47 protein-coding genes and 1 pseudogene (1 of these 48 running past the window's edge) are annotated in these 57671 nt (G+C 72.3%); 16 read left to right on the plus strand and 32 right to left on the minus strand.

The features are described 5' to 3' along the window. Nucleotides 1-358: 358 nt before the first annotated feature. Entirely contained in the window at nt 359-1366 is a 1008-nt protein-coding gene (locus ACFYYJ_RS39005) for a stage II sporulation protein M (RefSeq protein ID WP_385134319.1), read from the minus strand. A gap of 112 nt (nt 1367-1478) precedes the next feature. On the opposite strand from ACFYYJ_RS39005, the gene ACFYYJ_RS39010 reads away from it, so the two are divergent. Then, the gene (locus ACFYYJ_RS39010) at nt 1479-2396 is read left to right on the plus strand and encodes an RDD family protein (RefSeq protein ID WP_389139380.1); all 918 of its coding nucleotides are present in this window, start codon (nt 1479-1481) and stop codon (nt 2394-2396) included. A 3-nt stretch (nt 2397-2399) separates the two neighbouring features. On the opposite strand, the gene ACFYYJ_RS39015 is transcribed toward ACFYYJ_RS39010, so the two are convergent. Both ACFYYJ_RS39015 and ahcY read right to left on the minus strand, forming a co-directional pair. Continuing rightward, nucleotides 2400-3029 (minus strand): hypothetical protein, encoded by a 630-nt coding sequence (locus ACFYYJ_RS39015; RefSeq protein ID WP_389139382.1) that lies wholly within the window; start codon nt 3027-3029, stop codon nt 2400-2402. Between the two features lie 106 nt (nt 3030-3135). Next, complete coding sequence (ahcY, locus tag ACFYYJ_RS39020) at nt 3136-4572, minus strand: adenosylhomocysteinase (RefSeq protein WP_389139384.1); 1437 nt, start codon at nt 4570-4572, stop codon at nt 3136-3138. A 397-nt stretch (nt 4573-4969) separates the two neighbouring features. Here ahcY and ACFYYJ_RS39025 point away from each other — a divergent pair. Beyond that, nucleotides 4970-5140 (plus strand): annotated as a pseudogene (locus tag ACFYYJ_RS39025) (PTS sugar transporter subunit IIA); the annotation flags it as partial. A gap of 115 nt (nt 5141-5255) precedes the next feature. Beyond that, a complete protein-coding gene (gene lepB / locus ACFYYJ_RS39030) occupies nt 5256-5948 on the plus strand; it encodes a signal peptidase I (protein WP_389139386.1) in 693 nt (230 codons plus the stop codon). 70 nt (nt 5949-6018) lie between these two features. On the opposite strand, the gene ACFYYJ_RS39035 is transcribed toward lepB, so the two are convergent. The 6 genes from ACFYYJ_RS39035 to ACFYYJ_RS39060 all read right to left on the minus strand — a co-directional run bounded on the left by ACFYYJ_RS39035 (nt 6019) and on the right by ACFYYJ_RS39060 (nt 11645). Continuing rightward, entirely contained in the window at nt 6019-6948 is a 930-nt protein-coding gene (locus ACFYYJ_RS39035) for a cation diffusion facilitator family transporter (RefSeq protein WP_385132877.1), read from the minus strand. A 71-nt stretch (nt 6949-7019) separates the two neighbouring features. Further along, the gene (gene manA, locus ACFYYJ_RS39040; protein ID WP_389139389.1) at nt 7020-8177 is read right to left on the minus strand and encodes a mannose-6-phosphate isomerase, class I; all 1158 of its coding nucleotides are present in this window, start codon (nt 8175-8177) and stop codon (nt 7020-7022) included. A 39-nt stretch (nt 8178-8216) separates the two neighbouring features. Continuing rightward, the gene (locus ACFYYJ_RS39045) at nt 8217-9350 is read right to left on the minus strand and encodes an SIS domain-containing protein (protein WP_385364128.1); all 1134 of its coding nucleotides are present in this window, start codon (nt 9348-9350) and stop codon (nt 8217-8219) included. A gap of 82 nt (nt 9351-9432) precedes the next feature. Further along, a complete protein-coding gene (locus ACFYYJ_RS39050; protein ID WP_376658899.1) occupies nt 9433-9618 on the minus strand; it encodes a Trm112 family protein in 186 nt (61 codons plus the stop codon). A 181-nt stretch (nt 9619-9799) separates the two neighbouring features. After that, on the minus strand, nt 9800-11170 hold the full coding sequence (locus tag ACFYYJ_RS39055; protein ID WP_385364127.1) for a phosphomannomutase/phosphoglucomutase: 1371 nt from the start codon (nt 11168-11170) through the stop codon (nt 9800-9802). 91 nt (nt 11171-11261) lie between these two features. Further along, nucleotides 11262-11645, minus strand: coding sequence for a DUF3499 domain-containing protein (locus ACFYYJ_RS39060; RefSeq protein ID WP_389139392.1), 384 nt, complete (start codon nt 11643-11645; stop codon nt 11262-11264). 90 nt (nt 11646-11735) lie between these two features. Here ACFYYJ_RS39060 and ACFYYJ_RS39065 point away from each other — a divergent pair, with 90 nt between their 5' ends. Further along, the gene (locus tag ACFYYJ_RS39065) at nt 11736-12227 is read left to right on the plus strand and encodes a metallopeptidase family protein (protein ID WP_385132867.1); all 492 of its coding nucleotides are present in this window, start codon (nt 11736-11738) and stop codon (nt 12225-12227) included. A 173-nt stretch (nt 12228-12400) separates the two neighbouring features. Here ACFYYJ_RS39065 and ACFYYJ_RS39070 read toward each other — a convergent pair whose 3' ends face one another. The 3 genes from ACFYYJ_RS39070 to ACFYYJ_RS39080 form a co-directional block, all read right to left on the minus strand. After that, nucleotides 12401-13891: a DUF5719 family protein gene (locus ACFYYJ_RS39070; RefSeq protein ID WP_389139395.1), complete on the minus strand. Its 1491-nt coding sequence runs from the start codon at nt 13889-13891 to the stop codon at nt 12401-12403. Further along, nucleotides 13888-17544, minus strand: coding sequence for a glycosyltransferase (locus tag ACFYYJ_RS39075; protein ID WP_389139397.1), 3657 nt, complete (start codon nt 17542-17544; stop codon nt 13888-13890). The genes ACFYYJ_RS39070 and ACFYYJ_RS39075 overlap by 4 nt, the downstream gene beginning before the upstream one ends. A gap of 383 nt (nt 17545-17927) precedes the next feature. Continuing rightward, complete coding sequence (locus tag ACFYYJ_RS39080; RefSeq protein ID WP_003983763.1) at nt 17928-18191, minus strand: WhiB family transcriptional regulator; 264 nt, start codon at nt 18189-18191, stop codon at nt 17928-17930. A 629-nt stretch (nt 18192-18820) separates the two neighbouring features. On the opposite strand from ACFYYJ_RS39080, the gene ACFYYJ_RS39085 reads away from it, so the two are divergent. From ACFYYJ_RS39085 to ACFYYJ_RS39095, 3 genes are all read left to right on the plus strand, one after another. Further along, nucleotides 18821-19348: a cysteine dioxygenase gene (locus ACFYYJ_RS39085; protein ID WP_385132860.1), complete on the plus strand. Its 528-nt coding sequence runs from the start codon at nt 18821-18823 to the stop codon at nt 19346-19348. 79 nt (nt 19349-19427) lie between these two features. Then, on the plus strand, nt 19428-20387 hold the full coding sequence (gene cofD / locus ACFYYJ_RS39090; protein WP_385364124.1) for a 2-phospho-L-lactate transferase: 960 nt from the start codon (nt 19428-19430) through the stop codon (nt 20385-20387). Beyond that, nucleotides 20384-21679: a coenzyme F420-0:L-glutamate ligase gene (locus ACFYYJ_RS39095; RefSeq protein WP_389139400.1), complete on the plus strand. Its 1296-nt coding sequence runs from the start codon at nt 20384-20386 to the stop codon at nt 21677-21679. The genes cofD and ACFYYJ_RS39095 overlap by 4 nt, the downstream gene beginning before the upstream one ends. A gap of 17 nt (nt 21680-21696) precedes the next feature. On the opposite strand, the gene ACFYYJ_RS39100 is transcribed toward ACFYYJ_RS39095, so the two are convergent. Beyond that, the gene (locus ACFYYJ_RS39100) at nt 21697-22707 is read right to left on the minus strand and encodes a DNA-3-methyladenine glycosylase family protein (protein ID WP_389139402.1); all 1011 of its coding nucleotides are present in this window, start codon (nt 22705-22707) and stop codon (nt 21697-21699) included. 537 nt (nt 22708-23244) lie between these two features. Continuing rightward, nucleotides 23245-24663, minus strand: a complete 1419-nt coding sequence (locus ACFYYJ_RS39105) for a peptidoglycan recognition protein (protein WP_389139404.1) — start codon at nt 24661-24663, stop codon at nt 23245-23247. 140 nt (nt 24664-24803) lie between these two features. Here ACFYYJ_RS39105 and ACFYYJ_RS39110 point away from each other — a divergent pair, with 140 nt between their 5' ends. The 4 genes from ACFYYJ_RS39110 to ACFYYJ_RS39125 all read left to right on the plus strand — a co-directional run bounded on the left by ACFYYJ_RS39110 (nt 24804) and on the right by ACFYYJ_RS39125 (nt 30747). Continuing rightward, nucleotides 24804-25553 (plus strand): TIGR03089 family protein, encoded by a 750-nt coding sequence (locus ACFYYJ_RS39110; RefSeq protein ID WP_389139406.1) that lies wholly within the window; start codon nt 24804-24806, stop codon nt 25551-25553. A 164-nt stretch (nt 25554-25717) separates the two neighbouring features. Continuing rightward, complete coding sequence (locus ACFYYJ_RS39115) at nt 25718-27064, plus strand: LCP family protein (protein ID WP_389139408.1); 1347 nt, start codon at nt 25718-25720, stop codon at nt 27062-27064. Between the two features lie 223 nt (nt 27065-27287). Next, the gene (locus tag ACFYYJ_RS39120; RefSeq protein WP_385132989.1) at nt 27288-29015 is read left to right on the plus strand and encodes an LCP family protein; all 1728 of its coding nucleotides are present in this window, start codon (nt 27288-27290) and stop codon (nt 29013-29015) included. A gap of 61 nt (nt 29016-29076) precedes the next feature. Continuing rightward, nucleotides 29077-30747, plus strand: a complete 1671-nt coding sequence (locus ACFYYJ_RS39125) for an LCP family protein (RefSeq protein WP_389139410.1) — start codon at nt 29077-29079, stop codon at nt 30745-30747. A 67-nt stretch (nt 30748-30814) separates the two neighbouring features. On the opposite strand, the gene ACFYYJ_RS39130 is transcribed toward ACFYYJ_RS39125, so the two are convergent. Further along, nucleotides 30815-31840: a glycosyltransferase family 2 protein gene (locus tag ACFYYJ_RS39130; RefSeq protein ID WP_385132983.1), complete on the minus strand. Its 1026-nt coding sequence runs from the start codon at nt 31838-31840 to the stop codon at nt 30815-30817. 176 nt (nt 31841-32016) lie between these two features. On the opposite strand from ACFYYJ_RS39130, the gene ACFYYJ_RS39135 reads away from it, so the two are divergent. Beyond that, a complete protein-coding gene (locus tag ACFYYJ_RS39135) occupies nt 32017-33510 on the plus strand; it encodes an LCP family protein (protein WP_385132980.1) in 1494 nt (497 codons plus the stop codon). A 29-nt stretch (nt 33511-33539) separates the two neighbouring features. Here the strand turns inward: ACFYYJ_RS39135 and ACFYYJ_RS39140 are convergent, their stop codons facing one another. After that, nucleotides 33540-34076: an acyl-CoA thioesterase gene (locus tag ACFYYJ_RS39140; RefSeq protein ID WP_389139413.1), complete on the minus strand. Its 537-nt coding sequence runs from the start codon at nt 34074-34076 to the stop codon at nt 33540-33542. A gap of 106 nt (nt 34077-34182) precedes the next feature. Here ACFYYJ_RS39140 and ACFYYJ_RS39145 point away from each other — a divergent pair, with 106 nt between their 5' ends. Further along, nucleotides 34183-35505 carry an LCP family protein gene (locus ACFYYJ_RS39145; protein WP_389139415.1) on the plus strand — a complete coding sequence of 441 codons (1323 nt, stop codon included), beginning with the start codon at nt 34183-34185 and terminating at the stop codon, nt 35503-35505. Between the two features lie 142 nt (nt 35506-35647). Here the strand turns inward: ACFYYJ_RS39145 and ACFYYJ_RS39150 are convergent, their stop codons facing one another. The 3 genes from ACFYYJ_RS39150 to ACFYYJ_RS39160 all read right to left on the minus strand — a co-directional run bounded on the left by ACFYYJ_RS39150 (nt 35648) and on the right by ACFYYJ_RS39160 (nt 38837). Then, complete coding sequence (locus tag ACFYYJ_RS39150; RefSeq protein ID WP_389139417.1) at nt 35648-36730, minus strand: sugar phosphate nucleotidyltransferase; 1083 nt, start codon at nt 36728-36730, stop codon at nt 35648-35650. A 164-nt stretch (nt 36731-36894) separates the two neighbouring features. After that, the gene (locus ACFYYJ_RS39155) at nt 36895-37545 is read right to left on the minus strand and encodes a hypothetical protein (protein WP_385364608.1); all 651 of its coding nucleotides are present in this window, start codon (nt 37543-37545) and stop codon (nt 36895-36897) included. A gap of 134 nt (nt 37546-37679) precedes the next feature. Continuing rightward, entirely contained in the window at nt 37680-38837 is a 1158-nt protein-coding gene (locus tag ACFYYJ_RS39160) for an acyl-CoA dehydrogenase family protein (protein WP_385132971.1), read from the minus strand. 214 nt (nt 38838-39051) lie between these two features. Between ACFYYJ_RS39160 and ACFYYJ_RS39165 the strand changes: the two genes are divergently transcribed. Then, nucleotides 39052-40395 (plus strand): UDP-glucose dehydrogenase family protein, encoded by a 1344-nt coding sequence (locus tag ACFYYJ_RS39165; protein ID WP_385132969.1) that lies wholly within the window; start codon nt 39052-39054, stop codon nt 40393-40395. 155 nt (nt 40396-40550) lie between these two features. On the opposite strand, the gene ACFYYJ_RS39170 is transcribed toward ACFYYJ_RS39165, so the two are convergent. The 4 genes from ACFYYJ_RS39170 to ACFYYJ_RS39185 all read right to left on the minus strand — a co-directional run bounded on the left by ACFYYJ_RS39170 (nt 40551) and on the right by ACFYYJ_RS39185 (nt 44906). Next, nucleotides 40551-41606 (minus strand): membrane dipeptidase, encoded by a 1056-nt coding sequence (locus ACFYYJ_RS39170; protein WP_385364614.1) that lies wholly within the window; start codon nt 41604-41606, stop codon nt 40551-40553. Nucleotides 41607-42079: 473 nt separating this feature from the next. Next, nucleotides 42080-43258, minus strand: coding sequence for a dipeptidase (locus ACFYYJ_RS39175; protein ID WP_385132764.1), 1179 nt, complete (start codon nt 43256-43258; stop codon nt 42080-42082). Then, nucleotides 43255-43791, minus strand: a complete 537-nt coding sequence (gene purE, locus ACFYYJ_RS39180) for a 5-(carboxyamino)imidazole ribonucleotide mutase (protein ID WP_385132762.1) — start codon at nt 43789-43791, stop codon at nt 43255-43257. Before purE ends, ACFYYJ_RS39175 begins: the two co-directional genes overlap by 4 nt. Further along, on the minus strand, nt 43788-44906 hold the full coding sequence (locus ACFYYJ_RS39185) for a 5-(carboxyamino)imidazole ribonucleotide synthase (RefSeq protein ID WP_385132770.1): 1119 nt from the start codon (nt 44904-44906) through the stop codon (nt 43788-43790). The genes purE and ACFYYJ_RS39185 overlap by 4 nt, the downstream gene beginning before the upstream one ends. A gap of 242 nt (nt 44907-45148) precedes the next feature. Here ACFYYJ_RS39185 and ACFYYJ_RS39190 point away from each other — a divergent pair, with 242 nt between their 5' ends. Further along, nucleotides 45149-45703, plus strand: coding sequence for a GtrA family protein (locus ACFYYJ_RS39190; protein ID WP_385132759.1), 555 nt, complete (start codon nt 45149-45151; stop codon nt 45701-45703). A 21-nt stretch (nt 45704-45724) separates the two neighbouring features. Here the strand turns inward: ACFYYJ_RS39190 and ACFYYJ_RS39195 are convergent, their stop codons facing one another. Both ACFYYJ_RS39195 and ACFYYJ_RS39200 read right to left on the minus strand, forming a co-directional pair. Continuing rightward, nucleotides 45725-46990, minus strand: a complete 1266-nt coding sequence (locus tag ACFYYJ_RS39195; RefSeq protein ID WP_385132756.1) for an ATP-binding protein — start codon at nt 46988-46990, stop codon at nt 45725-45727. Nucleotides 46991-47003: 13 nt separating this feature from the next. Next, a complete protein-coding gene (locus tag ACFYYJ_RS39200; protein WP_215035026.1) occupies nt 47004-47681 on the minus strand; it encodes a response regulator transcription factor in 678 nt (225 codons plus the stop codon). 486 nt (nt 47682-48167) lie between these two features. Here ACFYYJ_RS39200 and ACFYYJ_RS39205 point away from each other — a divergent pair, with 486 nt between their 5' ends. After that, entirely contained in the window at nt 48168-49664 is a 1497-nt protein-coding gene (locus ACFYYJ_RS39205; RefSeq protein ID WP_385132753.1) for a peptide MFS transporter, read from the plus strand. Nucleotides 49665-49759: 95 nt separating this feature from the next. Here ACFYYJ_RS39205 and ACFYYJ_RS39210 read toward each other — a convergent pair whose 3' ends face one another. From ACFYYJ_RS39210 to ACFYYJ_RS39240, 7 genes are all read right to left on the minus strand, one after another. Beyond that, nucleotides 49760-51079 (minus strand): hypothetical protein, encoded by a 1320-nt coding sequence (locus ACFYYJ_RS39210; RefSeq protein ID WP_389139422.1) that lies wholly within the window; start codon nt 51077-51079, stop codon nt 49760-49762. Between the two features lie 14 nt (nt 51080-51093). Continuing rightward, nucleotides 51094-52281, minus strand: a complete 1188-nt coding sequence (locus ACFYYJ_RS39215) for a hypothetical protein (RefSeq protein WP_389139424.1) — start codon at nt 52279-52281, stop codon at nt 51094-51096. Continuing rightward, a complete protein-coding gene (locus ACFYYJ_RS39220) occupies nt 52278-53273 on the minus strand; it encodes a hypothetical protein (protein WP_389139426.1) in 996 nt (331 codons plus the stop codon). Before ACFYYJ_RS39220 ends, ACFYYJ_RS39215 begins: the two co-directional genes overlap by 4 nt. A gap of 16 nt (nt 53274-53289) precedes the next feature. Continuing rightward, nucleotides 53290-53985, minus strand: a complete 696-nt coding sequence (locus ACFYYJ_RS39225; RefSeq protein WP_385132742.1) for an LPXTG cell wall anchor domain-containing protein — start codon at nt 53983-53985, stop codon at nt 53290-53292. 120 nt (nt 53986-54105) lie between these two features. Then, nucleotides 54106-55281, minus strand: a complete 1176-nt coding sequence (gene hutI / locus ACFYYJ_RS39230) for an imidazolonepropionase (protein WP_389139428.1) — start codon at nt 55279-55281, stop codon at nt 54106-54108. Nucleotides 55282-55523: 242 nt separating this feature from the next. Further along, complete coding sequence (locus tag ACFYYJ_RS39235; RefSeq protein WP_389139430.1) at nt 55524-56861, minus strand: formimidoylglutamate deiminase; 1338 nt, start codon at nt 56859-56861, stop codon at nt 55524-55526. Then, on the minus strand, nt 56858-57671 hold the 3' portion of the coding sequence (locus ACFYYJ_RS39240; protein ID WP_385132767.1) for an allantoate amidohydrolase. Its footprint extends 377 nt past the window's final position; only the last 814 of its 1191 coding nucleotides appear in the window; its start codon lies off the right edge, out of view; its stop codon occupies nt 56858-56860. Before ACFYYJ_RS39240 ends, ACFYYJ_RS39235 begins: the two co-directional genes overlap by 4 nt.

Genomic DNA, 57671 nt, shown 5'->3' on the forward strand with positions numbered 1-57671 from the left:
TCTCGGGCTTTCCTCCGGGCTTTCGTTCTGCTGTCTTGCGTTTCCGACTCTATCAGACTCTTTCGTGTCCGACTTCCTCGGTGCTTTCCAGGTCTTCGCTTTCGCGCTTTCCTTTCCGGCGAGTCCGACTCTATCAGAAGTTTTCCACCGGATTTACCGGCTTCGGATTCCTGATTAATGAGACGGTTGTGCCCCGATCGAATTCAATTTCGAAGTGGGGGCGAGAAAGATTATGAACCATCGCTGCCGAACTTGTCCAGTTCGAGGCAACCGTTAGAATCTACCTCCCCGTCGCGGATGTGTCAACACCCGTTCCGGGACCTGAGGAGACTAGCAGCTCGGCGGGGTCCGATGCACATCAGGCCGCGGTCGGGAGAGTCGCCGTCTGGTCCGCGGCCTCGACGTCGCCCGTCTCGCCCTCGCGGGAGGCCCGGCCGCCCAGGACGTACACGTAGACGAGGAAGGCCGCTTCGGCGACGACGCCGATGGTGATGCGGGCCCAGGTGGGGAGGCCGGACGGGGTGACGAAGCCTTCGATCAGGCCCGAGACGAACAGGACCAGTGCCAGGCCGATGGCCATGCCGAGTGCGGCGCGACCCTGTTCCGCGAGGGCCGTGCGGCGCGTGCGCGGGCCCGGGTCGATGACCGTCCAGCCCAGGCGCAGGCCCGTGCCCGCGGCGACGAAGACCGCCGTCAGTTCGAGGAGGCCGTGCGGGAGGATCAGGCCGAGGAAGACGTCCAGGCGGCCGGCGGCCGCCATCAGGCCGAGGCCGACGCCGAGGTTCAGCATGTTCACGTAGAGGATCCAGAGGACCGGGAGCCCCAGGAAGGCGCCCAGGACCAGGCATATCGCGGCCGCCTGGGCATTGTTCGTCCAGACCTGGGCGGCGAAGGAGGCCGCGGGGTGGCTGGAGTAGTACGTCTCGTACTCGCCGCCCGGCTGCGTCATCTCCTTCAGGAACTCCGGGGTGCCGATGGCCCCCTGGACCTCCGGGTGCGTGGCTATCCACCAGCCGATGATCACGCCGACCACCGTGGAGACCAGTGCGGTCGGTATCCACCAGCGGCGGCTGCGGTAGACCGCCGCTGGGAAGCCCGCCGTGAAGAAGAGGGCCGCGTCGCGCCAGCCGGCGCGGCGGGTGCCCGTCACCGTGGAACGGGCCCGCGCCACCAGTTGCGTCAGACGGCCCGTGAGCATGGGGTCGGGCGCGCTGGACTGGATGAGGGACAGGTGCGTCGATACGCGCTGGTAGAGCGCGACGAGTTCGTCGGCCTCAGTACCGGTCAGACTGCGACCCCGGCCCAGGAGCTGTTCCAGGCGGTCCCATTCCGCGCGGTGTGCCGCCACGAAGACGTCGAGATCCATACGGTTGCCGCTCCCCTGCCCCTGGTCCCCTGCCACTGCCTGTTCCTCGTGTGGTCAGCTTGGCAGACTGGACGCCGAAGGGGTCGGGGCAGGTCACGTGAAAGGTGCTGTGGTGAGCGATCTGGTGACGGGGGACGCGGTGGTCCTGGGGCTTCGGCCCGCGCGGCTGCCGAGCCGGGCGCTGGCCATCGTCCTCGATCTGCTCGTGTACTTCACCGGGTACACGGTGATCATGATCGGGCTGGCCTACTCGACGGCCTCCCTCGACGAGGCCGCGCAGGCCGCCGTGATGGTGGCGAGCTTCGTGCTGGTGCTGGTGGGCGTGCCGATCGCGATCGAGACGCTGAGCCACGGGCGGTCGCTGGGCAAGCTCGCCTGCGGCCTGCGGGTGGTGCGGGACGACGGCGGGCCGATCCGCTTCCGGCACGCGCTGGTCCGGGGCGCCATGGGTGTGGTGGAGCTGCCGGCCACCCTCGGGTCCGTCGCGTGCATCGCCTCGCTGGTGTCGTCGCGGGGCCGGCGGCTCGGGGACGTCTTCGCGGGGACGCTGGTGATCCGCGAGCGGGTGCCGGCGGCCCGGGTGATGCAGGTGCCTCCGCCGCCGCCGTGGCTTGCGGGGCGGTTCACGACGCTGGACCTCTCGGCGGTGCCGGAGGGACTGTGGATGGCGATACGCCAGTACCTGACCCGGATGAACCAGCTGGACCCGCAGGTGGGGGCCGCGATGGCGGCTCGGCTCGCGGACGATCTCGTGGCGCGTACGGGCGCGCCGGCCCCGGCCGGGGTGCCGGCTGCCGCGTTCCTGATGGCCGTGGTGCACGAGCGGCAGTCCCGAGACGCCGCGAGGGCCTTCCGGCCGGGTGGTACGGCCGCCCCCGTGCCGGTGGCCGGGGGTGGGCCGGTGCCGGTGGGCGGGCCTGTTGTCGCTCCCCCGCCCGTGGCGCCCGTTGCTCCTGTCTCGCCCGCCGCTCCCGTCGCGCCCACCGACGTGCAGGCTCCGCGGAGTGGTGGGTTCGCGCCGCCCGCGTAGGCGCTAGTCGCTCTCGTACCGGTCGAACGTCGAGGGCGGGGTCTCCAGGTGTTCGAGTTCGATGCCGGGGGCCGAAAGGACCACGTCACCCGCGATGTGGATCGTGTGGACCTCGCCGGTGTCCAATGCGCTGACCTGGTACTCGTCCACCAGCAGCGGGCCGCTGTCCGTCGGGTGCTCCTCGCGCCGCAGCAGCGCCCAGGCCTGGTCGACCGTACGGGGTGCCAGGACCGGGTCCGTGAGCGCGACCAGGCGGACGCGGGTGGCGGGGGCGCCGGGGGCCAGGCGCAGCAGGCGGGCCGTGGCGATGAGGAAGGCCGGGGAGGTGCCGGTGAAGCCGGGGGCGCGCACGTTGCCCTCGGTGGCCTCGGTTCCGGTGGGGTCGGTGCGGACCCAGGTGACTCCGTCGATGGCGGCCCCGCGGACCTGCCAGCTCGCGGCGTTCAGTTCGAGGCGGATGGGGCGGCCCAGTTCGTCGATGGCCAGGTCGACGGAACCGCGGTGTTCGCCGTCCGGTGCGGTGAGCTGGGAGACGTAGCGCCAGCCGGAGGGGCCCGGGGCGCAGTGGAAGTGCTCCTCGCCCAGGGGTGCGTGGTCGTGCGGGTCGTGGAGCGAGTAGCGGCCGCGGGGCATGGTGCGCACACTTCTGTCGGGACGGGGACGTCGTGACGTACGGGGCAGGCCCCCGGCACACGTGCCGGGGGCCTGCTTCACATTCTGCTGGGTGCCGCTGCCGGGATCAGTAGCGGTAGTGGTCCGGCTTGTACGGGCCCTCGACCTTGACGCCGATGTAGGAGGCCTGCTCCGGGCGCAGGGTGGTGAGCTTGACGCCGAGGGCGTCGAGGTGGAGGCGGGCGACCTTCTCGTCGAGGTGCTTGGGCAGCACGTAGACGTCGGTCGGGTACTCCTCCGGCTTGGTGAAGAGCTCGATCTGGGCCAGGGTCTGGTCCGCGAAGGAGTTCGACATCACGAAGGACGGGTGACCCGTCGCGTTGCCCAGGTTGAGGAGACGGCCCTCGGACAGCACGATCAGGACCTTGCCGTCGGGGAACGTCCAGGTGTGGACCTGCGGCTTGACCTCGTCCTTGACGATGCCCTCGACCTTGGCCAGACCGGCCATGTCGATCTCGTTGTCGAAGTGGCCGATGTTGCCCACGATCGCCTGGTGCTTCATCTTGGCCATGTCGCCGGCCATGATGATGTCCTTGTTGCCCGTGGTCGTGATGAAGATGTCGGCCGTCTCGACGACGTCGTCCAGCGTGGCGACCTGGTAGCCGTCCATCGCGGCCTGCAGCGCGCAGATCGGGTCGATCTCGGTGACGATGACCCGCGCGCCCTGGCCCCGGAGGGACTCGGCGCAACCCTTGCCGACGTCGCCGTAACCGAAGACGACCGCGACCTTGCCGCCGATGAGGACGTCGGTGGCGCGGTTGATGCCGTCGATCAGGGAGTGGCGGCAGCCGTACTTGTTGTCGAACTTCGACTTCGTCACGGCGTCGTTCACGTTGATCGCCGGGAAGAGCAGGTCACCCGACTGCATCATCTCGTACAGGCGGTGGACACCGGTGGTGGTCTCCTCCGTCACGCCGCGGATCTCGGACGCGAGCTGGGTCCACTTCTGGGGGGCCTCGGCGAGCGTGCGGTTGAGCAGCTGGAGGATGTAGCCGTACTCCTCGGAGTCCGCCGTGGACGGGTCCGGGGCGGAGCCGGCCTTCTCGAACTCGACGCCCTTGTGGACGAGGAGGGTGGCGTCACCACCGTCGTCGAGGATCATGTTCGGGCCGCCGGTGGGGGTGTTCGGCCAGGTCAGCGCCTGCTCCGTGCACCACCAGTACTCCTCCAGCGTCTCGCCCTTCCAGGCGAAGACGGGAACGCCCTGCGGGTTCTCCGGGGTGCCGTTCGGGCCCACCGCGATGGCGGCGGCAGCGTGGTCCTGGGTGGAGAAGATGTTGCAGGAGGCCCAACGGACGTCGGCGCCGAGGGCGACGAGGGTCTCGATGAGCACGGCCGTCTGCACGGTCATGTGCAGGGAGCCGGTGATACGGGCGCCGGCCAGCGGCTGCGACGCCGCGTACTCCCGCCGGATCGACATCAGACCGGGCATCTCGTGCTCGGCCAGGGTGATCTCCTTGCGGCCGAAGGCGGCGAGGGAGAGGTCTGCGACCTTGAAGTCCATGGGTGCTGCTCCTCATGGTTCGAGAGGGTGGGTACGGCTGGGCCGTGCGCCGGCCGGATGGAGACATGGCGGCACACCGAGCACAGTCCGTCGGGGGTCCTCTCTCCCCTCGGCCGGCCTCTCGGACCGCCCGACCGCCATCAGCAGCGACGCCTGACACTGATGACGAATCTACACCGATCGGCGCAGCCGGCCCCAGTCGAACGAGGATCACGTCGGGACGGGATTCAGGCCTTCCGATGGGCTCCTTCAGGGCCTTTCGGACTTTTGATCCACCCCTTGTGCCGGGCAGGATTTTCGGTGGATCGGTCGAGTAAGCGCCATCCCGTGGACCCCTCGGCGTGAAGGAGATTCCGGTGACCAGTCAGGCAGGCCCTCCCCCGGGCGGAAGCGCGATCGGGCGGAAGCGCTGTTCATGATCTCGGTGCCGGAGGCCGCGGCGGGCGACGAGCACCTGCGGATCCTCGCGCTGCTGTCGCGCAAGCTGACGGACGGCGGCTTCCGCGAGCGGCTCCGGTCGGCTCCGGACGGGCCCGTGATCCTGGGGGTGCTGCGCGAGATCCGGTAGCCGCGACTCCGCCCGACGGGGTCGCGCACGTGGTGCGGGACCCCGTCGGCGTTCCCGCACGGGCCCGCCCGTACAGTTCGGCCGCGAGCCGGATCGAGGAGAGCGGGGGCGGGTCGTGGGGAAGCAGGTCAGGGTGCCGGGACGTGGGCTCGGGGTGGCGTCGGTGGTGCTGTTGGTGCTGGGTGCGGTGCTGACGTGCGTCGGGGCTCTCGGCGGCTACTTCTTCATGCCGACGAAGGTCGTGTACTCGGACAACATGAAGCCGACCCACCTGCGGGGCGATTCGAGGGTCTTCAACCTGTTGGTCACCAAGGTGGACCGCGGTGACGTGGTGCTTTTCGACGCCTCGGTCTGGGGTGAGCGGGGCATGTTCGTGGAACGGGTCGTCGCGGTGGGCGGCGACCGCATCGAGTACCGGCCCGGGGTCCGGACATTGATCTTGAACGGGAAGCCGCTGGACGAGCCGTACGTCCTGGGCGCCGATGCGGTGGCGGGGTCGTTCGCCGCGTTCAGCGTGGTGGTGCCCGAGGGCCGGCTGTTCCTGCTGGGCGACAACCGCGGCAACTCCGCCGACTCCCGCTACCGGTTCGCGGAGACGGAGGGCGGGACCGTGCCCCTGTCCGCCGTGAAGGGCGCGGTCATCGAGAAGGGCCATCCGCTGGTCGTCGGCCTGCGGTCCACGATGTTCGTCGGGATCGCCGTGCTTTCCGTCGGCGCGGTGTCCGGCATCGCCTCGCTGCGGCGACGCCGTGCGGCCGCGGCGGCACCGGTCGCGTACGCGTGGCAGGTGCCGCCGCAGGGACACTGAAGGCCGGGACGCGGAAAGGCCCCCGCGAGCCGAGGCGTTCGGCTCGCGGGGGCCTTCGTGCTCTCCTGGACTACTCGGCGGCCTTGGCTGCCGGGCGGAGGATGTCCGGTTCGAGGTAGATGACGCGGGCGATCGGGACGGCCGCGCGGATGCGGGCCTCCGCGGCGTCGATGGCCCTGGCCACCTCGACCGCGGTGTCGTCGTGCTGGACCGCGATCTTGGCGGCGACCAGCAGCTCTTCCGGGCCGAGGTGCAGGGTGCGCATGTGGATCAGGCCGGTGACGGTGTCGCCGTCGACGACGGCGGCCTTGATCTTCTCGACCTCTTCCGTCCCCGCGGACTCACCGAGCAGCAGGGACTTGGTCTCCGCGGCCAGCACGATGGCGATGACGATCAGCAGGATGCCGATGCACAGGGTGCCGATGCCGTCCCAGACGCCGTCGCCGGTGAGGAGGGCGAGGCCGACGCCGCCCAGGGCCAGGACCAGGCCGACGAGCGCCCCGAAGTCCTCCAGCAGGACCACGGGCAGCTCGGGGGCCTTGGCGCGCCGGATGAAGTCGGTCCACGACAGCTTGCCGCGGATCTCGTTCGACTCCTTGATGGCGGTGCGGAAGGAGAAGCCCTCGGCGATGATCGCGAAGGCGAGCACGCCGATCGGCCAGTACCAGTCCTCGATCGGGTGCGGGTGCTGGATCTTCTCGTAGCCCTCGTAGATGGCGAACATGCCACCGACCGAGAACAGCACGATGGAGACGAGGAAGGCGTAGATGTAGCGCTCGCGCCCGTACCCGAAGGGGTGTTGGGGGGTCGCCTCCCGTTGGGCCTTCTTCCCGCCGAGGAGGAGCAGTCCCTGGTTTCCGGAGTCGGCCACGGAGTGGACGCTTTCCGCGAGCATCGACGAGGAACCGCTGAAGAGGAATGCCACGAATTTGGCCACAGCGATGGCGAGGTTGGCGGCGAGTGCCGCCACGATCGCCCTGGTACCGCCCGACGCGCTCATGGGTGCAGGGTGTCCTTCCTAGCGACTGATACCGGCCGCACATTCTTGCAGCCGCCGGTACGGACGCTACGTCAGACCTTCACGGTGGCACGGAAGAGCGTGCCGGTTCCGGATAGTTCGACCTTTTCGTCCGCCGGTACGAAGACCGATTCGCCGGGTGCGAGGACCAGTTCGCCCGCGCGCGGTGAGCCCGCCGTGCAGAGCAGGATCTGCGGGGCGCCGTCCGGGAGGACGCGGGCGACGGCGCCGGGGGCGAGGACGAAGCGCGAGAGGCGGAACTCGTCGATGGGGGCCTCGTAGACCTCCTCGCCGTTGCCCTCCGGGCGCAGCACGTTCGGGTCGCCCGGCTGGAAGTTCGTGATCTTCAGCAGTTCGGGTACGTCCACGTGTTTGGGGGTGAGCCCGGCGCGCAGCACGTTGTCGGAGTTGGCGAGCAGTTCGACCCCGAGGCCGTCGATGTAGGCGTGCGGGACGCCCGCGCCGAGGAACACCGCCTCGCCGGGCTGGAGTCGGAAGTGGTTGAGGAGCATCGCCGCGACGACGCCCGGGTCGCCCGGGAAGTGGTGGACGAGGGAGGAGTACGGCGCGTAGCGGCCGCCGAGACGGTCCGCGGCGGCCTCGACGTCCGCGACGGTGCGGGCCATCTCGGCCCGGTCCGCGGTCAGTACGGCGGTGAGCACCTCGCGCAGAGCCGCTTCCTCGGGGTGCGCGTGGAGCAGGTCCACGTACGGCTTGAGGCTGTCCACACCGAGGCCGTCCATGAGTTCGGCGGCGTCCAGGGGCGGGCGGAAGCCGCAGAACCCGTCGAACGGGGTGAGCGCGCACAGCATTTCGGGCTTGTGGTTGGGGTCCTTGTAGTTGCGGTGCGCGGCGTCGAAGGGCACCCCGCGGCGCTCCTCGTCCTCGAACCCGGCCTTGGCCTGGTCGAGGTCGGGGTGGACCTGGAGGGAGAGCGGGGCCCCCGCTGCGAGGATCTTCAGGAGGAAGGGCAGCCCGGGGCCGAACCTGGCGACGGTGGCGGCGCCCAGTTCGCGCTCCGGGTCGGCGGCGATGACGTCCGAGAGGGCCTGCTCACCGTCCCCGCGGTCGAGGCGCGAGGGCGCGCCCGGGTGGGCGCCCATCCACAGCTCGGCCTGCGGCTCGCCGGTGGGGTCGACACCGAGGAGTCGGGGGATCGCGGTGGTCGATCCCCAGGCGTAGGGGCGGATCGTGTTGGTCAGGCGGTCCATCGTCGTCTTCCTGGATAGAGCCGGGCACCGTGGTGTGTCTCAGCTGTGTCCCCCGGAGGCCAGCGCCAGGTAGGCGGTGGCGAAATCCGTGACGGCGAGGAGTTCGGCGAGCTGCTCCAGCTCGACGCCCTCCTCCGGTTCGAGCTCGCTGATGGCCGTGTCGTGGCTGAGGGCGAGCTCGCGTGCGGCGGGGGCGGCGGTGAGGCCGCCTGCCGGCCGGTCACGCAGCAGGACGACCCGGGCGCGAAGAGCCTGAGGCTCCTCGACCCGGTCACGGAAGAAGTCATCGGGGTCGGCGCCGGCGGCGAACGCGCCGGCGAGCAGGACACCGTGGGCGGGCAGGGCTTCGGGGAGCGCGGCGGACAGTGCGGGGCGCCCGGCGAGCTCGGCGAGGGTGGCCGCGAAGCGGCGGCCCGCGGCGCCGGCTTCGGCGCCTTCGCTCCAGATGAGCGGGAGGGAGTCGGCCAGCTCCGCGGCGAGGGTCTTGGCCGGGTTGGAGTACGTGACGATGGCGGGCCCGCAGCGCTCGGCGGTGCGGTCGAGCCGGTCCGCGACGAGCTGGAGGGTGTCCGGGGCGGCCGTGACCAGCCCGACCTTGTCCAGGAGCAGCAGCAGCGGGGTGAGCAGGGCCCACAGGGCGCCGGGGCCGGCCGCGGCGGACTCGTCGTACTCCTGGTACGGGGCCTTGGCCATCGGTACGAGGAGCCCGTGCGCGCTTTCCACCGCCTCGGTCAGCGGTGAGCGCTCGGGGGCGACGGCGACGACTGTGCAGCCGCGCCGGTAGGCCTGGTCGGCGAGGACGCCGAGCCCGGGCTCGGTGCCGTCGGTGGTGGCGATGAGCAGCAGGTCGACGGGGCCGGCCCAGCCGGGCAGGGACCAGCGCAGGGCTCCGGCGGCGTGCGCGACGCCGGTGGGATCCAGGCGGATGACGGGCGCGGAGGCTCCGGCGAGGGCGCCCAGCAGGTCGGCGACGCCGGTTGCGGCGGTGCCGGAGCCCGCGATGAGGACCGCGCGGGGGCGGCCGTCGGGGCGGAGATCGCCGAGGCCTGCCTCGGTCGCGTGCCGGGCCGCCGTGCGGACCCGGGCCCCGGCCTCGGCCGCGCCGCGGAGCAGGCCCCTGCGGTCTGCGCGGGCGAGATCGTCCGGTGCGTCGAGGAGCGACTCGTCGAGCATGGCGGCCTCCTGCGGTGTTGACGCGGGTGGGGTCAGGCGCCGGCCGTCGGGCCGGCCTTCTGTCAGGCGGGGCGGCCTTCTGTCAGGCGGGGCGGCGGGCCTCGTCCACGAGGAGGACCGGGATGCCGTCACGGACGGGGTAGGCGAGACCGCAGTCCTGGCCGGTGCAGATCAGCTCGGGGGCCGTTTCGTCCGCCGACTCGTCCTGGAGGGGGGAGTGGCAGGCGGGGCAGGCGAGGATCTCCAGAAGACCGGCTTCGAGCGGCATGTGGTGCGTTCCCTTCGGGCATGCGGATGGTTGTGCGGGCGGGCGAGGTCAGCGTACCGCCGAGTCACCTCCGGTGCGGCCCGGAGAGTGCGGTGCGGCGCCGTTGCCGGGGCTCCGCCCCGGACCCCGCGCCTCAAACGCCGGCGGGGCTGGTTCTGCCCCCGCCGGCGGGTCGGATCCGTCAGGCGCGGATCAGGGCGAGGACCTCGTCGCGGACCTTCGCGAGGGTGGCGGCGTCGCGGGCTTCCACGTTCAGGCGGAGGAGGGGTTCCGTGTTGGAGGCGCGGACGTTGAACCACCATTCCGCTTCCGACACGGTGAGGCCGTCCAGCTCGTCGAGGGTGACTCCGTCGCGGCCGGCGTAGGTCTCCTTGACGGCGGCCAGGCGGCCGGCCTGGTCGGCGACGGTGGAGTTGATCTCGCCGGAGCCCTCGTAGCGGTCGTAGGAGGCCACCAGGGCGGACAGCGGGCCGTCCTGGCCGCCGAGGGCCGCGAGGACGTGGAGCGCGGCGAGCATGCCGGTGTCCGCGTTCCAGAAGTCCTTGAAGTAGTAGTGCGCGGAGTGCTCGCCGCCGAAGATGGCGCCGGTCTTGGCCATCTCCTCCTTGATGAAGGAGTGGCCGACGCGGGTGCGGACGGGGGTGCCGCCGTTCTCGCGGACGACCTCGGGGACGGACCAGGAGGTGATCAGGTTGTGGATCACGGTGCCGGTGCCGCCGTTGCGCGCCAGCTCGCGGGCCGCGACCAGCGCGGTGATCGCGGACGGGGAGACGCCCTCGCCGCGCTCGTCGACGATGAAGCAGCGGTCGGCGTCGCCGTCGAAGGCGATGCCGAGGTCGGCGCCCTCGGCGAGGACGCGGGCCTGGAGGTCGACGATGTTCTTCGGGTCGAGGGGGTTGGCCTCGTGGTTCGGGAAGGTCCCGTCCAGCTCGAAGTACATGGGGACGAGGTCCAGCGGGAGGCCCTCGAAGACGGTCGGGACGGTGTGGCCGCCCATGCCGTTGCCCGCGTCGACGACGACCTTGAGCGGGCGGATCGAGGTCAGGTCGACCAGGCCGCGCAGGTGGGCGGCGTAGCCGGGCAGGGAGTCCAGCTCGGTGACGGTGCCGGGGGTGGTGCCCTCCGGGGTGGCGGGGGCGCCCTCGTCGGTCCACTTCTCCACCAGCTCGCGGATCTGCGAGAGGCCGGTGTCCTGACCGACCGGGGCGGCGCCCGCGCGGCACATCTTGATGCCGTTGTACTTGGCCGGGTTGTGCGAGGCCGTGAACATGGCGCCGGGCAGGTTCAGGGAACCGGAGGCGTAGTAGAGCTGGTCGGTGGAGCACAGCCCGATCAGGGTGACGTCCACGCCGCGGGCGGCCGCGCCGCGCGCGAAGGCGGCGGACAGGCCCGGGGAGGAGGGCCGCATGTCATGGCCGATCACGATCGCCGTGGCGGCCGTGACCTCGACGAACGCGGCACCGAACAGTTCCGCCAGGGGCTCGTCCCACTCGTCCGGTACGACACCGCGCACGTCGTACGCCTTGACGATGTTCGAAAAATCTGCGGCCACTGCCTGCCCTCCTGAAGGTCCTGTGCGGTCGGGCCAACCTACCTTGAAGCAGGAGACGCCGGTCAGATGGCCGCGGCCGGATGATCAGGCGTCAGGAATCGGGCGATCTCAGGACGCGCAGGTGTCCACGACGCGTCTCCCCGGTGGCGGGGCCGCCGTTCTGGCCGTGCCCGGTGCCCCCGGTACCGGCCGCGCGCTCCGGCGGGCGGGCGGCCTCGCGTACGGCGTTCGCGAGGGCTTCGAGGTCGTCACCGCTGGGGCGCGACGGCGCGGAGCCGTCGGACAGGCGGACGACGTCCCAGCCGCGCGGCGCGGTCAGGCGTTCCGAGTGCTCGGCACACAGGTCGTAACAGTGGGGTTCGGCATAGGTGGCGAGCGGGCCGAGAACTGCGGTCGAATCGGCGTAGACGTACGTCAGTGTCGCGACGGCAGGGCGGCCGCACGCGGTGCGCGAACAGCGACGTACAAGGCTCACGACGTTGGACGGTACCGCACTCTTGACCGGGCCGCGACGACTCTGCCGCCGCTCGCTCCCCCGTGTCGCCCCGAGGGCTACCCTGCGGGGGTGACCGACAGCACCCTTCCTCCCCCTCCGGCGGACCCTCCCGCGGACCCGCCCGCGGGGGTCCCGGCCGAGCCGCGCGTACGTCGACGGGACCGGCACGGACGCGGGATGCGCGGGCCGGTGGCGCCGCCGCAGGTGCCGCTGTCGGCGAGCCGGGCGGAGCTGTTCGGGGACCTCGTACGGGATTCCGTGGAGCGGCTGGAGCGGCGTTGGCCGCAGCTGGCCGAGGTGGAGTTCCTCGTCGGTGACGTCCCGGGCCCGCCGGGCGGTCCGGACGGCGGCTGGAACGACGAGGCGGTGCCGCTGGGCGCGCTGTCGGAGCCGGCGGGCGGCAGGCCGGCCCGGATCGTGGTGTTCCGGCGGCCGGTGGAGATCCGTACGAAGTCCCGGGACGAGAAGGCGCTGCTGGTCCACGAGATCGTGGTCGAGCAGGTGGCGGAGTTGCTCGGGCTGTCGCCCGAGACCGTTGATCCGCGGTACGGGCAGGACTGACCCCCGTTCGGGCCGTGGCCGTGGCCGTGGCCACGGCGGGGTGCGGCGCCGTTGCGGGGGCTCCCCGCCCCCGGCCCCCGCGCCTCGAACGCCGGCGAGGCTGGATCTTGCCGCTGCGCGGCACCTCCAGCCTCGCGGCGGCCCGATGAGTGCTGTCCTGGCTGGGCTGAACGTCACCTGGTCAGGACCGACAGGTCCTGGGTGGCGTTGGGGACCGAGACCGTGGAGTGGTCGTCCGAGAAGGCCTGGACGGTGAACATCGCGATGCCCTCGTGCGGCAGTGACAGGGTGCGGGCCGCGTGGACCGGGCCGCCCGAGAGGGTCTCGACGGTCAGGGCGTAGGCGCCCTTGCCGCCGGCCGGGGCCAGGGTGAGGGTCTGCGTGGTGCCGGCCTTGACGGTGACCTCCTTGGAGGCGGGTTCGCCCCCGCCGGTGCCCGGGGAGGCCGTCACCTTGACCTTGGTGTCGGCGCCCGGGGCCGTCAGCGACAGCAGGGTCGTGTTCTCCTCGGGCCGGTTGTCGGCCACGGTCGCCCGTGTCCCGACCGGGTCGGTCGCCGGTACGAAGCCCAGTTCCTGCTTGGCGCCGCTGCCGCGGACCACGCGGACCGCGGCGACCACCGGGACGGCCTTCTTGGCGTCCACCGGGGTCAGCAGCAGCGATCCGGCCTCGCCGCGGGTGACGTCGGCCAGGTCGGCGGCGGCGGTCATGCCCCCCTTGACGTGCAGCTGCTCGTTGCCCGCGGGGCTGATGGCGCCGCCCGGGCCGGCGAGGCGCAGCTTGAGGTCCGCGTCCCGTTCGCCGGGCACGAAGGCGACGAGCCGTACGGACGTGGCGTCCGCGGGGATGCCCGGCAGTACCAGGGAGCCCGCCGGGTCGGTGGAGGCGGGCAGCCAGTCGGTTCCGACGCCCTCCTCGGCGACCTGCACGGTGGCGCCGACGCGGCCCGCCCGGGTGGTGACGTGGGCGGTCGCGTCCGCGAGCTGGACGCCGGGGACGAGGGTGGCGAGGGAGACGGTCCTGGTGGACTTGGGCTCGACCCGGATGCTCTCGCCGACGCCCGCGTCGGACTTGGCGAGCCCGTCGGGGCCGAACAGCTTGATGTCGACGGTGGCCGCGGCGTCGTCCGGGTTGGTGAGGTGGACGAAGTCCTCGCGGCCCTTGGCCGTGCTGACCGCGGGGAACCAGAAGTCGGTGCCGGGTGCGGTGCAGGCGGTGCCGAGGACGCCGCGGGCCCGGCCCACCGAGACCTTGGTGGTCAGCTGCGCGGTCCAGCCGGGGGCGAGGGAGCCCTCGGCGCTGCCCGTCAGCGCGGGGGCCTCCGCCCCGGTGGCGGTGGCCCCGACGGGCTTGCCGGGCTCCTTGGACTCCAGTACGGGCTTGGCGTCCTTGGTGGCGCCGAGCAGTCGGGCCCCGCCCTTGGCGTCCCCGGAGCCCTTGCCGCCGGCCGGGGTGAAGGAGGTGTAGGTGGTTTCGGCGATGTCGGAGGAGCTGGGCGCCGGGCACACCAGCAGGGACCGCTCGACCGGCATCCGGGCGGCGGCCGCCGCCTTGCCGTCGGCGGACTTCCCGCCGTGGTCGGGCGCGGTGAGGGAGGCGATGCCGGTGAGGGCGGCGAGGGCCGCGGTCACGGCCGCGAGCGTCAGGGGTGCGCGCTGCTTCACTGCTGGGGGCTCCCGTCAGGACGCGGGTCGTGCTGTGCGTGGGGGTCGTGCTGCCGGAAGGCGTCGAAGGGCTCGTACGGCGGCTGCTGCTGCTGCTGTTGTTGCTGCTGCTCGTACGGCTGCTCGTACTGGGGGTACTGCTGCGGGTACGGGTCCTCGTATGCCTGCTGGGGCTGCCGGCCCTGCTGGTCGTAGGCCGGGTAGGGCTCGTAGGGCTGCTGTTGCTGCTGGTCGTAGGCGTAGCCGCTCTGGTCGCCGTACGCCTGGTACGCGTACGCGTCCTCGCCGTACACCGGCTGTGCGGGGATCTCCGCGTACGGGTCCGCGACGGCCGCGGCCTCCGCCGGGGCGGGCGTCTGCTCGGCCTCGGCCTCCGCGCGCAGGCGGCGGGCGCGGCGGCCCTCGCCCGCGGACTCGGAGGCGGGGGCCTCCTCCTCCGGGAGGTCGTCGTCGAGGCCGGCCCGGCGGCCGGGGAGCGCCATCACGAGGAGCACCAGCGCGAGCAGGCCCTGCGCCCAGTGCCAGGCGGTCCGTACGAGCGAGGTCTCGTGGACGAGGTCGAGGCGGCCGCCCGCGGCGGGGAGCTCGAAGCCCTGGGCCCAGCCGTCGACGGTCTTGGCCTTGAGGGGCTTGCCGTCGAGGGTGGCCCGCCAGCCGGCGTCGGCGCGGTCGGCGATGCGCAGCACGCGGCCCGACTCGCCCGCGGGGATCTTGGCGCCGTGGACCTCGACGGGGCCCGCCGCGACGGGGGTCGGGGCCTCGCCCTGCTTGGCGGAGACGATGACGGCGCGGGGCAGCCAGGGCTCGACGCCCCACAGCGCGGTGCCGTCCTGCTGGTGGCGGCGGCTGAGGCCCGGGGTGGCGTCGAGGACTCGGCGGATCTCCTCGGGGCCGCCGGGGCGGAACATGACGAAGCGGATGGCGTAGGCGCTGAGCTGGCTGGACTGGTCGGCGCCGGATCCGGCGACGAGGTTGGATACGACCTTGTCGAGGCGGCGGTCGCCGCCGCTCGCGCCGGTGATCTCGGCGTCGCCGAGGCGTCCGCCGGGGCCGCGCACGAGGCTGTAGGAGATGCCCTTGGAGGTGTCGAGGCCGAGGACCAGGGTGCGGGTCTGGTTGTCGTCCCCGCCGGCCTCGGCGACGAAGGCCGGGACCTGCACCGGGTCGCGGCGCTCCAGCGGGCCGTCGGCGCCGGCGACCATCCAGGTGGCCGCGGCGACCAGCGGGCCCGCGGCGGCCGCGAGCGCGATGAGCGCGGCCAGCGGCTGGCGCCAGCCGAAGCTGCGGGCGGCGACGCGTTCACGGGCTCCGTCCGCGCCGACCGCGGCGGCGGCGAGGAGCGCGAGCCCGTACACGAGGGTGGCCGGTCCGGCCCAGGAGCCGCGGTTGAGGAGGACGGCGAGGGCCAGACCTGCCAGGGCGGCGGCCCAGGCCGTGCGGACGGCGAAGCGCCGGTCGGTGCGCAGCAGGGCGGCGAGCGCGGCGAGGACGATGCCGACGAGGAGCGGGCCGGCGCCGGTGCCGGGGCCGCCGGGGCTGATGCCGAGGAGGTCGAGGCCGCCCGCGGAGCCGGCACCGTACGGCAGGCCGGCCTCGTCGAGGAGACGTCCGGGGTGCAGGAACAGGGTCGTCGACCAGGGGGCGAGGACGAGGACCGGGACGGCGAGGGTGGCGAGCAGGCGCGGTCCGTACGTCTTCCACTGCGCCCGGCGCAGGGCCAGCGCCGCGATGCCGAGGACGGCGGCGAGCGGCCAGACGACGGGGGTGAAGGCGGTGGCCAGGGTCAGCAGGAGGATGTGCGTCCACACGGCGCGCCAGGTGCCGCGCCGCTCGGCGTCGTCGGTCTTGTCGGCGTTCTCCCCGAGGGCGAAGGCGGAGACGGCGGAGCGGGCGATGAGCGGCAGCAGGACGGCGAGCAGGGCGGTGCCGAGGCGGCCGCCGGCGAGGGCTCCGGTGACGGCGGGCAGGAAGGCGTAGGCGACGGCGGCCCAGGCGCGCAGCAGCCGGGACTCGACGAGCGGCCGGGAGGCGAAGTAGGCGGTGAGGCCGGCCAGCGGGACGGAGCCGACGAGCAGCAGGGTCAGGGCGGCCTGGGTGGATCCGAACAGCAGGGTGGCGAGGGCTCCGAGGACGGCGAGGTAGGGGGGCGCCGAGGCGGTGGTGCCGGTCCCCACGGGCTGCCAGCCGGCGGTGTAGGCGCGCCAGAGGTCGGCGCCGCTGTCGGGGGCGGGCAGCAGGGCGCCGCCCATGAGGGAGCCGCCGCCGATCAGGGCGCGGCAGGCCGCGAGGGAGACGAGCAGGAGGACGGCGAAGAGGGCGGGGGCGGGGTTGCGGGCGATCCGCTTGAGGCGCGCGAACCGCTCCTCGGCCACCGGGTAGTCGCCGTCCTCGCCGGGGGCGGTCAGGATGCTGCCGCCGCCGTGCCGGCCGGCGGGGGCGGGGTCGGAGCCGCGGGTGTCGCCGAAGTAGCCGGCGAGCTGTTCGACGTTGGCCCGCACGGAGGCGCCGGGCGGCGGGAAGAGCGGGCGCAGTTCGGCCGCGGGGACCACGGGGCGGCGCCGGCGCGACCGGGCCGCGAGGATCCGGCCGGGGCGGAGCAGGGTGGCGAGGAGACCGGTGATCTCGTCCACGGCCTGTCCGGGGGCCTTGCCGACGAGGTAGGCGAGGGTGCGCAGGACGGTGCCGAGCAGCACGCGGAGCAGGACGTACGGCAGGGCGCGTCCGGAGCTGTTGGCGAGGATCGTGTAGACGGCGCCGGCCTTGTCGACGCGGTGCGGGCTGGCGCTGGTGCGGCCCGCGCAGTCGACGGTACGGCGTTCGCGGGCGGCGGCCTCGGCGTGGCGCATGACGGCGTCGGGGGCGACGAGGACGGTGTGGCCGGCGCTCTGGGCGCGCCAGCACAGGTCGACGTCGTCGCGCATGAGGGGCAGGCGGCGGTCGAAGCCGCCGAGGTCGTCGTAGACGTCGCGGCGCACGAGCATGCCGGCGGTGGAGACGGAGAGGACGGGGCGGACCTGGTCGTGCTGGCCCTGGTCCTGTTCGCGCCGGTCGAGTCCGGTCCAGCGGCGGCCGCTGCGGGCGATGGTGACGCCGGCTTCGAGCAGCTGCTTCTTGTCGTACCAGCCGCGCAGCTTGGGGCCGATGACGGCGGCGTCGGGGTTCTCCTCGGCGACGCGCAGCAGTTCGGCGAGGGCGTCCGGTTCGGGGGCGCTGTCGTCGTGGAGCAGCCAGAGCCATTGGACGGGCTCGCCGTGCGGGAGTTCGGGGAGGTCGTAGTTGTCGTCGCGCCAGGTGCGGCTGACGGGGTCCCAGCCGCTGGGGCGCTTGAGGTAGGGCAGGTCCTCGGGGGTGAGGGTGCCGGCGGTGCGGGCGGATTCGTCGACGGCGGCGCCGAATCCGGTGCGGCGGGCCAGGTGCAGGACGTGGTCGTCGCCGAAGGCCTCGGTGAGGAGCCGCGCGGACTCGTCGGAGCTGCCGGTGTCGGCGGCGACGTGGTTCTGCGCGGGACGTTCCTGGCCGAGCAGGCCGGCGAGGGTCCGGGGCAGCCAGCGGGCGCCGTCGTGGGCGACGAGGACCGCGGTGACGACGTGCCGGGGGAACTCGGGGGTGGCGGGGGCCTGGTGGGAGGCCGCCGACTGGCTGTGCAGGGACATCGCGGTACGGGCCCTCCGGCCGGGGGTCCGGGGGTGGTGTGCCCTCGGAGGCTGCTGGACAGCGCCCCACCCTAACGGCTGGCAAAGCGACGGTCCGCCTCCTGCGGGGAAGGTGCGGGAGGCGGACCGTGTGCGGTGCTCTTGCCGTGCCGGGTGCCGTGTCGGCCGTGCGGTCGACATGCCGTGCGGTACGTCGTGCGATACGCGGTGCGATATGTCAGGTGATGCGTGGAAGGTGCCGGTCGAGCGGCTCTTCCAGGCCCGGTGACCGGCGGTCGGGCCGGTGGTCGGGCGGGTGGTCGGACCGGTGGTCGGAAGGTCGATCGGACCGGTGGGTCGGGCGGTCGTTCGGAAGGTCGGGCATGCGGACTGCCGGACGACGGCTAGACGGCGGCCTTTTTCAGCCGGCGCCGCTCGCGCTCGGACAGACCGCCCCAGATGCCGAATCGCTCGTCGTTGGCGAGGGCGTACTCAAGGCATTCGGAGCGGACCTCACAGGCCAGGCAGACCTTCTTGGCCTCGCGGGTGGAGCCGCCCTTCTCGGGAAAGAAGGACTCGGGGTCGGTCTGGGCGCACAACGCGCGCTCCTGCCATCCGAGCTCCTCGTCCGCCTCCTCGACCAGCAGTTCCTGAAACAGCTCGGTCATGTGCGCCCCTCGCTCTGTTTGTGCGTCCCCGTGGTCATGTCGTCACTCATCGCTACGTAACGACACGAGTGAAATTACAAGTGCGGTGCTCCGGGGCAGTCAAGCCGAGATCTGCTATTGGGCCCCTTATTCACTCTGCGGAACCAAGCGTATGCAGAAAGTGTTCATATCGCCAAAAATCGTGACACATGCCACGGGCGTCACGCGATGCCCGTCTTCACCCGGAATCGACGTGCCACCCAGTGGCGTGGTTGCGATCCGGCCAAAGAAGCGGCGTAGATCACAGTCCGATTACGAGATCAGGGTTCAGGTTTGAGCCCGGCACAGCGCCACATCCCCTGCCGTCGACTGCACAAACCTTTCTCCGCACACAGTAACCGGATGAGGTGAAACTTTTGTCTCATTCCGGACATTGGGTTGACAGTCAGACCTCCGACCCGTTCTCCTTGTTCGCATGTCAGCGCCCGCAGCCACCACCCGGACCCCCATTCGTGGGTTCCTGTGCGCTGCCCAGGTTCGCTGTCGCTGTTGCAGCTGTTGATGCCCCAGGAGCCTCCGCTCCTCCGAGCTCCGGCCACCCCCACAGCGACCGCCAGCACCACTGACATCCGTCGAGGACTCCCCCCACGATGAACAGCACCGCCACCGCCACCACCCCCGCGGCCACCGTCGAGAGCGACCTCCAGATCGCCGGCGACATCCTCGCCGTCCAGCACCTCCTCCAGCCCGCCCGCGAACACCCGGCCACCGTCGCCGAGTTCGTCGGCCTCGCCCGTTCCATCGCCGAGGACCGCTCCTCCTGGGAGCACCTCGTCCGGTACGACGCCACCACGCGCTGGTACCACCGGCTGCGCACCGGCCCCGGCTACGAGGTCTGGCTGCTGAGCTGGGTCCCCGGCCAGGGCAGCGGCCTGCACGACCACGGCGCCTCCTCCGGCGTGCTGACCGTCCTGGAGGGCGAGCTCACCGAGCACACCGCCCGCGGCCCGCTCACCCACGGCCCCGGCGCGCAGCGCGTCCTCGCCCCCGGCCAGGCCCACGAGGTGGTCAACGACACCCTCGACGGGGCGGTCAGCCTGCACGTCTACTTCCCCGGGCTCACCGAGATGCCGATGCACCACTGCTCCCCGGCCGAAACCGAGTCCGTACCGGCCTGACCTCCCCGGGCCTGACAAGCCCACCCGTCACCCGACCACCACCCCTCAACGACAGCCTTCGGCTGACAGACTGATGGGCATGCGCATTGTTGTTCTGGCCGGCGGTATAGGCGGCGCCCGGTTCCTCCGCGGACTCAAGTCGGCAGTCCCCGACGCGGACATCACCGTCATCGGCAACACCGGTGACGACATTCACCTGTTCGGGCTCAAGGTGTGCCCCGATCTGGACACGGTGATGTACACCCTCGGCGGTGGCATCAACGAGGACCAGGGCTGGGGCCGTACCGACGAGTCCTTCACCGTCAAGGAGGAGCTCGCGGCCTACGGGGTCGGACCCACCTGGTTCGGCCTCGGCGACCGCGACTTCGCCACGCACATCGTCCGTACGCAGATGATCGGCGCCGGTTACCCCCTGAGCGCCGTCACCGAGGCCCTCTGCGACCGCTGGCAGCCCGGCGTGCGCCTGCTGCCCATGACCGACGACCGGGTCGAGACCCACGTCGCGATCACCGACGCCGAAACGGGCGAGCGCCGCGTCGTCCACTTCCAGGAGTACTGGGTCCGGCTGCGCGCCTCGGTGGACGCGGAGGCCGTCGTCCCCGTCGGGGCCGACCGGGCCAAGCCCGCGCCCGGCGTGCTGGAGGCCATCGCCTCGGCCGACGTGATCCTCTTCCCGCCCTCCAACCCGGTGGTGTCGGTCGGCACGATCCTCGCCGTCCCCGGCATCCGGGAGGCCGTGGCCTCGGCCCCCGCGCCCGTCATCGGCCTCTCCCCCATCGTCGGGGGCGCGCCCGTGCGCGGCATGGCCGACAAGGTGCTGGCCGCGGTGGGCGTCGAGTCCACGGCCTCCGCCGTCGCCCTGCACTACGGGACCGGGCTGCTCGACGGCTGGCTCGTCGACTCCGCCGACGCGGACGCGGTCGCCGAGGTGGAGGCCGCCGGGATCGCCTGCCGTGCGGTGCCGCTGATGATGACCGACGTGGCGGCGACCGCGGAGATGGCCCGCGCCGCCCTGGAACTGGCCGAGGCCTCCCGGTGACGGGCCCCTCGTACGAGGTCCGCGCCGTCGGCGGGATCCCGGAGATCAGGCCGGGCGACGACCTGGCGAAGCTGATCACGACGGCCGCCCCCGACCTGCGGGACGGGGACGTCCTGCTGGTCACCTCGAAGATCGTCTCCAAGGCCGAGGGCCGCATCGTGCGGGCCGACTCCCGCGAGGCGGCGATAGACGCGGAGACCGTACGGGTCGTGGCCCGCCGCGGCGCCCTGCGCATCGTCGAGAACCGGCAGGGCCTGGTGATGGCCGCGGCCGGGGTCGACGCCTCCAACACCGCCCCCGGGACGGTGCTGCTGCTCCCCGAGGACCCGGACGCCTCGGCGGCCGCGATCCGCGCGGGGATCCGCGACGCCCTCTCCGTGGACGTGGGCGTGATCGTGACGGACACCTTCGGGCGGCCGTGGCGGGCCGGGCTCACGGACGTCGCGATCGGCTCGGCCGGCGTACGGGTCCTGGACGACCTGCGCGGCGGCACGGACGCCCACGGCAATCCGCTGAGCGCGACGGTCGTGGCGACGGCGGACGAGCTGGCCGCCGCGGGCGACCTGGTCAAGGGCAAGGCCACCGGTCTTCCGGTGGCCGTCGTGCGCGGGCTGGGCCACGTACTGGGCGAGGACGCCTCGGCCCGGGACCTGGTGCGGGCCCCCGCCGACGACATGTTCCGGCTGGGCACCTCGGAGGCGGTACGGGAAGCCGTCACCCAGCGCCGCACGGTACGGGCCTTCACCGACGAGCCGGTGGACCCGGGCGCGGTCCGCCGCGCCGTGGCCGCGGCGGTGACGGCGCCCGCGCCGCACCACACCACGCCGTGGCGCTTCGTACTGCTGGAGTCGGAACGCTCCCGCACCGAGCTCCTCGACGCCATGCGGGACGCGTGGATCGCGGACCTGCGGCGGGACGGCAGGTCCGAGGAGTCCATCGCCAAGCGCGTCCGGCGCGGGGACGTCCTGCGCAAGGCCCCCTACCTGGTGGTGCCGTGCCTGGTGACGGACGGCGCGCACGACTACGGGCACGCGCGGCGCGACGCGGCCGAGCGGGAGATGTTCGTCGTCGCGATGGGCGCGGGCGTGCAGAACCTGCTGGTCGCGCTGGCCGGGGAGCGGCTGGGATCGGCGTGGGTGTCCTCGACGATGTTCTGCCGGGACGTGGTGCGCAAGGTGCTGGGGCTGCCGGAGGAGTGGGACCCGATGGGAGCGGTGGCCGTCGGCCACCCGGCCGCGGCTCCGGCGGAGCGGGCCGGACGGGACCCGGAGGACTTCATCGAGGTCCGCTGACGCGGGTGTGCCGACGCCTACAGCCGCCCGATGTCCCCGCGGGGCATCTTGGGGGTGCGGCGGGGCGGGGTGCGCCCGGCGAGGAGGATCAGGCGGGCGGCGCGGTGGCGCTGGCCCGCGTACGAGGCGAGCAGCTCCAGCATGACGGCGTCGTCGGCGTCGCGGTCGCCCGCGAGGGCGTAGCCGACGATGCCGGGGAGGTGGAGGTCGCCCGTGGTGACGGCGTCCGGGTCGCCGTTGCTGCGCTGGAGCGTCTCGGCGGAGGTCCACGGACCGATGCCGGGTACGGCCTCCAGCCGGGCCGTGGCCTTCGGTAGCTCCATGGCGGCTGCCTCCTCCAGGCGGGGCGCGACGCGGACCGCGCGCAGGACGGTGGAGGAGCGCTTCTGGTCGACCCCTGCCTTGTGCCAGTCCCAGGAGGGGATCCGGGCCCAGGTGGCGGCGGCGGGCATGACGTACAGGTCCAGCGCCCGCACGGCCTGCGGGCCGGGGGCGGGTTCTCCGTACTGCCGTACGAGGCGGCGCCAGGCGCGGTAGGCCTCGTCGGTGGTGACCTTCTGCTCCAGGATCACCGGGATCAGCGACTCCAGGACCATCCCGGTGCGGGTCAGGCGCAGGCCGGGGCGACGGCGGTGGCTGGCGTGCACGAGGCGGTGGCGGGGGACGAAGGCGGCCGGGTCGTCGCCGGCGCCGAGGAGGGCGGGCAGCTGCTCCAGCATCCAGTCGGCGCCGGGGCCCCAGGCCTCGGCCTCGATCGCTTCTCGCGTTGCGGCCACCCTGAGGGTGGCGGGGCCCTGGGGGGTCTGGGCGGCCTTCCAGACGGAGCCGTCGGGGGTGGTGCGGAATGTGGGGTCGGCGGGGCCGCGTCTGAGGGGGCCGAGGGTGAGTCCGAGGTCCACGGGTCCCTCGGGGGTCCAGACCCGGGCCTTGGCGGCCCCGGACCCCACCGCCTGCCCCTGCCCTGCGGGGACGTGGGTGCGGCCGCCGCGGACTGCGGTGCGGGTGAGGGGGTCGAAGCGGCCGGCCATGCCTCTGAGCGTAGCCCGCGGCCGACCACTCCCGGCTGCCGTGGGGGCGTCCCCTCCCGCGTACCCCCGCGCCGTCGGGGTCGGGTGTGCGGTGGGGCGCCCCCGCAGAACGTCCAACGCCGGTGCCCAGCGGGGTCGGCCCCCTGTCACCCCCGCGCCGTCGGGGTCGGGTGTGCGGCGGGGCGCCCCCGCAGGGCGTCGAACGCACCACGTCTTGCATGTCCGCTGCCGCTCCCCGTTCGACGCCCGAGGAGGTGCCCCGGCGCGCGCCCGCCCCCGACGGCCCCCCGTGCGGCCCGGCGGGGGCGGGGGTGCCGCTGCGCGGAGCGAGTCCCCTACCCGCCCTTCCACCGTTCCCCGGGGCTCCGCCCCGGACCCCGGTCCTCAAACGCCGGACGGGCTGATACTCAGCCCCGCCGGCGATTGAGGCGCGGGCGCGGAGCGCCGTAGGGGTGACGGGCCGGCAACGCGGACAGGCGGACGGGCGCGCAGCGCCGGGGAACGGGGCCCGACCCGGCCCGCCCACCGAGCCGGAGGCTACGGACGGCCCTGGAGTTTGGCCGCGGAGGTGCGGGTCGGGGGGAGTTGGTCGTACAGCCGCTTGCCGGGGCATTCGGTGGCGAAGCCGTCGCGGTGGCCCGAGATGACGTTCAGCCTGACCGACTGGCCCTTCGGGAAGCGGTTGCCGCCGCCCGACTTCAGGGTCGTCTTCGCCCGCGGGTCCGCGCCGAAGAGGCCGAGCTTCCAGGCCGTGAGCCGTGCCACCGCGTCGAGGGCGGCCTTCGGCGGGTTCGCGGAGGTGAACGTGCCGATGACGGCGATGCCCATGCTGTCGGTGTTGAAGCCCATGGTGTGCGCGCCCATCACCGGCTTGGAGACGCCGCCCGCGCGGCCCTCGTACACCGTGCCGCACTTGTCGACGGCGAAGTTGTAGCCGATGTCGCGCCAGCCGCTGCTGACCACGTGGTAGCGGTACAGGCTGCGCAGCACCGCCGGGGCGTCCTTGCAGTCGTAGTTGTTGCCGGAGGCACTGTGGTGGACGAAGGCCGCCTTGACGGTGTTGGTGTAGACGAAGCCGGGCTCGCGCAGGCTCTCGTCCGCGCCCCACCCCTTGCGGGTGACGATGCGCGGGCGCGGGCCGATGTAGGGGGCGGCGGCCTCGGACAGGTCGCCGTCGCTCGCGAAGACCGCGTCGGCCGTGGAGTCGGCCTTGTCGAGGGCGGTGATCTCGTTCGCGCCGAGCGGGGCGTGCGGGACGTTCGCGGCGGAGGACTCGGCCATTTCCATGGTCATGCCCGGTACCACCACCTCGCCCTTGTCGTCGCCGACGGGGCGGCGGTTCTTGGCGTCCGGTGCGGTGCCGGGTGCGGAACGGCCCGGGTCGACCAGTTCGATGCGCAGGCCGGACGGCAGTCGCGCGGCGCCGGCGGCGCGGGTGCCGGTCCCGGCACCCGGTTCCGCCTGGACGCGGACCTCCACGCCGTCGGACTCGCCGACCCACAGGGGGGCGGTGGCGCCGCGGACGCGGCCGGAGCCGCGTTCCACCGCGTCGGGGTCGGCGGCGTGTTCGCCGTTGTGGGTCTCGACGTCCTGCCAGTCGGACCAGGCGGCGGTGGCCGTGGACCGGGTGCGGACCTGGACCCGGCCGTGGAGCTGGGTGGTGACGTCGTCCCAGACGACGCCGACCAGCGAGAACGTCTTGACGTCGCGTGCGGCCAGGCCACGGGTCTCGGGGAGGCGGGGCGAGGCGCTCATGCCGGGGACACCGGGGCCTCGGTCCGAGGCGGCGGGTCCGACGGGGGCGAGCGGCAGGGACTGGGTGGACCCGGCGGGGGTCACGGGTGCGGCGGCCGCGTCCGGGGACACGGCAGCCAGGGCCGGGGTGGGCAGCGCGAGCGGCAGGGCCAGGACGGCTGCCGTCGCGACGCCGATCGAGGAAGCAAGGAATCCACGCATGGAAAGGATGGTGGGCACGCTCACCGTGCGGCGCCATCCGAGAACTGACGCACCGTCCGGTCGGGTTCTCGATACCCCTCCCCCGTACGGTGGATCACGTGACCGCCGTACGGGGGAGAGGCCCGCGTACGCTTCGACACGTGAACTCCACTGACCGCACCCCTGCCGACCTGCTGCGATCCGCGCTCGCCGCCGATCCGGGCCGCCCGCTCGTCACGTTCTACGACGACGCCACGGGCGAGCGCGTCGAATTGTCCGTGGCCACCTTCGCCAATTGGGTGGCCAAGACCTCGAATCTGCTCCAGGGCGACCTGGGCGCCGAGCCCGGCGACCGCCTCGCGCTGCTGCTCCCGGCGCACTGGCAGAGCGCCGTGTGGCTGCTGGCCTGTGCGTCGGTCGGGGTCGTCGTCGAGGTGGGCGGGGATCCGGCCGACGCGGACCTCGTGGTGAGCGGGCCGGACTCGCTGGAGGAGGCGCGGGCCTGTTCCGGCGAGCGCGTGGCGCTGGCGCTGCGGCCGCTGGGCGGCCGGTTCCCGCAGCCGCCGGCCGGGTTCGCCGACTACGCGGTGGAGGTGCCGGGTCAGGGCGACCGGTTCGCGCCGTTCGCCCCCGTCGACGCGGACGGTCCGGGGCTGGTCGTCGGCGGCGAGGAGCTCTCGTACGCGGAGCTGTCCTCGCGGGCCCGCGAGGACGCGGTGAAGCTCGGCCTCGGCACGGGTTCGCGGGTGCTGACCGGGCTCGGCTACGACACCTGGGAGGGGCTGTCGGCCGGGCTGTACGCGGCGCTGGCCTCGGGCGGGTCCGTGGTGCTGTGCCGGAACCTGGACCGGCTGTCGCCGGAGGCGCTGGCCCAGCGGGTGGAGAGCGAGCGCGTGACCCACTCGCTCTGATGCGTCACCCGCACGGCGGGACGGCGACGCCGGGCGATCTGTCACCCACATGGCCCTAGACACGCCCCCGCCCCCAGGCTGCTCCGGCGGCCCGGGGGCAGGATCGGCAGTGGCCGTACTCACCCGTGCGGCTGGTTGTCGCAACGGCGAGGGGACGGACGCCAGTGTCGGACAGCGCAGGCATACCGGGCGGCGGGACGGGAGCGTCCGGAGACGACGGCCCGGATACCCCGCAGGACCGGGGCGCGGGCCGGGATCCGGGCGCGGGCCGTACGCCCGAGCCCGGCCACGGCCCCGGCCCGGGTCGCGGTCAGGGCCGCGGTCGCAGGCGCCGACTGCTCCGCTGGGCCGGTCTCGGGATGGTGCTGCTGGTGCTGGCGGGGACGGCCGGCGGCTGGTGGCTCTACAACAAGCTCGACGGGAACATCACCGAGGACACGTCGGCGGCGGCCGAACTGGAGCGTTACGAGCGCGACCGTCCGGCGCACCTGGCGACCGGCTCGCAGAACATCCTGCTGATCGGCTCCGACTCGCGCTCGGGCAAGGCCAACGCCCGCTACGGACAGGACCAGGGCACGCAGCGCTCGGACACCACGATCCTGCTGCACCTGCCGGCGGACCGGAAGAGCGCGACCGCGGTGTCGATCCCCCGGGACCTGATGACGAACATCCCCTCCTGCCTCCAGGCGGACGGCACCCGCACCACCGAGCAGTTCGCGCAGTTCAACTGGGCCTTCCAGTGGGGCGGGGCCGCCTGCACGATCCGTACGGTGGAGAAGCTGACCGGGATCCGCGTCGACCATCACATGGTGATCGACTTCGGCGGGTTCAAGCGGATGGTCGACGCCATCGGCGGGGTGGAGGTCTGCCTCAAGCGCCCGATGGACGACGCGGAGGCCCACCTGAAGCTGCCCGCCGGGCGGCAGACCCTGCGGGGCGAGGCAGCGCTCGGGTACGTCAGGGCCCGTTACAGCCTGGGCAACGGCAGCGACACCGAACGGATGGAACGCCAGCAGCAGTTCCTCGGCTCGCTGGTCAAGAAGGTGCAGAGCAACGGGGTCCTGCTCAATCCGGCCCGGCTGTACCCGCTGCTGGACGCGGCGACCTCCTCGGTGACCACGGACCCGGGGCTGGCCTCGCTGCGCGGACTGTACGAACTCGTACGGGGCGTACGGGACATACCGACCGATCAGGTCAAGTTCCTGACCGTACCCCGCCGTCCGTACGCCGCCGATCCGAACCGGGACGAACTCATCCAGGCGGACGCCACCCGACTGTTCCGGCAACTGCGCGCGGACGAGCCGGTGACGATCACCCCGCCGAAGCCCGAGTCCGAGACGGACGGCGGCGACGGGACCGGGGACGGAACCGGCACCGGGAACGGGATCGAGCCCACGCAGGGCGCCGGAAGCGGGGCTTCCACGGGCCGGACCCAGGAGGGGACCGACGCCACGCCCACACCCGTCCCCACCTTCACCGGGACGACGGCGGGCACCGCGGACTGCCGGTAAAGCAATCCCAAAAGGCAGTGCCCGAACCGAGCGTGATGGGGTTTTCGCCCCGTTATAAGGGCAGTGGAATTCATCACCAGCATGGTTTGCAGTCGAACCTGACGGATAAGGTGAGCGATCCGGTGCCCCGGCCGGACCAGAGGTCGGGCACCTGCAGCCGGACGTTGACCGGGCGCCTTGGGGGAGGCGCCTCGCGAGGCACCGACGGAGGATTCGAGCAACCGTGGATGCGCAAAGCCGTGGGCGGGCCGACGAGATCGACCCCGCAGACCAGTGGGTATTGAACTCCCGCACCGGCCACTACGAACTGCGACCGGACGATTCCGCAGCGCAGCGACGGTCCAGAGTCACCGCACCACGCAGATCCCGGACGGCTCCGTCACGCCCCGAGCCCACCACCTCCCCCTCGGTCCCGCAGCCGCGCCGCGGTGACGCCCCTCCCGGTCGGCGCGGCGGGCGCTCCCGCAACGGCGGCGGAGGCGGCGGGCGCCGCAAGAAGGCCCTGATGATCACCAGCGGGACGCTGGCGCTGCTGCTGATCGGCGGCGCCACCGCGGGCTACCTCTATTACGAGCACCTCAACGGCAACATCAACGTCACCGACATCGGGCGCACCGGCACGGGCGGCTTCAAGAAGGACCAGGCGATCAACATCCTGGTCATCGGCACCGACAAGCGCAGCGGCTCCGGGAACGAGGGCTACGGGGACAAGGACAGCGTCGGCCACGCCGACACCACGATCCTGTTCCACATCGCCAAGGACCGCAGCAACGCCACCGCGCTGTCCATCCCGCGCGACCTGATCACCGACATCCCGACCTGCCCGACGAAACAGCCCGACGGATCGACGAAGGACATCCGCGGCACGAAGGGCACGCGCTTCAACACCAGCCTGGGCCAGGAGGGTCGCGACGCGGGCTGCACGATGCGCACGGTGAAGGAGGTCACCGGCATAGAGGTCGACAACTTCATGATGGTCGACTTCAACGCCGTGAAGACGCTGAGCACGGCGGTCGGCGGAGTGCCCGTGTGCCTGGAGAAGGCCGTCGACGACAAGGACTCCAAGCTGAAGCTCGACAAGGGCGAGCACCGGCTGCAGGGCGAGGACGCGTTGGCGTTCGTACGGACCCGGCACGCCTTCGGCAACGAGAGCGACCTGGACCGCATCAAGACCCAGCAGCAGTTCCTCGGCTCGATGATGCGCGAGATGAAGTCGAAGGAAACGCTGACCAGTCCGAAGAAGTTCTTCTCCCTCGCGGAGGCGGCCACCAAGTCGCTGACCGTGGACCAGGGTCTGGGATCCATCAAGAAACTCACCGACCTCGCGGGCGAGTTGAAGGACATCGACCTCAAGAACATCACCTTCACGACCCTGCCCGTGCTGGACAACCCGGCCGAGAAGGTCAAGGCGACCGTCGTGGTCAATCAGGCCCTCGCCGACCCGCTGCTGCAGATGATCCGGGGGGACGTCTCGCTCACGGAGGTCGAGAAGAAGGAGAAGGCCTCCAAGCAGGCGGCCGACGCCGACGCGAAAGCCAAGCAGGACGCGCTCCTTCAAGGGAACCGGTCGACCGCCGGTGACATCAGAGTGGATGTGTACAACGGAGGCGGACCCAAGGGCGCGGCGTCGACGACGCTCGCCTGGCTGCAGAACACCAAGGGCGTGCTCAAGGCGAGCAACAAGAGCAACGCGCCCGAGAAGGTCGGTGCCACGCAGCTGGAGTACGCCCCCAACCAGGCCGACCAGGCCAGGGCGTTGGCGGACATGCTGGGGCTGCCCGCCTCGGCGCTGAAGATGGGCACCGCCGACGCGGCGGCCAAGACGCCGATGAAGCTGACCCTGGGGCCGGACTTCGAGAAGCCGGGCGCCCCGCTGGGAGCGGCGGCCCCGCAGCAGCTGTCGGAGGACGTGCAGCAGGCACAGGCCGACAAGGCAGTCTGCGCCAAATAACGGGCCGTAGCCGGACGTACCGGCACCATGCCGAGCAATCAGGATCTTCTAGGGGGAACACGTGAGGCAGAGCAGCGTGCGGGGGGAGGGGGCGACCGCCCAGTCCGCCGGTGACATATCCGGCGACGGGGCGGGCGCCGTGCCCGCACCACGGGGCGGCTCGCGCAGGAGCCGCCGCGCCGGCGGCGGCCGCGGCTCCAGGCGGGGCCGTCGGCGCGTGCTGCGCTGGGTGTCCTCCGCACTGGCCTTCCTCATACTCGGGACGGCGGCCGCCGGATACCTGTACTACCGCCACCTCAACGGCAGCATCCGCACGGACGCGCTGAACCTCGGCGAGAACAAGCTGGGCGGTTCCAAGCCGAACGCCTTCGGGCAGACGCCGCTGAACATCCTCCTCATAGGCTCGGACGCCCGTGACGACGAGGCGAACCAGGAGCTCGGCGGGGCCAAGGACACCTTCGGCGGCCCGCCCCTCGCGGACGTGCAGATGCTGCTGCACCTGTCCGCGGACCGCAGCAACATGTCGGTGGTCTCGATGCCGCGCGACACCCTGCTGATGATGCCCAAGTGCACCGAGGAGAACGGCAAGGTCCACCCGGCCAGCACCCGCCTCGTCCAGACCAACCAGTCCCTCAGCCGCGGCGGCCCGGGCTGCACGGTCGCCGCCTGGACCGAGCTGACGAAGATACCCATCGATCACTTCATGATGATCGACTTCAAGGGCGTGGTGGCGATGGCCGACGCCATCGGCGGCGTCCCCGTCTGCGTCGAGCAGAACGTGTACTCGCGGACCCGTGAGGGCAAGGGCTCCGGCCTGAAGCTGCCGAAGGGCACGACGCGGATCCAGGGCGAGCAGGCCCTGCAGTGGATGCGCACCCGCTACGGGTTCGAGGACGGCACCGACATCGGCCGCACCCACGCCCAGCACCAGTACATGAGCTCGCTGTCCCGCGAGTTCCGCAAGAACGCCAAGCTCAGCAACCCGGTGATGCTCAACAGCCTGGCGCAGGCCGCAATCAAGGCCATGGTCGTGGACCCCGGCCTGAACAAGATCGACAGGCTGTACGACCTGAGCATGGAGCTCAAGAAGGTTCCGCCGAACCGGATCACCATGAGCACCATGCCGTGGGTGTACAGCACCCGCGAGGAGGGCCGCGTCGAGCCCGAACCGGGCGCGGCCGAGGCCGTGTTCAAGATGGTCCGCGAGGACGTGGCGCTCGACGGCAAGGGCTCAGGCACCCCGGCGGACGGCGCCTCGCCCTCCCCGACCACGCCTCCCCCGGCCGCCCCGACCACGGCTCCGGCCCAGGCGCCCGCGAAGATCGCGGTCTCCGTCGTGAACGCCACCAACGGCAAGGACGGCGCCCAGGCCAAGGTGAAGAACCGGGCGGGCGACGTCGCTTCGCTGATGATCCGCAAGGGCTTCACCAAGACCTCCTCCGAGACCACGGCCACGACCGGGGGCGAGGACACGACCGTGGTCCGCTTCGCCGACGACGCCCAGGCGGCCGACGCCGCGGCCGTCGCCACGGCGCTGGGCCTGCCTGCCTCCTCGGTGCAGAAGTCCGACGAGGTCTCCGGGATCACCCTGGTCGTCGGCAAGGACTGGCGGACGGGTGACGCCCCGGCCCCGCCGGCGCCCGCCCCGACCGCGCTGCCGACCTCGGCCCACGCCCTCAACGGCGACAACGAGGGCGCCTGCATGGCGATCCAGCCGGGCTTCACCTGGTAGGCCGTACGCATGGAGAAGGGGCCCGGTGCGATCGCACCGGGCCCCTTCTCGCTGTGCGGACCGTTTCTCAGACCTGCGAGGAGTCCCGCCGGACCGCCGGGCGGCGGCTCGCGATGACCTTGTTCGCCAGCGCGCGCGGGCTCGTCAGGAAGCCGAAGCCCCAGGACAGGTGCATCGTCGCCAGGGCGACCGGGATCTGCGCCCGCGCCTTCGGCGACAGGCCCTTGCCCGCCGGGACCGAGCCCGCGACGATCGCCGCGAGGTAGCCGGCCGGGAGGACGAAGCCCAGCGGGTTGACCGCCACGCCCACGACCACGCCCGCGGCCAGCGCGCAGACCAGGGTCGGCGGGGCCAGATAGCGCGGGTTGATGGAGCCCGCGTGGTACCGGGCCACCACGTGGCGCCAGCGCCCGTAGTCCTTGTACTGCTTGGCCAGCGCCTTGACGGAGCGCCGCGGGCGGTACTGGACCTTCAGCTCCGGGGAGAACCAGATCAGGCCGCCGGCCTCGCGGATGCGGAAGTTCAGCTCCCAGTCCTGGGCGCGGATGAACTCCTCGTTGTACCCGCCCTGCTGCTCCAGCGCCTCGCGACGGAACACACCCAGGTAGACGGTCTCGGCGGGGCCCGCCTGGCCGCCCGTGTGGAACGGCGCGTTGCCCACGCCGATCTTCGAGGTCATCGCGGCGGCGACGGCGTCTTCCCAGGCGTTCTGGCCCTCGGCGTGCATGATGCCGCCGACGTTCTGCGCACCGGTCTCCTCCAGGAGGCGGACCGCGGTGGCGATGTAGTTCGGCGAGAGCATGCCGTGGCCGTCGACGCGTACCACGATCGGGTGGCGCGAGGCCTTGATGGCGGCGTTGAGCGCCGCCGGGGTCCGTCCGGTGGGGTTGGGGACGGTGTGGACGCGGGGATCCTCGGCGACGAGTTCCGCGGCGATCTCGTCGGTGCGGTCCGTGGACGGCCCGAGGGCGATCACCACCTCCATCTCGCCCGCGTACTCCTGCTCCAGGATGTGGCGGACGGAATCGCGGAGGTAGTGCTCCTCGTCGAGCACCGGCATGATCACCGAGACTGCGGGCTGCTGCGCGGGCATGTGGTCCTTCAAGGTCGGGTATCTGTGTCACGTTACCGCGTACGGGGGAACCGGGTGCGCGCCGAGTGAGCGGTACGGACAGACGCTGATCGTATGGGCCTACTGTTCTGCCGAATCAGCCGAAGCTTCGCCGCTCTCGCCGACCGTTCCCCTGCTGCCTCGCGGAGGTGTCCACCGTGCCCCACCCGCACCGTCCCCCCCGTCCCGCCGGGCCGCGCCCGGCGCAGCGCGCACGGCGCCGGGGCGGCGACCGGCCCCGGTGGGGGGTGCGGCTCGCGGCCGGGCTGGCGGTGGTCGTCCTGGGCTCCGGGGCCGTCGGGCACGCAGTGATGACCGGCCTGGACACCGGGATCGAGCGCGTGGACCCGTTCAAGGACATGAAGAACCGCCCGCAGGCCGGGCACGGCCTGAACTTCCTGCTGGTGGGCACCGACGGCCGGGACAAGATCACAGCCGAGGAGAAGCGCGAGTACCACCTCGGCGGGGCTCCCTGCCACTGCACGGACACGATCATGCTCGTGCACCTGTCGGCGAACCGGGAGCGGGCCAGCGTGATCAGCCTGCCCCGCGACAGCTACGCGGAGGTGCCCGCGCACCGGGACCTCAACAGCGGCAAGGACCACAAGGCCCACCCCGTGAAGCTGAACGCGGCCTACGCGGAGGGCGGGCCCCAGCTGACCGTGCGGACCGTCGAGGCCATGACCCGGGTGAAGATCGACCACTACCTGGAGGTCGACTTCACCAGCTTCATGAAGACCGTCGACGCGATGGGCGGGGTGGAGATCTGCACCGCCAAGACGATGCGCGACCCGAACACCGGCCTGGAGCTGCTCCCCGGCACCCACCGGCTGGGCGGCGGGCAGGCCCTGCAGTACGTGCGCTCGCGCCATGTGGACGGGGCCTCCGACCTCGGCCGGATGCAGCGCCAGCAGCGGTTCATCGCCGCCCTGATCAAGCAGGCGACCGGCGGCGGGGTGCTGCTGAACCCGGTGAAGTTCAAGGAGGTCAGCTCGACCCTGCTGGGCTCCGTCCGCGCCGACAAGGGATTCGGCTCGGAGCAGATGCTCGCGCTCGGGCAGGCGATGCGGGACTTCACCCCCTCCTCGTCGGAGTTCGCCTCGGTGCCGATCGGCGACGCGTCCTTCGCCGTCAAGGGCATCGGCTCCACCGTGAAGTGGGACGAACCGAAGGCGGCCAAGCTCTTCGAGGCGCTGCGCGAGGACCGGGCCCTGGCCCCGGCCAAGCCCGGGAAGGCCGCCGCGTCCGCCCCGGCCGCCGCTCGGCCGACGACGGTGCCGGTGGACGTGCCGCCGCAGCAGGTCCGGGTCCAGGTGGAGAACGGGACCCGGATCGACGGTCTGGGCGGGCGGGTCGACGCCGCACTGCGCGCCACCGGCTTCGACACCACCGGGTCCCCGGTGGGCGGCGCCGGCCGCGACGTCCGGCGCACGGTGGTCACGTACGACCCCCGCTGGGACCGCTCCGCCCGCTCGGTGTCGACGGCGCTGCCCGGCAGCGAGCTGCGGGCGGTGCCGGGCCAGGGTCGGACGGTGCTGGTCATCGCGGGCGCGGACTACCGCAAGGTGGTGCCGGTGCGGGCGGAGGATCCGTACCAGGGCAGCGGCGAGTCCGGGGTGGTCACCGGGGACCAGGTGGTCTGCGCGAAGTAGCCCCGCGACCCCGCCGCCCGGCGGGGTCGTCAGTCGTCGAAGCCCTGGGCGGCGCGCTCCTCGCGCAGCGCCCGGATCGCCTGGCGGCGGGCCAGCCGGTGGGTGCGGCGGATCTGGGCCTCCTGGTAGCGCCGCTCGTCCTGCTCCGTCTCCGGCAGGACCTGCGGGACCGGCCGGGGCTTGCCCTCGGCGTCCACGGCCGCGAAGACGAGGTAGGCGGTGCCCACCTGGGTGGCGGGGGTGGACTCGTTCCACCGCTCCGCGAGGACCCGTACGCCGATCTCCATGGAGGAGCGGCCGGTCCAGTTGCACTGGGCCTTCACGTGGACGAGGTCGCCGACGCGCACGGGCGCGAGGAAGACCATCTCGTCCATGGAGGCGGTGACCGCCGGGCCGCCGGAGTGGCGGCCGGCCACGGCGCCCGCCGCGTCGTCCACCAGCTTCATGATCACTCCACCGTGCACCGTGCCCAGCAGGTTGGTGTCGTTGGCGGTCATGATGTGGCTGAGGGTCGTACGGGAGGCCGCGGTCGGCTTCCCGGCCAGCGCGCCCGGTATCTGAGTCATACGGACACCTTAGATCCGTACCGGAGGCATCAGCTCTGCAACAGCACCGGAACGGAAGGTCCACCGGGCTGTCGGACGACACGCCCGAGCAGGCATTCTTGGGCGCATGAATGACTGGCCAGAAGGTCGTGACGGCGGGTACGGACAGGGCAGCGCGCAGCCGCAGCCCGAGGGTGCCCAGCGGATGCGGCACATCCAGCGGCAGCAGCCGCAGCAGCCGCAGCAGCCCCCGCAGGGCCCCCCGGCGCCCCGGCGCCCCGCGCAGCCCGTACGCCCGTCCGTGCCCCCGCAGGGGGCGCAGAGCCACGACACGTACGACGACTACGACAGCGGCTACAACACCGGCCAGGTCTACGGCACCCCCTCGGGCGGCGGCCAGGGCGGCCCCGGGCGCCCCGGCGGCGGTCCGGGCGGCCCCGGCGACTACGCGCCGCAGCCGACCGGTCCCGCGCCGGACTGGCGCAAGCGGATCAAGGTCGGCTCGATCGTGCTGGCCTCCGCGCTGCTGGTGACGGGCGTCTCCACGTACTTCTGGGCCGACTCCAAGGTGCGCCGCGAGGTGGACCTCGCCAAGGTCATCGAGCGCCCCAAGGAGGGCGACTGCACGACCTACCTGATCGTGGGCTCCGACAGCCGCGAGGGCATGTCCGACGAGGAGAAGAAGAAGCTCCACACGGGCTCCGCCGAGGGCAAGCGCACCGACTCGATGATGATCCTGGCGAAGTGCTCCAGCGGGAACACGATGGTCTCGCTGCCCCGCGACTCGGACGTGGAGATCCCGACCTTCGTCGGCTCGCAGTCCGGCAAGAAGTACGCGGGCACGGGCAAGCGCACCAAGCTGAACGCGGCGTACGCGGAGGACGGCCCCGAGCTGCTCGTGCGGACCGTCGAGTTCAACACCGGCCTGCGCATCGACCACTACGCGGAGATCGGCTTCGCCGGCTTCGCGAACATCGTGGACTCGCTCGGCGGCGTCGAGCTCGACATCGAGCAGGGATTCAAGGACGAGAAGTCGGGCGCCGACTTCAAGGCGGGCAAGCAGACGCTGAACGGCGAGCAGTCCCTGGCCTTCGTCCGCACCCGGTACGCCTTCGCGGAGTCGGACCTCCAGCGGACGAAGAACCAGCAGAAGTTCCTGTCGGCGCTCGCCAACCAGGCGGCGACCCCGTCCACGATCCTCAACCCGTTCAAGCTCTACCCGCTGATGGGCGCGGGCCTGGACACGCTGATCGTGGACAAGGACATGGGCCTGTACGACATGGGCCAGATGTTCTTCGCGATGAAGGGCGTCAACGGTGGTGACGGCGTCTCGATGAACATGCCGATCTCCGGCCAGCGCGGCGGCAACCTCGTCTGGGACAAGGCGAAGGTGCAGCAGTTGGTCAAGCAGATCCAGAACGACGAGAAGGTCACCGTCCGCGGGAACTGACGCGGACGGCCGTCGCGGGGACGGAACCTCCGGGATGACGAGCCCGGGCGCCCGGCACGGGGCGCCCGGGCTCGCTCGCGTCCGGGGCGTACTGGCTCGGGCGTCCGGGGCGTACGGGCTCAGGCGTCCGGGGCGTACGGGCTCAGGCGTCCGGGGAGAAGCGGATCGCGGCCGCGGGCAATCGCGCCCCGCACCACACGCGGGCGCCCGAGCGCAGCTCGTTGTCGGCGCCCACGGCGGCGCCGTCGCCGACGACGGTGCCGTCCAGCACGGTCCGCGCGCCCACGCCGGCGCGGGCGCCGATCAGGCTGGCGCGCACCTGGGCGTCCGCCTCGATGACGGCGCCTTCGAGCACGATGGAACCGTCGACGACCGCGCCGTCCTCGATGCGGGCGCCGGCTCCGACGACGGTGCCTCCCGACAGCTTGGCCCCGGCCGCCACCTGGGCCCCGGGCAGCACGAGGGACTCGCCGCGGCGGCCGGGAACGGCCGGGGAGGGGACGACGCCGCGGACCAGGTCGGCGGAGGCCTGGATGATCGACTCGGGCTTGCCGAGGTCCATCCAGTACGTGTTCTCCGTGACCCCGTGCAGGCGGCTGCCGGCGGCGAGCAGACCGGGGAAGGTCTCGCGCTCGACGGAGACCGGACGGCCGGCCGGGATGGAGTCGATCACGCTGCGGCGGAAGACGTAGCAGCCGGCGTTGATCTGGTCGGTGATGATCTCTTCGGGGGTCTGCGGCTTCTCGGTGAAGGCCAGCACCCGCCCGTCGTGGTCGGTGGGGACCAGGCCGAAGGCACGGGGGTCCTCGACGCGCACCAGGTGCAGGGAGACGTCGGCGTCGGCCGCCTTGTGCGATTCGACGAGGCCGGCGATGTCCAGGCCCGTGAGGATGTCCCCGTTGAAGACGAGGACGGAGGAGTCCGGGCCGCCCGTGAGCAGCTGCGCCGCGTTGCGGATGGCGCCGCCGGTGCCGAGGGGCTCGTCCTCGACGACGTACTCCAGGTGGACTCCGAAGTCGGATCCGTCACCGAAGTAGGGCTCGAAGACCTCGGCGAGGTAGCAGGTGGCCATCACGATGTGGGTGACGCCGGCGGCGGCGGCCCTGGCTATCTGGTGGGCGAGGAACGGCACGCCCGCAGTGGGGACCATCGGCTTCGGCGTGTTCACCGTCACCGGGCGCAGCCGCGTCCCCTGCCCGCCGACCAGCAGGATCGCTTCCGTCATTGCGTTCTCCCCAACCGAATTCCGGCGTACGAAGGTCCAAATTTAGCCCATCCGAGTAGGACATCGACGCTTGAGGCGGGCGAGCCCCGGGAGTGTGTTCACCCCTACATCCGCGGCGCCCGGCGTGTCATGAAATGCCGGGGCAGCGCGGTAGGTCGCGGCTCCTACGATCCGACCGCGAAGGGGTTCGCGTGGCCGGGCAGCTGCTGTCCTGGGCGGAGGAAGCGGGCACGCCCGTGCTCGTCGCGGACCGGGACGAACCCGGCGTCGGTCAGCCGTCGCGCGATCCGCTGCCGCCGCATCGCGCCGATCTTGAAGCCCCCGAACACGAACGCGGCCAGCGCGGCGCCGCCGAACAGCGCGCCGAGCGGCATCCCGGCGATGAGCAGGACGATCGGCAGGACCACGCAGTACCCGGCCGCCATCAACTGCTGCTTCTTGCCCCCGACCTCGGCCATGGCGTCGAACGCGATGCGGTCCTTGGCCCGGGCGACGGCCTCCTCGACCTCGGGGAGGGGCCTCAGCGAACCGGCCCGCATGCCCGGGACCGGACCGCCGTTGCCGGCCTGCGGGTGGGCGGCGAGGGTGGCGGCCTCGCGGGCACGCGCCTCGGGGCGCGGGTCGCGGTACATGAGGACCAGGACGAGCGCGTTCTTGTGCCCCGTCCGGCGCGTTTCGCCGTACTCGTAGCCGTACTGCTCGGCGACGTGGACCAGTGCGGCCGCGCGGGCGACGGAGGTCTCCGGGCCGATCTGCACCACGTCCTGACGGGCGATCTGCCCGAGGGTCTGCGCGACCGATCGCTCTACGGACATCTTTTCCTACCGCCCCGCACCACGCTCCGACATTCCGACGGCGCACACACTAGCCATGCCGCGGCAACGCGGGAAGGCCCCGGCCGGAGCCGGGGCCTTCCTCGTCCGTGCAGGTCAGAGCATGTACCGCCCCGTTACGGGAGGTTGCGGGCCATGACGATGCGCTGGACCTGGTTCGTGCCTTCGTAGATCTGCGTGATCTTCGCGTCGCGCATCATGCGCTCCACCGGGTAGTCACGGGTGTAGCCGTAGCCGCCGAGGAGCTGGACGGCGTCCGTGGTGACCTCCATGGCCACGTCGGAGGCGAAGCACTTGGCCGCGGCGCCGAGGTAGGTGAGGTCGGCGTCGCCGCGCTCCGAGGCGGCGGCGGCCTGGTAGGTCAGGGCGCGGGCGGCGGAGATCTTCATGGCCATGTCCGCGAGCATGAACTGGATGCCCTGGAAGTCGGCGATCGGCTTGCCGAACTGCTTGCGCTCCTGGACGTAGCCCTTGGCGTAGTCCAGGGCGCCCTGGGCGATGCCGAGGGCCTGGGCGGCGATGGTGATGCGGGTGTGGTCGAGGGTCTTCATCGCGGTGGCGAAGCCGGTGCCCTCGGCGCCGATCATGCGGTCGGCGGGGATGCGGACGTTGTCGAGGTAGACCTCGCGCGTCGGGGAGCCCTTGATGCCGAGCTTCTTCTCCGGGGCGCCGAAGGAGACGCCCTCGTCCGACTTCTCGACGACGAAGGCGCTGATGCCCTTCGAGCGCTTCTCCGGGTCGGTGACGGCCATGACCGTGTAGTACTCGGAGACGCCCGCGTTGGTGATCCAGCGCTTCACGCCGTTGAGCACCCAGAAGTCGCCGTCGCGGACCGCGCGGGTCTTCATGCCGGCCGCGTCGGAGCCGGCGTCCGGCTCGGAGAGGGCGTACGAGAACATCCCGTCGCCCTTGGCCAGCGGGCCGAGGTACTTCTTCTTCAGCTCCTCGGAGCCGGAGAGGATCACCGGCAGCGAGCCGAGCTTGTTGACGGCCGGGATCAGGGAGGAGGAGGCGCACACGCGGGCCACCTCCTCGATCACGATCACGGTGGCGAGCGCGTCGGCGCCGGCGCCGCCGTAGCTCTCCGGGACGTGGACGGCGTGCAGGTCGTTGGCGACGAGCGCGTCGTGGGCCTCCTGCGGGAAGCGGGACTCCTCGTCGACCGCGGCCGCGAACGGGAGGATCTTCGCCTCGGCGAGCGAGCGGACGGACTCGCGGAGCATGTCGTGCTCCTCGGCCGGGCGGTACAGGTCGAAGTCGGCAGAACCCGCCAAGATCTCTCACTCCCCAAGGGTGACGCGCCGCGTGGCGCGTTTCGTGATGCTAACTACCGTTAAGTAACCCAAGTTTAGTCGTCGCCTCCGGGGCAGCGGTATGGACGGCCCGCGTGAGTTGCGTGACAGCGGGGGCGGCACTGGGGAGCGTCCCCCTCCACGGGCCCGACTATGCTCAGTGGCCGCATACGGCCCCGCACCTCTGGAGCTCCCCATGGCCCCCCTCAGGATCACTGTGATCGGCACCGGCTACCTCGGCGCGACCCACGCCGCGGCGATGGCGGAGCTGGGGTTCGAGGTGCTGGGGTTGGACGTGGTGCCCGAGAAGATCGAGATGCTGGCGTCCGGCCGGGTGCCGATGTACGAACCCGGGCTGGAGGAACTGCTCGCCAAGCACGTGGCCGGGCTGCCCGGATCCACGGGGCGGCTGCGGTTCACGACCTCCTTCGAGGAGGTCGGCGCGTTCGGCGACGTCCACTTCGTCTGCGTGAACACCCCGCAGAAGCACGGCGAGTACGCCTGTGACATGAGTTACGTGGACGCGGCGATGGGCTCGCTGGCCCCGCACCTGACGCGGCCCGTGCTGGTGGTCGGCAAGTCGACCGTGCCGGTGGGCTCGGCGCAGCGGCTGGCGGAGAAGCTCGTGGAGCTGGCCCCGGCGGGCGCGGACGTGGAGCTGGCCTGGAACCCGGAGTTCCTGCGGGAGGGCTTCGCCGTGCAGGACACGCTGCACCCCGACCGGATCGTGATCGGCGTACAGGGCGAGCGCGGCGAGAAGGTGCTGCGCGAGGTGTACGAGACGCCGATGGGCGAGGGAAGCCCGCTGGTGGTGACCGACTTCCCGACGGCGGAGCTGGTCAAGACCGCCGCCAACTCCTTCCTGGCGACCAAGATCTCCTTCATCAACGCCATGGCCGAGGTGTGCGAGGCGGCCGGCGGCGACGTGGTGAAGCTGGCGGAGGCCATCGGCTACGACGAGCGGATCGGCGCGAAGTTCCTGCGGGCCGGCATCGGCTTCGGCGGCGGCTGCCTCCCGAAGGACATCCGGGCGTTCATGGCCCGGGCCGGCGAACTGGGCGCCGACCAGGCGCTGACCTTCCTGCGGGAGGTCGACTCGATCAACATGCGCCGCCGCGGACACATGGTCGAGCTGGCGCGGGAGGCCGTGGGCGGCTCGTTCCTGGGCAAGCGCGTGGCCGTGCTCGGCGCCACCTTCAAGCCGGACTCGGACGACGTACGGGACTCCCCCGCGCTGAACGTGGCGGGGCAGATCCACCTCCAGGGCGGACAGGTGACGGTGTACGACCCCAAGGGCATGGAGAACGCTCGCCGCGTGTTCCCGACCCTCGGGTACGCGGACTCCGCGCTGGAGGCGGCGCGGGGCGCGGAGGTCGTCCTGCACCTCACCGAGTGGCGCGAGTTCCGTGACCTCGACCCCGCGGAGCTGGGGGATGTCGTCACGGACCGGCTGATCCTGGACGGTCGCAACGCGCTGGCCCCGGAGCGCTGGCGGGCGGCCGGGTGGACGTACCGGGCGATGGGACGCCCCCGGGCCTGACGCCCTGCGGGCACGCCCCGCTCGGTGCGTTGCCCTGCGGGCCGCCCTCGCCCGGGGTGCCGGTGCGGCGCCCTTGCCGGGGCGCTGCCCCGGACCCCGCGCCTCGAACGCCGGCGGGGCCGGAGTGGTCGACCGGCAGGGCTGGAGTTGCCGCTCTACGTGCGGCGGTGCTGGGCCGCGCGGGCCGTGAACTCCGCGTCGCGCAGCACCCGCTGGGCGTTGCCCCAGGTCAGCGCCGCGAGGTCGGCTTCCGACCAGCCGCGTTCCAGGAGTTCGGCGAGCAGCTTGGGGTAGCCCGAGGGGTCGGTGAGGCCGGTCGGGCGGGGGCCTCCCTGTTCGGAACCGAAGCCCGCGCCGAGGCCGACGCCGCCCGGACCGGCGACGGCCCGCACATGGTCGATGTGGTCGGCCACCGCGTGCAGGGAGTCCCCGGTGCGGGCGGTGTCGAAGGTGACCATGGCCAGACCGCCGGCCTCCCGCAGGGCGAGCAGCACCTCGTCGGTGACGTTCCCGGGATGCGGGTTCAGGGCGGCCGCGCCCGTGTTCGAGACGACCACCGGCGCCTTGGACGCCCCCACGAGCCGGCAGGCCGCCTCGGGCTCGCAGCCGGCGAGGTCCAGCAGGACCGCGAGCCGGTTCGCCTCGCGGACCACCTGGTGGCCGAAGGCGGTCAGCTCGTCCGCCGCCCAGGGCGCTCCCGCGGGGGCGAGGATCCGTACGCCCAGCGTGTGGAAGGCGCGCAGCACGCCGAGGGAATCGGTGAGGGCGCTGCCGGGCACGGGGCCGAGGAACGAGGCGATGCGGCCGCGGTTGCGGGCGTCGGCCATGTCGTCGGCGGTGAGGGCGAGGAGCAGGCCGTCGGGGTAGCGGCGCATCAGGGCCAGCGCCACGTCGATCTGTTCCAGGGTCTCGGAGACCACGGTGGCGGGCGGGCCGGTCGGGGGCACCAGCAGGGACCAGAACTGGGCGCCCACGCCGCCGGCCCGGAGCCTCGGGATGTCGGTGTCGACTCCGGGTTCCTGGGTGTCGATGTCGTGGTACGGGCTCTGGCGCAGGGTCCACACGAGCGTGTTGCAGCCGTCGGCGACGGGATGGACGGACAGCAGCGCGGTGGCGCGGTCGAGCGCGCCGGCGGCGGGTTTGGTGGCGGCGGCCGGGGGGTCCTCGGCTCCGATTCCGACGGAGTGGGGTTCATCCTGCAGGTCGGCCATGGCGTTCGCTCCGGTCTCGGCGGCAGCAGGGAGAGGTGGTGCCACCGTGACACGCGGGGCGTGTGTGCCGCCCGGCGGGTGTGGCGTTCGGGTGGCCTTTGCCCTGGCCGGGCGGGGGCGGGTTCCGTGGCCCTGGCCGGGCGGGCACGGCCTTGCCCTGGCCGGGCGGTTGCCACTGCCGCTGCTCTGGCCGGGCGGAGGCGGGCGCCGCTGCGCGGAGCCGCTCCCCGCCCCGCCCTTCCTCCGTTCACCGGGCTCCGCCCGGACCCGGTCCTCAATCGCCGGACAGGCTGGAAAGACCCGGGGCTCCGCCCCGGACCCCGCGCCTCAAACGCCGGCGAGGCCGGACTTTCAGCCTCGCCGGCGTTTGAGGCGCCGCCGGAGGCAAGTCCAGCCCGTCCGGCGTTTGAGGACCGGGGGTGCGGGGGCGGAGCCCCGTGCGCAGCATCCGGGGCCGACCGCCCCGCCGGGGGCTACAGCACCGCGTTCGACGGGCCCCGCGTCGCAGACAGGTCGCGGGACACCGACTCCGCGTCGCGGAGGGATCGGACCGCGTTGGACCAGGTCAGCTTCGCCAGGTCCGGGCGGGACCAGCCGCGGGTGAGGAGTTCCGCCACCAGGTTCGGGTAGCCCGCCACGTCGTCCAGGCCGGACGGGGTGAAGGCCGTGCCGTCGTAGTCCCCGCCGATGCCGATGTGGTCGATGCCGGCCACCTCGCGCATGTGGTCCAGGTGGTCCGCCACCGTCGAGGCGGTGGCCACCGGACGGGGGCGGGCCTCCTCGAAGGCGCGGTGCAGGGCCATCGCCTCGGGGGTGGTGTCCAGGTGGTGGAAGCCGTGGGCGCGCAGGTTCTCGTCCGCGGCCTGGGTCCACTCGACCGCCGCCGGGAGGATGAACTTCGGCACGAAGGTCGCCATGGCCACCCCGCCGTTGGCCGGGAGCAGGGCGAGGACGTCGTCCGGGATGTTGCGCGGGTGGTCGCAGACCGCACGCGCGGAGGAGTGCGAGAAGACCACCGGCGCGGCGGAGGTGGCCAGAGCGTCGCGCATCGTGGTCTCGGCGACGTGCGAGAGGTCCACGAGCATGCCGACGCGGTTCATCTCCCGGACGACCTCGCGGCCGAAGTCGGTGAGGCCGCCGTGCCGGGGCTCGTCGGTCGCCGAGTCCGCCCAGTCGATCGTGTCGTTGTGCGTGAGCGTCATGTACCGCACGCCCAGCTTGTGCAGGGCCCGCAGCGTGGCGAGGGAGTTGTTGATGGAGTGGCCGCCCTCGGCGCCCATCAGGGAGGCGATGCGCCCGCTCGCCCGGGCGGCCTCCATGTCGTCGGCGGTCAGGGCCCGGACCAGGTCGCCGGGGTAACGGTCGATCAGCTGGGCGACGACGTCGATCTGCTCCAGCGTGGCGCTGACCGCCGTGTCGCCGGCGTAGTCGGAGCGGACGTAGACCGACCAGAACTGAGCCCCGACCCCGCCGGCCCGCAGCCGGGGGATGTCGGTGTGCAGGTGGGCGGACTGGTCGCCCGCGATGTCGCGCTTCGCCAGGTCGTAGCGGACCTGCTCGCGCAGCGCCCAGGGGAGGTCGTTGTGGCCGTCGACGACCGGGTGCTCGGCGAGCAGCTCACGCGCCTCGTCCAGGCGCTGCGCCGCGCTCACTTCGCGAATCCGAAGGAGTCCGCGCCCGCGACCTTCGCGCGCAGCCGCTTGCCCTTCTCGGTGGCCTGGTCGTTCAGCTCCTGCTGGAAGTCGCGCATCCGCGCCAGCAGGTCCTCGTCGTGCGTGGCGAGGATGCGGGCGGCCAGCAGGCCCGCGTTGCGCGCCCCGGCGACCGAGACGGTGGCGACGGGAACCCCCGCGGGCATCTGGACGATCGACAGCAGGGAGTCCATGCCGTCGAGGTACTTCAGCGGGACCGGTACGCCGATCACGGGCAGCGGGGTGACCGAGGCGAGCATGCCCGGCAGGTGGGCGGCGCCGCCCGCGCCCGCGATGATCGCCTTCAGACCGCGGTCCGCGGCCTGCTCCCCGTACGCGATCATCTCGCGCGGCATCCGGTGCGCGGAGACGACGTCGACCTCGTAGGGGATCTCGAACTCGTCGAGGGCCTGCGCGGCGGCCTCCATGACCGGCCAGTCGGAGTCCGAACCCATGACGATGCCGATGAGGGGAGCGCTTGCGGAGGTGCTCATTCGGTGACCGTTCCTCTGAGGTAGTCGGCTGCGTGGCGTGCGCGCTCCAGGACATCGTCCAGGTCGTCGCCGTACGTGTTGACGTGGCCGACCTTGCGGCCGTGTTTCACGTCCTTGCCGTACATGTGGATCTTCAGCTGGGGGTCGTGGGCCATGCAGTGCAGGTACGCCGCGTACATGTCGGGGTAGTCCCCGCCCAGCACGTTCGCCATCACGGTCCACTTGGCGCGGGGGCGGGGGTCGCCCAGCGGGAGGTCCAGGACCGCGCGCACGTGGTTGGCGAACTGGGAGGTCACGGCCCCGTCCTGGGTCCAGTGGCCGCTGTTGTGCGGGCGCATCGCCAGTTCGTTGACGAGGATGCGGCCGTCGGTGGTCTCGAACAGTTCCACGGCGAGGTGGCCGGTCACGTCGAGTTCCTTGGCGATGCGCAGGGCGAGCGCCTGGGCCTCGCTCGCGAGCTCCGCGGAGAGGTTCGGGGCGGGGGCGATCACCGTGTCGCAGACCCCGTCGACCTGGACGGACTCCACGACGGGGTAGGCCACCGCCTGGCCGTGGGGGGAACGGACGATGTTGGCCGCGAGCTCGCGGACGTAGTCCACCTTCTCTTCGGCCAGGACGGGGACACCGGCCTTGAAGGGCGCTTCCGCGTCCTCCTGGCCGCGTACGAACCACACGCCCTTGCCGTCGTAGCCGCCGCGCACGGTCTTGAGGATGACGGGGAAACCGCCGACCTCCGCCGCGAAGGCAGCCGCGTCCGCCGGATCGCTCACGATCCGGTGGCGGGGGCTGGGTGCGCCGATCTCGTCGAGCTTGGCGCGCATCACCCCCTTGTCCTGGGCGTGCACCAACGCGTCGGGCCCCGGGCGGACGGGGATGCCGTCCGCTTCCAGGGCCCGCAGGTGCTCGGTGGGTACGTGCTCGTGGTCGAAAGTGATCACGTCGCAGCCGCGCGCGAACGCGCGCAGTGTCTCCAGATCGCGATAGTCGCCGATGACGACATCGCTCACGACCTGGGCCGCCGAGTCCTGTGGTGTGTCACTGAGGAGCTTGAATCTGATGCCGAGGGGGATGCCCGCCTCGTGGGTCATGCGGGCGAGCTGTCCGCCGCCGACCATGCCAACTACGGGGAACGTCACTCCTCCAGGGTATCCGGCGGGATTCCGCCATATGGACGCGCCCTGGCTCGTACCTGCCGATGTGCCGTGCGTCGCACGAGGTCGGAAGGCACAGACGGAGCACAGGGGGGACACTTAGCATGGGTGGGTTGACGGAGAACACCGGACGACGACCGGACGACGACCGGACGACAGCCGGACGCCCCTTCGCGGGGGCGGTGACCGACGGGACTGACCTACTGATGAGCACGCCGGGGAACGGATCTGTTCTCGAACGCGTACGCGGCCTCGTACGGGAGGTCGCCAAGTTCGGTGCGGTCGGCGGCCTGGGCGTGCTGGTCAATCTGGGCGTCTTCAACCTGATCCGCAGCACCACCGATCTCCAGGTGGTGCGCGCGAGCGTGATAGCCACCGTGGTGGCCATCGCCACGAACTACCTCGGCTTCCGCTACTTCGCCTACCGCGACCGCGCCCACAGCGACGCGGCCGGGCGCACGCGCGAGCTGGTCCTCTTCGTGGCCTTCAGCGCGATCGGCCTGGTCATCGAGAACGGCGTGCTGTACGTGGCCACGTACGGCTTCGGCTGGGGCGGCCCGGTCGCCAGCAACGTGTTCAAGTTCATCGGCATCGGGACGGCCACCGTGTTCCGTTTCTGGTCCTACCGCACCTGGGTCTTCAAGGCCCTGCCCGCACCCCTCGCCGCGACGCCCGCCGAGCCCATGCCCGAGCCGGCGCCGCTGCCCAAGCCCGACCGCAGGCCGGAGCCGCTGCCCGAGCCGGAGCCCGCGAACAACTAGGGATCCGGGCCGGGCGACGGCCTAGCGGACCGTGGCCTCGGGTTCGGGGCGCTTCGGTGACGTACGGCTGAGGAAGAGCGCGAAGACCGCCGGCTGTGCCTGGAGCAGTTCGAGGCGGCCGCCGTCGGCCTCCGCGAGGTCCCGGGCGACCGCGAGGCCGATCCCGGTGGAGTTGCGGCCGCTGATGGTCCGCTCGAAGATCCGGTTGCCGAGGTCCGGCGGGACCCCGGGGCCCTCGTCCGTGACCTCCAGCACCGCCTGGTTGCCGATGACCCGGGTACGCAGCGCGACCGTTCCGCCACCGTGCATGAGGGCGTTCTCCACGAGGGTCGCCAGGACCTGCGCGACCGCGCCCGGGGTGCCGACGGCCCGTACGCCCTGCTTGCCGGAGCGCACGATGGCCCGGCCGGCGCTGCGGTAGGCCGGCCGCCACTCCTCCACCTGCTGCTTGACGACCTCGTCCAGGTCGAAGGGGACCGCGGAGCCCGTACGCGGGTCCCGCGAGTTCGTGAGCAGCCGCTGCACGACGTCCGTGAGCCGCTCCACCTGGGTGAGGGCGATCGACGCCTCCTCCCGGACGGTCTCCAGGTCGTCGGTGACGGTGATCTCCTCCAGCCGCATCGACAGGGCCGTGAGCGGGGTGCGCAGCTGGTGCGAGGCGTCGGCGGCCAGGCGCCGCTCGGCGGTCAGCATCCGGCCGATCCGTTCGGCGCTGGAGTCCAGCACGTCCGCGACCCGGTCCAGCTCGGGCACTCCGTACCGCTTGTGCCGGGGTCTGGGGTCGCCCGAGCCGAGGCGTTCGGCGGTCTCGGCGAGGTCGGTGAGCGGGGAGGTGAGCCGGTTCGCCTGCCGTACGGCGAGCAGTACGGCCGCCACGACGGCGAGCAGCGCCACCGCGCCGACCACGGCCAGGGTCCGCCCGACCTCCTTGGTCACGGTGGAGCGGGAGGCCTCGACGACGACCGTCTCGCCCTGCTCGCCGCGCGCGGTGCCGCGGACGACCTTGTCGGGGATCCGGTCGCCGACCTCCACGGTCGGCGAGCCGGGGACGGAGATCCGGGCGTGGTCGCCCACGTCGAGCTGCTCGCCGAGCGCCTCGGCGTCGACGGGCTTCTTCTCCAGTGCGTTGGCCTCGACGATGTTCAGCAGGCGCAGGGCCTCGGACTCGATCCGGTCCTGGGCGCTGTTGGTGATCGTCCGGGTCTCCACGATCACCAGGGAGACCCCGAAGACGGCGATCACGACGAGCACCACGGCGAGCGTGGAGTTGATCAGGCGGCGGCGCATGACTCAGTACGTACTAGCTCTTCTCGAAACGGAAGCCGACGCCCCGGACGGTGGCGATGTAGCGGGGGTTCGCCGCGTCGTCGCCGAGCTTCTTGCGCAGCCAGGAGATGTGCATGTCGAGGGTCTTGGTGGAGGACCACCAGGTGGTGTCCCAGACCTCGCGCATCAGCTGGTCGCGGGTGACGACCCGGCCCGCGTCGCGGACCAGGACCCGCAGCAGGTCGAATTCCTTGGCGGTGAGCTGGAGCTCCTCCTCCCCCATCCACGCGCGGTGCGATTCCACGTCGATCCGCACGCCGTGGGTGGCGGGGGGCTGGGAGGCCTCGTTGGCGCCGCGCCGGAGCAGGGCCCGGACCCGGGCCAGCAGCTCGGCGAGCCGGAAGGGCTTGGTGACGTAGTCGTCGGCGCCGGCGTCGAGGCCGACCACCGTGTCCACCTCGTCGGCCCGGGCGGTGAGGACCAGGATCGGGAAGCCGTGGCCCTCGGCACGCAGCCGGCGGGCCACTTCCAGGCCGTCCATTCCGGGCAGGCCCAGGTCCAGGACGACGAGGTCGACGCCTCCCTGCAGTCCCGCGTCCAGGGCGGTGGGGCCGTCCTCCCGGACCTCGACCTCGTACCCCTCCCGGCGCAGGGCGCGGGCCAGGGGTTCCGAGATGGATGCGTCGTCCTCGGCGAGCAGTACACGCGTCATGTGGGTGATGGTAGTCCGCGGTGAGTCAATCCAGGGGCCTGCCGTCACACCCCTGCCGAACTGGCCTTATGGACTACTACCGACCTTCGAATGTGCGTGATCGGTTCCCGGCTGACCTGTGATCCATATCTCAAGTCCTTTCATATGCCCCAGTGTCGTGTCGTATGGTGGCGAGACGCCTGATGCACTATCTCAGGGACCTTTGTGCCAAAAACTGCCAAAGGTCTCTATTTCTGTCCTGACCGGACAGGCAGTCTTGTGTGACTCACCTGTCCGGGCTTGATGACAGTGAATGACCTATGGGCCGGGCCCGACGCGCGAAGGTGCGCGAGCGGGCGTGGATCCCGGTTACGGATGTTCCCTTCGCCCCCACCAGGGGTGAGACCCCTGGGCGTGGGGTGGGGGATCCGCCGCCGGTGCCGGCACCCGTCCCGGGCGCTGTTCCGCTCACGAAGCGAAGCGTCCCGAGCAAGCAAGGATCGACCCATGGCTTCCAGCCTGACGAGGAACTCGGCGGACACCTCCACCGAGAAGACCTTCCTCGGCCACCCCAGCGGCCTCGCCTTCCTCTTCATGACGGAGATGTGGGAGCGCTACAGCTTCTACGGCATGCGCGCGCTGCTCGTCCTCTACCTGGCCACCAACGTGGCCGACGGTGGTCTGGGGATGAACGACGCGACCGCGGTCGCGATCTACTCCGTCTACAACGCCATGGTCTACCTGCTCGCCCTCCCGGGCGGCTGGCTCGGTGACCGTGTGTGGGGTGCCCGCAAGGCCGTGGCCGTCGCCGGTGTCGTGATCATGACCGGTCACTTCCTGCTGGCGGTGCCCTCGTCCGTCTCGTTCTTCATCGGCCTGGCGCTGATCGCCGCCGGTTCGGGCGTGCTGAAGGCCAACATCTCCACGATGGTCGGCCAGCTCTACCGCGACAAGAACGACCCGCGCCGTGACGGCGGCTTCACGATCTTCTACATGGGCATCAACCTCGGTGCCTTCGTCGCGCCGCTGACCATCGGCTACGTCGGCCAGGAGATCAACTGGCACCTCGGCTTCGCCATGGCCGGTGTCGGCATGGCCCTGGGTCTCGGTTTCTACTTCTTCGGCTTCCGCCACCTCAACCCGGTCTCGAACACCGTTCCGAGCCCGCTGAGCGCCGCCGAGAAGTCCTCGGTCGTCAAGAAGGGCCTGATCTGGCTCGGCGTCGCCGCCGTCGCCTACGCGGGCATCGGCCTGGCCGGCATCTTCACGATCAACTACGCGCTGTGGCCGCTGACCATCGCCGGTCTGATCCTGCCCGCCTGGGCGATCCTGCGGATCAAGCGCGACAAGGACCTCTCCACGGTCGAGCGGTCCCGCATGTCGGCGTACGTCTGGTTCTTCGCGGCCGCCGCGATCTTCTGGGCGATCTACGACCAGACCGGCTCCACGCTGTCCCTGTTCGCGAAGGACAGCACGGACAGCACGCTGTTCGGCTTCAACTTCCCGGAGAGCTGGTTCCAGTCGCTGAACCCGCTGTTCGTGATGGCGCTCGCCCCGCTCTTCGCGATGCTGTGGGTGGCCCTCGCCAAGCGCTCCAAGGAGCCGACGACCCTCGCCAAGTTCTCCTTCGCGCTGGTCATGATCGGCATCTCCTTCGGCGTCATGATGGTCGCCCAGGGCCTGGCCGGCGGCGACGCCAAGGTCAGCCCGATGTGGCTGGTCGGCGTGTACTTCATCCAGACCGTCGGTGAGCTCACCCTCTCCCCGGTCGGCCTGTCGCTGACCACCAAGCTGGCGCCGCAGAAGTACGCCTCCCAGATGATGGGCGTCTTCTTCCTCGCGGTCACCGCCGGTGACTCGGCCATCGCGCTGCTCCAGCTGATCGGCGCCCCGACGGACACCCAGGGCTGGTTCGCCTCCCAGGGCATCCTCGCCGTCCTCGCCGGCATCGCGATCTACATGTACCGCAAGAAGGTCCAGCCGCTCATGGGTGGCGTGCACTGACGCACTCCCCGTAACGGCTCTCCGTAACGGAGAACGGCCCGGCACACCGGAAGGTGTGCCGGGCCGTCGCGTTTCCTGCGCGTGCTCGGTACCGACTAGCGGGTGCCGCGCAGGCGGCGCCACGGGGTGAAGGTGAACACCGCGCCGCCGAGGAGGATCACGGTGCCGGCGACCAGGGCGAGGGCCTTGATGCCGCCCTCGTCCTCGGCGCCGGTCTCGGCGAGGCCTCCGGAGGCGGAGCCGCCGGTGCCGCCCGTCGTCGCGGGAGAGCCGGAGCCGCCCGGCTGGGCGGTGGTGTCCAGCTCCAGGGAGACGCCGGTGCTGGTCGCCTTGCAGGGGACGTTGAGCGGTGCGGAACCCGCGACCATCGTGACGTCGATCGACATGTCGGCGGGGCTGAGGGTGACCTTGCCCGTCTTGCCGGGCTTGTAGGTGCCCGTCATGTCGCTCAGGCTGACGCCGGCCCCCTGGGCGATGGCGTCGGCGTTGGCCGGGCCGGTGACGTTGACCATGCCGCTGTCGGCGCCGCCGAGCTTGATCTGCATCGAGGGCTTGAGCGCGCCCTTGGGCAGGGGCACCGGGGCCTTCATCGCGTCCTTGGCCGTCTTGACCGTCAGGTCGAAGTTCCCGCCGTTCTTCTTGGCGCTGACGGTGACCGGGGTGGTGATGCCCCCGGGGACGGTCTCACCGCAGTCGAACTTCACGTCGACGGGCTTGCCGGGGAAGTCGGTCTGGCCGCCGGAGCCACCGGTGGCACCGCCCGCGTTCGAGCCACCGCCGGTCGTGGCACCGCCGGTCGTCGCTCCACCGGTCGTCGCTCCACCGGTGGTGGCACCGCCGGTCGTCGCTCCGCCGGTCGTGGCGCCTCCGGTCGTCGTGCCGCCGCTGGAGCCGGCCGACACGTCGATGGTGGCGCCGACGCCCACGTCACCGGTCGGCGCGCACTTGGTGACGAAGGTGCCGAAGGGGAAGGTGACGGCCACGTCGTACTTGCCGGGCGTCAGGGTGATCTTCCCTGCCTTGGTCAGCTTGAGCTTGCCCTTCATCGCCGACATCTGCATGGGCGCCTTCTTGGGGATCGGCGGGTTCACCTTGTCCCCGACGACCTTCAGCTCGCCCATCCCGCTGCCCAGCGTGATCCAGCCGGTGGGCTGGACCGAGTCCTTCGGGATGTCCATCAGGTCCGTGTTGTTAGAGGCCGGCTTGACGGTCTCCCACACCACGTCGACCTCGTCACCGACCTTCGCCGTGGCCGGCGCCGTGACCTTGGCGGTGGTCTCGCCCTCGACCGGGCTGCCACCCCCGGCCGGCGGTACGCACTTGACCTTGAACGTGGTATCCGCGGCCTGGGCGGGGGAAGCCGCGATGGCGATACCCGCGCCGCCGAGCAGCAGCGCGACCACTGCCGCGCTCACCCTCCGTCGGTTCTTCACGCTTGTCCCTTCGTCGTCGAACGGTTCTCAGACGGTGCGGACGTCTGTGGTGCTGTCTCCGGCGTGCTGTCCGGGGTGAACCACGGCAGGACCGCCGTGGGGGTCTGGGAGGAGTCCGTCTCGGGCTCGGCGGTCGCCCGCGCCGGTCCCCGCAGCGCCGCGATCCTGGGCAGGCGGGTCGTCACGGCCGAGGCGGACTCGGGCGGCGCGCCCCGGTGCCGGCCACCCGCGGGGGTCTCGCGCGGGCGGACCTTGTCGACGACTGCCATGCCGACGCGGAACAGCGCGGCCGGGATCACCAGCAGGAGCAGGCCCCAGAAGAGCAGCACCCCGTACGGGCGGTCCACGCCCCACGGCTGGGTGGCGACCACGGTCTCGCCGTACTTGAGGGAGACCGTGTAGTCCCCGTAGGCGCCGGCCGTCAGGGACACGTCCAGGGCGATCTCCGCCTTGCCGCCCGGCGGGATCGTCCCCTTCCAGCGGGCCTCCTCCCACAGCGGCGCGAACACGCCGTGCGAGGTGCCGAGCTGGAAGACCGGGTCCTTGACCGCGGCCGAGCCGAGGTTGCCGACGGTGACCTTGAACTTCCGGGTGGGCGGGGCGCCGAACCAGGTCAGCACCCCGTCCTCGCCCTCCAGCCGGACCCCGGTGAGCATGGCGAGGCGGGCCGTCCCCGACTCGGCGGGCAGCTCGGCCACCTCGTGGTCCGTGATCTTCAGGGGGACGGCCACGGTGGACTGGTCACCGTTGACGGAGGTCACGTTGACGACGCAGGGACAGGGCTTGGGCGGGGCCACCACGGGCAGCTTGGCGGTGAAGTGCCCGTCGTCGGCCACCGAGACCGCGGCGCCGTCGGCGTTGGCGCAGCTGTTGGTACCGCCGATCATGTTCTGGCCGCAGACCAGCAGCATCACCAGCGACTTGGCGCGCCAGCCGGTGCCGGTGACGGTGAGCTCGGTGCCCTTGGCGGCCTCCTGGAGCGAGAGCGCCACACCCGGTTTGGGGTCCTCGGCGGCGGTGGCCGGGGCCGCCGGGAGCAGCGCGAGGGCGCACGCGGCCAGTGCCGCCGCCAGTACGCGTCCGCGGAGCAGGGCACGGGTGTACGACGGGCCCCGCGGGCCGGGCTGGACTTCGCGGGCACGACCGAGGAGCACACGGATCGTGCCACCGGCGTTGGGGCTCACCTGGCTGCTCCCGTCAGTTCGTGATCGTGTTCCGGTTCGGGTTCGGGTACGGGCGTCGCGTCGACCGGCGGGTCCTGCCCGGCGCGCCGTCGATCGCGTACGAGGTACAGCGCGGCCGCGGTCGTCCCGCCGAGGGCGACCAAGGCGCCGCCGAGCCATCCCGCGAGCCGCCAGGGCACGAACCACGCCGAGCCGGCGCCGGTGGCGCGGGCGCCGCCGGGTGCGGTGACGGTGAGGGTGAGGCGGACCCGGTCGAAGACGGGCGCGCCGGGCCACGGCTCGGTCAGCCTGGCCCGCTGCCCCGGCAGGAGTTCCACCGGCAGGGTGCGGGCGCCGCGCCCCTCGACCTCGCCGAAGGTGCCCGCGGCGCTGATCGACAGCTCGGGGGCGAGGCCCACGTTGCCCCGGTTGACCAGGGTGTACGCGATGACGGCGGCCGCGCCCTCGCCGCGTACGGAGACGTCCTCCACGGTGAGGGCGGCCAGGGTGGGGCCGCCGACCCGCAGGTGGACCCGTACGCCCACCTCGTGGCCGCCTTCGGCCGCGACCACGGCGGCGGGGTGGTCGCCGGGCGGGGACGCGGGCGGCACGGTCACGGTGAACGGCACCACGGCGCGGGTGCGGGGCGGGATCTTCACGGTGGCCGCGCCGCCGAAGCTGATCCAGGACCCGGCGTCGGCGGACTCCTGGGCGGACCGCACGGCGAAGGCGCCGTCCGCCGTGTTGTAGGCGTCGGCCCCGCGCAGGGTGACGGTGCGTTCCGTGTCGGTGGTGTTGGTGAGGGCGAGCCGGTCCTCCAGCACCGTGCCGGCGGTGCCCGCGAGGTAGAAGTACGGACGGGCACCCCCGGGCGCCGCGGCGGCCGTTCCGGCGGCGGGCTCGGCCGTCCAGCCGGGCTCGTCGGCCGCCGCCGGGTGCGCGGGGGCCGCGTACAGCGCGGCGGCCGTCAGGAACAGGACGCCTGCGCGCTTGAGGGTGTGGAGCACGGGCATGGCCGGGGCGCTCCGTTCAGGACCGGGCCTGCCGACCGCGCCGGGTCAGCCAGAGCACGCCCACGGCGCCGCTGAGCAGCACGGTGCCGCCGAGGGTGCCCAGTGCGAGGGCGGAGTCGGTGGGGCCGGTCTGCGGGAGGGTGTCCCCGGAGCCGCCTGATCCGGAGCCGCCGGACTGCGTGCCGCCGCCACCGCCGGCGGCGGCCGTGACGTCCAGTTCCAGGGAGGGCTTGGGGCTGTTGCCCGGGGTGCACGTGGTCGTGGTCCCCAGCGCCTTGATGGTCAGGACCCCGGCGGTGAAGTTGACCTTGCCGCTCTTCTTGGGCTTGTAGGTGCCCGAGAGGTCGGTGATCTTGATGGGGGTGTTGGCGGGGATGGCCTCGGGGTTGGACGCCCCGGAGACCGGCACGGAGGCCTTCTCCGCGCCCTCGACGAGGATGACGGCGCTGGGGCTCATCGCGCCCTTGCCGAGCTCGACGGGGCTGGAGGAGACGCCCTTCTGGAAGGACATCGTGAGCTTGTAGCCGTCGCCTTCCTTCACGGCCTTGATGTCGATGGGCGAAACCGCCGACTTGTCCCCGATCGGGGTCTTGCAGTCGTAGGCCACGTCGATGACGGCGGCCTGCGCCGCGGGGGCGGCCAGCAGGACCGCCGATCCGGCTGCCAGCGCGGAGGCCAGCGCGAGCGCGGTGGAGCGTTTCCGGTCGGACACCTTCGTCTTCCCCTCGAACCTTGGGCCACAAGTTACTGACGACACATCAGATTGGTGGCTCAAGGTACGCCGGGGGTCCAACAGAGGGAAGACAAAGGGCCGTCCGGAATTGACTGCTCGTCAGTGGGCGCGGACACCCCTCTGCCACACGGCGGAAACCAGCGGGACACCGGGCCGGTAGGCCAGGTGGACATGGCTCGGGGCGTCCAGGAGCGCCAGGTCCGCGCGCGCCCCGGGGGCGACCGTCCCGATGTCGGTACGGCGCAGGGCGCGGGCGCCGCCGGCGGTCGCGGACCACAGGGCCTCGTCCGGGGTCATCCGCATGTCGCGCACGGCGAGCGCGATGCAGAACGGCATCGAACTCGTGTAGGAGGAGCCCGGGTTGCAGTCGGTGGACAGCGCGACGGTCGCACCCGCGTCGATCAGGCGACGGGCGTCGGGCCACTGGGCGCGGGTGGAGAACTCGGCGCCGGGCAGGAGGGTGGCGACGGTGGTGTCCGCGGCCTGCGCGAGGGCGTCCACGTCGGCGTCGGTGAGGTGGGTGCAGTGGTCGGCGGAGGCGGCCTCCAGCTCCACGGCGAGCTGCACGCCGGGGCCGTAGGAGAGCTGGTTGGCGTGCACGCGCGGGATCAGCCCGGCGGCGGCGCCGGCGGTGAGGATCGCGCGGGCCTGGTCCCCGTCGAAGGCGCCCTTCTCGCAGAAGACGTCCACCCAGCGGGCGTACGGGGCGCAGGCCTCCAGCATCTCGCCGGTGACCAGGTCCACGTATCCGGCCGGGTCGTCGGCGTAGTCCGGGGAGACGATGTGCGCACCGAGGTAGGTGACCTCCTCGGTGTGCGCGGCGGCGATCCGCAGGGCACGGGCCTCGTCGGCGACGGTGAGGCCGTAGCCGGACTTGGTCTCGAAGGTGGTGGTGCCCTGGCGGCGGGCCTCGTCGAGGTGGCGCAGCAGGTTGGCTTCGAGCTCGGCGTCGGTGGCGGCGCGGGTGGCGGCGACGGTGGTGCGGATGCCGCCGGCGGCGTAGCTGCTGCCGGACATGCGGGCGTTGAACTCGGCGGTGCGGTCGCCCGCGAAGACGAGGTGCGAGTGGGAGTCGACGAAGCCGGGGATGACGGCGCGGCCGTGCGCGTTGAACGCGGCGTCGGCGGCGGGGGCCTTGTCGGCGGGGCCGACCCAGGCGATCTTGTCGTCCTCGATGACGACGGCGGCGTCCCGGATCAGTCCGAGGGGGCCTTCGCCTAGCGCGGGGTCGTTGGTGACGAGGCTGCCGATGTTGGTGATTGCGGTGGTGGTCATGATTCCTCGTGGTCGTCGAGTCGTTTCGTTCCCCCACCCCGCCCTTTCTCCGTTTCCCGGCGCTCCGCCCCGGACCCCGCGCCTCAAACGCCGGCGGGGCTGGAATCGCCCTGTGGGCAATCCAGCCCCGCCGGGCGGGATTTCCAGCCCGTCCGGCGTTTGAGGACCGGGGGTCCGGGGGCGGAGCCCCCGGTTTCGGGAAGGGGCGGGGTGGGGGAATGCCCCGCGCAGCGGTGGCTCGGTCAGGTGCGGAGGGCCGCGATGGTTTCGGCCAGGGCGGACGGGACGTCCGGGACCAGGGTGTGCGCCCCGTCGCGGACCACGTGCCGGCCGCCCACCACCGTGTGGCGGACATCGGCGGCCGTGGCCGCGAAGACGGCCGTCTCCGCGCCGAGGCGGGGCACCGGACCGGCCGTCCGTACCGAGTCCAGGGCGATCGTCGTGAAGTCGGCGAGCGCGCCCACCGCCAAGGTGCCCGCGTCCGACCAGCCCAGCGCCGCGTGCCCGTCCGCCGAAGCCGCCCGCAGCAGCGCCGCCGCCGTCCAGTGGCCGCGCGTACGGCTCGCCAGCCGCTCGTTGAGCTCCATCGCCCGCGCCTCTTCCAGCAGGTCGATCACCGCGTGGCTGTCGCTGCCGAGCGACAGCGGGCTGCCGGCCCGCTGGAGGCGGACCGCCGGGCCGATGCCGTCCGCGAGGTCGCGTTCGGTGGTCGGGCACATGCAGGTGCCGGTGGTGGTGCCGCCGAGGAGCGCGATGTCCCCGTCCGTGAGGTGCGTGTTGTGGACGCCCGTGGTCCGCGCGCCCAGCACGCCGTGGTCGGCGAGGAGCTGCGTCGGGGTGCGGCCGTGGGCGGCCTGGCAGGCGTCGTTCTCCGCGGTCTGCTCGGAAAGGTGCACGTGCAGCGGCGCCCGCCGCTCCTGCGCCCACGCCGCCACCGTGGCCAACTGCCCCGCCGGGACGGCCCGTACGGAGTGGATCGCGGCGCCGATCAGCGCGTGGTCCCTGGGCTTCAGCCCGCCGACCCGCTCCGCCCACGCCTCGGCGGTGCCGTCGGAGAAGCGCAGCTGGTGCTGGTTGGGCGCCTCGCCGAAGCCCGCCGACAGGTACGCCGTGTCCAGGAGGGTGATGCGGATGCCCGCCTCCGCGGCGGCCGCGATCAGGGCCTCCCCCATCGCGTTGGGGTCGGCGTACGCGACGCCGCCGGGCGCGTGGTGGACGTAGTGGAACTCGCCGACCGCCGTGATGCCGGCCAGCGCCATCTCCGCGTACACGGCCCGCGCGAGCGCGAAGTACGAGTCGGGGGTGAGGTTCTGGGCGACGGAGTACATGACCTCGCGCCAGGTCCAGAAGGTGCCGGAGCCGACCTGGACCGTGCCGCGCAGGGCCCGGTGGAAGGCGTGGGAGTGCGCGTTGGCCAGCCCGGGGAGGGTGAGGCCGCGCAGGACCTCCGCGCCCGGGGGCGGGGTCGCGACCCCGGTCCGGACGGCGGCGATCCGCCCGTCGGCGGATACGTCCAGGGCCACGCCCGGCTCGACGAGGGTGTCGAGCCAGGCGTGTTCCAGCCAGTACGTCTTCGTCACCGGCACGCGAGTCCTTCCAGTACGTCGGCGAGGGCGAGGACGCCGGCCACGCAGTCGTCCTCGGCGGCGAACTCCCGCGGGGAGTGGGAGACGCCGGTCGGGTTCCGTACGAACAGCATCGCGGTCGGGACGGCCGCGGAGAGGATCCCCGCGTCGTGTCCCGCGCCCGTGCCGAGGACGGGGACGGACCCGCCCAGGATCCGGTTCATCTCGTCGCGCAGGGCGTGCTCGAACTCGACGACCGGGGTGAAGGACTCCCGGACGATGCCGAGGTCGATGCCGTCGCGGTCCGCGTGCTCGCGGGCCGCCTTCTCGATGGCGGTGACCACCGTGTCGAGGGTGGCCTGGTCGGCCGCCCGGGAGTCGAGCCAGCCGCGCACCAGGGACGGGATGGCGTTGACCCCGTTGGGTTCGACCGCGATCTTCCCGAAGGTGGCGACGGCCCCGGCGAGGGCCGCCTCGGTGCGGGCGGCCAGCACGGTCGCCGCGTACGTCAGCATCGGGTCGCGGCGGTCCACGAGCCGGGTGGTTCCGGCGTGGTTGGCCTCGCCGCGGAAGTCGAACCGCCAGCGGCCGTGCGGCCAGATCGCGGAGGCGATGCCTACCCGGTCGCCGGACAGGTCCAGGGCGCGGCCCTGTTCCACGTGCAGCTCGACGAACGCGCCGATGCGTGCCAGGCGTTCGGGGTCGGCCCCGATGGCGTCGGGGTCGTACCCGGCGGCCTCCATGGCCTGGGGCAGGCTGACGCCGTCGGCGTCGCGGAGCTCGTACGCCTTCTCCTTGGTCAGCTGCCCGGCGGTGAGGCGGGAG

It is taken from the genome of Streptomyces sp. NPDC002467 (assembly GCF_042889825.1).
Lineage (GTDB): Bacteria > Actinomycetota > Actinomycetes > Streptomycetales > Streptomycetaceae > Streptomyces.

Coding starts and splice junctions, on each gene's coding strand:
- ACFYYJ_RS39005 (WP_385134319.1), bottom strand. CDS start 1,366: ATGGATCTCGACGTCTTCGTGGCGGCACACCGCGCGGAATGGGACCGC.
- ACFYYJ_RS39015 (WP_389139382.1), bottom strand. CDS start 3,029: ATGCCCCGCGGCCGCTACTCGCTCCACGACCCGCACGACCACGCACCC.
- ahcY (WP_389139384.1), bottom strand. CDS start 4,572: ATGGACTTCAAGGTCGCAGACCTCTCCCTCGCCGCCTTCGGCCGCAAG.
- ACFYYJ_RS39035 (WP_385132877.1), bottom strand. CDS start 6,948: ATGAGCGCGTCGGGCGGTACCAGGGCGATCGTGGCGGCACTCGCCGCC.
- manA (WP_389139389.1), bottom strand. CDS start 8,177: ATGGACCGCCTGACCAACACGATCCGCCCCTACGCCTGGGGATCGACC.
- ACFYYJ_RS39045 (WP_385364128.1), bottom strand. CDS start 9,350: ATGCTCGACGAGTCGCTCCTCGACGCACCGGACGATCTCGCCCGCGCA.
- ACFYYJ_RS39050 (WP_376658899.1), bottom strand. CDS start 9,618: ATGCCGCTCGAAGCCGGTCTTCTGGAGATCCTCGCCTGCCCCGCCTGC.
- ACFYYJ_RS39075 (WP_389139397.1), bottom strand. CDS start 17,544: ATGTCCCTGCACAGCCAGTCGGCGGCCTCCCACCAGGCCCCCGCCACC.
- ACFYYJ_RS39080 (WP_003983763.1), bottom strand. CDS start 18,191: ATGACCGAGCTGTTTCAGGAACTGCTGGTCGAGGAGGCGGACGAGGAG.
- ACFYYJ_RS39085 (WP_385132860.1), top strand. CDS start 18,821: ATGAACAGCACCGCCACCGCCACCACCCCCGCGGCCACCGTCGAGAGC.
- cofD (WP_385364124.1), top strand. CDS start 19,428: ATGCGCATTGTTGTTCTGGCCGGCGGTATAGGCGGCGCCCGGTTCCTC.
- ACFYYJ_RS39100 (WP_389139402.1), bottom strand. CDS start 22,707: ATGGCCGGCCGCTTCGACCCCCTCACCCGCACCGCAGTCCGCGGCGGC.
- ACFYYJ_RS39105 (WP_389139404.1), bottom strand. CDS start 24,663: ATGCGTGGATTCCTTGCTTCCTCGATCGGCGTCGCGACGGCAGCCGTC.
- ACFYYJ_RS39130 (WP_385132983.1), bottom strand. CDS start 31,840: ATGCCCGCGCAGCAGCCCGCAGTCTCGGTGATCATGCCGGTGCTCGAC.
- ACFYYJ_RS39140 (WP_389139413.1), bottom strand. CDS start 34,076: ATGACTCAGATACCGGGCGCGCTGGCCGGGAAGCCGACCGCGGCCTCC.
- ACFYYJ_RS39145 (WP_389139415.1), top strand. CDS start 34,183: ATGAATGACTGGCCAGAAGGTCGTGACGGCGGGTACGGACAGGGCAGC.
- ACFYYJ_RS39150 (WP_389139417.1), bottom strand. CDS start 36,730: ATGACGGAAGCGATCCTGCTGGTCGGCGGGCAGGGGACGCGGCTGCGC.
- ACFYYJ_RS39155 (WP_385364608.1), bottom strand. CDS start 37,545: ATGTCCGTAGAGCGATCGGTCGCGCAGACCCTCGGGCAGATCGCCCGT.
- ACFYYJ_RS39165 (WP_385132969.1), top strand. CDS start 39,052: ATGGCCCCCCTCAGGATCACTGTGATCGGCACCGGCTACCTCGGCGCG.
- ACFYYJ_RS39170 (WP_385364614.1), bottom strand. CDS start 41,606: ATGGCCGACCTGCAGGATGAACCCCACTCCGTCGGAATCGGAGCCGAG.
- purE (WP_385132762.1), bottom strand. CDS start 43,791: ATGAGCACCTCCGCAAGCGCTCCCCTCATCGGCATCGTCATGGGTTCG.
- ACFYYJ_RS39185 (WP_385132770.1), bottom strand. CDS start 44,906: ATGGTCGGCGGCGGACAGCTCGCCCGCATGACCCACGAGGCGGGCATC.
- ACFYYJ_RS39190 (WP_385132759.1), top strand. CDS start 45,149: ATGAGCACGCCGGGGAACGGATCTGTTCTCGAACGCGTACGCGGCCTC.
- ACFYYJ_RS39195 (WP_385132756.1), bottom strand. CDS start 46,990: ATGCGCCGCCGCCTGATCAACTCCACGCTCGCCGTGGTGCTCGTCGTG.
- ACFYYJ_RS39200 (WP_215035026.1), bottom strand. CDS start 47,681: ATGACGCGTGTACTGCTCGCCGAGGACGACGCATCCATCTCGGAACCC.
- ACFYYJ_RS39205 (WP_385132753.1), top strand. CDS start 48,168: ATGGCTTCCAGCCTGACGAGGAACTCGGCGGACACCTCCACCGAGAAG.
- ACFYYJ_RS39220 (WP_389139426.1), bottom strand. CDS start 53,273: ATGCCCGTGCTCCACACCCTCAAGCGCGCAGGCGTCCTGTTCCTGACG.
- hutI (WP_389139428.1), bottom strand. CDS start 55,281: ATGACCACCACCGCAATCACCAACATCGGCAGCCTCGTCACCAACGAC.